Raw genomic sequence first — 57671 nt, 5'->3', positions numbered from 1 at the left:
TCATCTTCAGGACGCGCGATCTTTTAGTCGGACAGCGCACGCAGATCTTCAACGCGCTCCGCGGCCATCTGGGCGAGTATGGGTTGATCGCGCCGCAAGGTCCTTCGCATATCAATAGGCTGATCGCCGAGGTCGAGGGTGCTTCTTACGCCATTCCCGAAGCAGCGCGAACCTGTCCGTTTCGGCTCGTCGATATGCTGCGCGCTCTTCAGACGGAAATCGCGGCGCTCGACGCCGAGATATCGGCGCGCGCGAAGCGCGACGATGTCGCCAAACGCCTCATGACCGTGCTCAGGGTCGGCCCCGTCATCGCCACGGCCGCAAATGGCCTGGTTTTATTCCTCCCCGCTGGCCGGCTTTACTCCGTTGAAACCTAGGCTTACATGTTTCTTATATTGGCGCGCTGGTGGGTGACTGGTACGTTCAGTCCGCGCGTGCGCATCGGAACAGCCGTGACGTCAGCCCTTTATCCGGGCGCGTCGATCACGGGCGATGCGGGCGAAAGTGCCAAGCCGGTGCTTCTGCGCGTCGTCAAGGCTATTGAACAGTGGTTCTTCCGCGTCCGCCAGCTGCTTTAACGCTGCGCTGGCGCTGCCCAGATCCTCGGCGCGTTGGCGCAGGAGCTCGACGGGATTCGCCGATTTTTGTTCCCTGTACCGCTCGACGCGTAACTTCGCAAGAGTGCGCAAAGCTGCTTCGTAGGGCGGCCAGTTCTTTTCTTGGTCGGGCGTCAGCTTCAAACCAGCCTTGAGCGCCACAATGCGTGCATCCACAACTGCGGCCCGATCTTCCAACGGCAACCGTCTCGTATTTGTTAGAGCTGAAACTTTGTCACCGGTGGGGCTCTGTTGCGCGTAAGCGAGGCACGAACTGGCAAGCACCAAGGCAATCGTTCCAGCAAACAACGTTTTCCGCCTCATGAGTGAACTCCAAAACTTGTTCATTATTCTTCCTCTCATACCGAGCCACGCCCCTGGGCGGGCGAGATGGGCTATGGCGAGTACAGCTCCCACTTTTTCTAAAATCGGCGTTCGCCACAGGCGGTCGTCGTCAATCTTGATCAGTCGACTTGGGCCGCAGCGAATGCGAGCCCAATCTTGAAGATTCATCGACCGCTGCGGCGCTGATCTACCAGCAACCAACTATGGGCACCGGCACCGGCACGCAGGCACCAAACCCGTATCCGGGACCGTAGTAGCTGCCATATCCGCCACCGCGGAACCCGCGGCCTCCATGACCCCGACCTCCAAATCCGCGACCGCCGCCGCCGTGGCCGCCGTGGCCGCCACCACCCGCATGACCGCCGCCTCCGTGGCCACCGCCTCCGCCTCTGCCGGCAGCGAATGCGTCGCCCGCGACGAAAGCGCCGCCCAACACTAGCGCAACGGCGAGAGCGACAGCTGTTTTGCGAAGCATATCTTTATCTCCTTAAATAGGATCACTTGGTCGCTAAGACCGCCTTCGAACCACCCACCTTGATGTAGGCTAATTCTTTTGGAACCGAAGCGGGCCCAGTCCTGCGCGACGCGAACGCGCCCTCCCGCGCTTTCGCTTCAGCGCCATCAATCCAGTCGGTTTGGCTTTTTGCATCGAGCCTTCCGCAGCGAACGGCATTCGATTTGCACGTCGGGCACAAGCAGCTGTCTTTTGCCTCGCCGCACGTGAAGCGCGTCATTTGTCGTCGCCGTGATTGAGGTCTTCCTGATTGTTCGGACGGGATCATTGCAGCGGATGATTCAACAATGGAAGGCTCGGAAACTACTCACTTCGAAACATCACTGGGCTCGCGTCGACAGCGATGCCGGGATGATCGGCGAGCCAGACTGCCGCTGTCGCCTGCTCCCGATCAGGCAGCAGAGTCACGGTGCACCGCCGTTCCGGATCGCAGACAATCGTCCCACAGCGATGATTGCGCCGCCACGACCAGTCATCGATTCCAATGACGGTGAGCCGCTCCACCGGATGGCGAGCACGCCGGCGCACGACGCGCGGCAGCATGTCGTTGCTTACCGGCATTATGACGCGTTGGGCAAAAGAGGCAGCTGGCCAGCCACCGAGCGCAAGGCCAAGATGATGAACAAGGCAATCTAGCCGCGCGGTACGCCACGCCGACGCGCCAGCACGTCGCTCCAGAAACGCTCCGTGAAGATCTGCTGGCCGCACGGGACGGCTTCGCAGCAGGATCGCCGGGCTATGACCGATAGCCGAACGCTGCGTCCGCAGAGAGGAAAGCCCGTTACGCATCTGCGATTCCGGCTATGCACGCTTCGAGAAGCGGTTGCGCACGAAGGGCAGACGCTGTCGCCGCTCCCGCTTCCCACGACGATAGTCATCTGACCTGACTCGCAAAGAATGTCCTGTCCGACGAACGCAGCGGGCACGATTGCGGATGGGCGAAATGCATGAGCCATTGCAGCGTCCCTCTCAGAAAACATCGCAGGCGGCAACTACACTGCATCAAATGTGAATCAGACCCAATGTTCCGCGCGTATCCACACTGGTGATCCCGGGAAGCTTGGCCTATTGCTCGATGACGCATGGCGCTCAGGGATCCCTTCCATGCAACTGTTCGCGCGAACGCTGAGCCGAGATCTCGACGCGGTCAAGAATGCAATAAGCAGCCGAAGGCCAGATCAACCGACTGAAGGCTCTCAAACGAGTTAGTATGGCCGCGACGGGAGTAGGTCTGAGTAGTTTCCGAGCCTACTCTTCGCGATCTCCCATCGGCTATGATTGAAACCAGGGAACCTGTGATCGGACCGTATCACTCCGCGCGCCTTATCCGGCGTAACGCCGCGTGGGGATTGACGCGCTTTGGCCGCAATTTGGAGATCCGACCATGCAGCCGACGCGCAACACATTGTCCGGGAACATCCGGGTGCACTTCGTCGAACTTCCGAAAAGGCACCTCGCGGCGTCGATCGATCTGCGTACTCAATTGAAACAGGCGTGTCGGAACGTGCATGGACCATGTTTCACCGCTCTTCAAGAACTAATCGACAAAATCTCGGCGGCGGTCGAGAATTATTCCGGCCTCGCCGAGCGGGCCGGCGGTACTCTGCACAGCACCATCCAAATTATGGCGGACCGCTCCTTGCTCGTAACCTACGTCTCGGCACAGCTGCTGAGGATCGGCACGCATTCGCTGTTTCCGGCGGCCTCTCAGCGTTCCGCCGACCGATACCAGAGGCCATCGATCAAGCGACAACCTTTGGCGATGCAAATGCCGCCGCCTCGTTGCCCGTACTCTATGCACGGCATCTACTCTACCTCACCATGAGGTCCCCCTTCAAAACTGGGACAACGCATTTGGGCTGGGCGAGTTGGCGCGAGACTTGACAGAATCATCTGGGGGCCGGGCAAGCTCTCGCACGCAGGACGGCGACCCTGCGGCTTCGACCCATATGCGGCGGCGCGCTGCGAGGTCCGAATGGGTCTAACCAAGTTCGCGCTCAAGTTTCGCGTAACGTTTTACGCCATGATCGTGCTCATCCTGTTCCTGGGCGGCGCTGCGATCGTCGCGATGCCCAAGGACGTGCTGCCGAACGTCAACATTCCCGTCGTTTCGATCATCTGGACCTATACTGGTCTCGACACGCTAGAGATGGAACAGCGCGTCACAACCTACAGCGAATTCTCGCTGAGCAACAACATCAACGGCATCAAAAACATCGAGAGCCAGACGCTGCAGGGCGTCACCGTCGAGAAGGTCTATTTCCAGCCCGATGTTAGCATCGACCTCGCGATCGCGCAGATCGTGGCCTCCACAAATTCTATTCGCGCCATCTTGCCGCCTGGCATCCAGCCGCCGATTGTGGTGCAGTACAATGCCTCCTCGGTTCCGGTGATCCAGTTGGCGCTGGCGTCGGATAAGGAGAGCGAGCAACAGCTCTATGATTACGGCCAGTATCGCGTGCGCCAGGCGATCACTGCGGTGCCGGGCTCGACCATTCCGGCGCCGGAGGGCGGCAAGCTGCGGCAGATCATGGTGGACCTCGACCTGCACGCCCTGCAGGGGCTCGGCCTGGCGCCGACGGACGTGGTGACGGCCATCAGCGTGCAGAACCTAACGACGCCGAGTGGGCTGGCCAAGATTGGCGCCACCCAATACGCAATTCAGACGAACGCGACGCCGACGACCATCGAAGAGTTGAACCGCATCCCGATCAAGGTGGTCAACGGCGCCCCGGTGCTGGTGCAGGATGTCGCCTATGTGCGCGACGGTAACCAGGTGCAGCAGAACATCGTACGGCAGAACGGCAAGCGGGCCGCCCTGCTGACCATCCTGACGAACGGCAGCGCGTCGACGCTATCGGTAGTGAACACGGTGAAGGGCTTGCTGCCGTCGATCCGCGCCGCGGCACCGCCGGATCTGAAAATCACGCCGCTGTTCGACCAGTCAGTGTTCGTGTCGAGCGCCATCAGCGACGTGCTAAGCGAAGGATCAATCGCGGCTGGGCTGACCGGGCTGATGATCCTGCTCTTCCTCGGCTCCTGGCGGTCCACGCTGGTGGTGCTGGTATCAATTCCCCTCTCCATCCTGGTGTCGCTCGCCGCCTTGGCCGCCCTGGGCGACACGCTGAACATCATGACGCTGGGCGGTCTCGCCTTAGCGGTCGGCATCCTGGTGGACGATGCGACCGTGGCAATCGAAAACACTTACCGACTGATGGAGGAAGGCGAGGATTTCCCGACCTCGGTGGTGCAAGGGGCTGCCGGGATCGCCAAGCCGGCGCTGATCTCCACTCTGTCGATCTGCTGCGCCTTTATCTCGGTGCTGTTCCTGACCGACGCGGCGCAATATTTGTTCACTCCGCAGGCGCTAGCCGTGGTGTTCGCGATGCTCGCCTCCTACATTCTATCACGTACGCTGGTGCCGATCATGATCGACGTGCTGGTCAAGTCCGAGTTCGCCCGGCGGAGCGAGACATCCGACGGCAAGCCTGGCCTGTTCGGGCGCATCCATGCCGGGTTTGAAAATGGCTTCGACCGATTCCGTCTTGGCTACAGCGCTTTGCTGCATGCCTCCGTCGCCCGACGCTGGGTGACGTTGTCGATCGCCGGCGCCACACTCGTGATGGGCGGGGTGTTGCTGATGTTCATAGGCGAGGACTACTTCCCGCAGATCGACGCCGGGCAGATCACCCTACACGTGCGCGCACGGTCGGGGTTGCGGATCGAGGAGACGGAGCGGGTGTTCCAAGGCGTAGAGGACGTGATCCGGCAGCTCGTCCCCTCGGCCGATCTCATCCTGGACAATATCGGGCTACCCGCAAACAACTATAACCTGGCGTTCTCCGACGGCTCTGCTGTGGGGTTGAACGATGGTCAGGTGATGGTGTCGCTGAAGGCCGGCCATCCATCGACCTTCGCCATTACGAAGAAACTGCGGGTGGCGCTGCGCGAGCGTTTCCCCAACGTCGTCTTCTACTTCCAGCCAGCCGATATCATCACCCAGGTGCTGAATTTCGGCTTGCCGGCGCCGATCGACATCCAGGTGTCCGGCCAGGACCGGGTGAAGGACCTGGAGGTCGCGCAGCAGGCGGTGATGCGTCTCAGCGGCGTGCGCGGCGCGGTGGACGTGCATCTGCAGCAGATCGTTGACGCGCCGAAATTCTTCGTCGACGTCGACCGCGTGCGCGCCTCCCTAGTCGGGCTGAACGAACAGCAGATCGTCAACAATCTTAACACATCGCTGAGTTCGAGCTACCAGGTTAGCCCGAACTTCTGGACCGATCCGAAATCAGGCATTCCCTATCAGCTCGCGGTGCAGACGCCGGAGTACCGCACCGACTCGCTGTCCGACATCGAGAACACGCCGTTGCTGGTCAGCAACAACGGCGCCAGTGCGCCCAACCTGCTGGCCAACGTCGCCACTATGACTCGGGTGAGCGAGCAGACCGTCGTCAACCACGTGAACACGCGCCCCACCTTCGACGTCTACGCCAACGTCCAGGACAGGGACCTTGGCGGCGTCGAGAGTGACATCACCCCAATCATTACCGACCTCGCCAAGCAATTGCCCCCGGGCGACACCATTAGCGTGCTCGGACAGATTCAGTCCAAGAACCAGTCCTTCTCCCGCATTGCCATTGGTCTGTGCGCAGCCCTGGTCCTGGTCTACCTGCTGATGGCGGTGAACTTCCAAAGCTGGGGTGATCCGCTGGTCGTGCTGCTGGCCCTGCCGCTGGCGTTCTGCGGCATCTGCGCCAGCCTGTTTATCACCCAGACGATGCTATCGATCCCCTCATTGATGGGGGCCATCATGAGCGTGGGCGTGGCATCGGCCAACTCGATCCTGCTGGTGACTTTCGCGCGGGAGCATCGCGAGGAAACGGGCTGCGGCGCAGCCGAAGCCGCGATTCTGGCGGGCGAGACCCGACTGCGCCCGGTGCTGATGACCGCCGGCGCGATGTTCGTGGGCCTGATCCCGATGGCGCTCGGCCTCGGCGATGGGAGCGAACAAAATGCCGCCCTGGCGCGCGCTGTGCTAGGCGGCGTGGCGGTCGGGACCTGCTCCACGCTGCTATTCGTGCCGTTCCTCTATGCCACGCTCCGCACCGCTGCCGTCCAGCCGCCGAAGGACTACGCATGACCGACAAACAAGCTCGTATTCCGCTCCGCCCGCTCGCAATCGCTGGGCTGGCCGTGGTTGGGCTGCTGGGATGGGGCGCCTGGCTGCACTATGGACGCACCGCCGAGGCCGCGCAGACGCAGCGGCAGACACATGATTTCGTGCCCACGGTGCAAACCGCAGAGGCCAAGCGCCTTGATGGGCCCATGCCATTCACGCTGCCCGGCACCATCGCCGCGTTCGACCAGGCGACGATCTTCGCGCGGGCGACGGGATATATCGCCGACCGACGGGTCGATATCGGCAGCCGGGTCCATAAGGGAGATCTGCTCGTGCGAATCTCCGCCCCGGAGCTCGACCAGCAACTGGCGCAGGCGATCGCCCAACTGGCGCAGACCGAGGCCTCGCTCACGCAAGCGAATGATCAGGCGCAGTCGGCTACCTCGAACACCGCCCTGGCTAACGTTACCAACGGCCGCACCGCCAAGTTGGCTGTTCAGGGCTGGGCGACACTGCAGAACGCCGACAACACCCGGCTGGGTCTGGTAGGATCGGTAGCCAGCCTTGCCGCCGCGCGTGCGGCGGTGAAGGTCGCGGAAGCCAACCTCGCCGCTCAGCACGCCACCGTGCACCGGCTGCAGGAATTGACGGGTTTCGAGAACGTCATTGCACCCTTCGATGGCATCATTACCAGCCGCGGCGTCGACGCCGGCGATCTGGTAAGCGCCGATAGCAGCGGGCAAATGATGTTCACTCTGGCCCGCGACAACATCGTGCGGGTGACGGTCGATGTGCCGCAGAGCGGGACGATCGGCATCCGCGACGGCCTGTTGGCGCAAGTCCACGTGCCGGAGCTGCCCGGCCGCGTGTTCGAAGGTCAGGTCGCTCGCAGCGCCAGCGCCCTGGCCCTGGGTTCGCGCACGATGCAGGCTGAAGTGGATGTGCCCAACACTGACGGCACGCTGCGTCCCGGCCTTTATGTGACCGTTGACATCGGCATCCCCCGCACCGCCCCAGGCGTTGTCGTGCCCGCTGAAGCGATCATCTTCAAAGGCGACGGGCTTAGCGTGGCGGTCGTCCGCAGCGATGGCGCGATCCAGATGCGGACCGTCTCAATCTACCGGGATTTCGGTACCAGCGTGGAATTGCGGGGCGGACTGCAAGGCGGCGAGAACGTCGTGCTGAGCCTACCGGTGAACCTGGTAGACGGCAGTAAGGTGAAGTTGCAGGACGCAGCAGCCCCCACCGAAGCGCCGATGGCCGAGAACTGAGGGAACCGCGACAGACAGGACGCCATCTCCAGGGCCGGAGCGGCGATGCTGTAAGGTGTTCTCGTCATAGCCCGTGCGGGCTATTGATATCGTGGGGAACGTTTCTGTCAGACGTTAGTAGGCGGATTGTTAAACTATCCTAATTTAGCTCGCGAGACAGGAGCGCAACGGACATGAATGATGCAAAGCTGACGACGGATAAATGGCCGAGCCTCGATCTTCAAACCCATCTCGCCGAACTGGAGGCGAAGGGTTTGCTGCTTCGCATCGATCGCCCGATCAACAAAGATACAGAGCTGCATCCCCTCGTTCGTTGTCAGTTTCTTGGCGGCATTCCCGAGGATGAGCGGCGCGCCTTTCTCTTCACCAATGTCATCGATTCTCGTGGCCGTCATTACAACATTCCCGTCGTGGTCGGAGCCTTCGCTGCGTCTCCGAGGATCTATGCGGTGGGCATGGGCCGTCCTGTCGAGGATATCAGCGCCGACTGGCTAAATGCCATCGCCAATCCAATGACGCCCGTCATGGTGAACTCGCCGCCCTGCCAGGAGGTCGTCATCACCGGCGATGATCTCCGGCGGCCCGCTGGCGGGCTGGCGAGCCTGCCGGTGCCGATCTCCACCCCTGGCTTTGACGCTGCGCCTTATCTCACCGCCACCTTGTGTATCACGGTCGATCCCGAGTCCCGCATCCGCAACATCGGCACCTATCGTGCGGCCTTGAAGCAGACCGACCGTCTAGGGGTGCGCATGTCGTCGCGCATCGGCGGCGCTGGCGGCTATATCCATTGGTGCAAATACCGTGAGCGCCGGGAGAAGATGCCCTGCGCCATCGTCATCGGCGCGGCGCCGGTGATCGTCTACACCGGCGCGCAGAAGCTTGCCATCGACCAGGACGAGATAACGGTGGCGGGCGCCCTCGCCGGCGTGCCCATTCGGACAGCCAAGGCCATCACCGTCGATCTAGAAGTACCGGCCGACGCCGAGATCATCATCGAAGGTCTCATAGACACGGACATGCTCGAACCCGAAGGACCGTTTGGCGAAAGCAATGGCTATGTCGCGCTTGAGGACTTCAACATGTCCATGGAGGTGACGGCGATTACACACAGGCATGCGCCCGTTTTCGCTTCCATCCTCAGCCAGGTCACGCCGAGCGAGTCCAGCGTCATTAAGAAAGTGGCCTTGGAGCCACTGTTTCTGAACCATCTGCGCAATCACTTGTCGCTCAAGAGCGTCCGCCGCGTGGTCATGCATGAGCCATTGAGCAATCTCCGGCCGATTATCTTCGTGCAATTCTCCACCGGCGCGCCGCGCACCGAGGTCTGGCGTGGCTTGCAAGGCGCCGCCGCCCGGCAAGCCGACTGCGGCAAAATCGTCATCGCGGTCAGCGAAGATATCGACCCCGACAATGCCGATGCGGTGATGTGGTCGCTCGCCTATCGCTCGAACCCGATTGAAGACGTGCACGTCGAACCTTATCGCTCTCCGGGCCACGCGCCAAAGTCGGGACCTGGAAACTCGGACTCGACCCTATTGATCGATGCGACGCTCAAATATCCCATGCCGCCTCTTGCCCTACCTGGACGCGAATTCATGGAGCGCGCGCAGACGCTGTGGAAGGAGCTCGGCTTGCCGCCTCTTGCCATTCGGTCGCCGTGGCACGGCTATTCGCTCGGTGACTGGACCGACGCCTGGGAGCAATTCGCAGGCAAGGCCGTCGCTGGAGCTTGGGCGGAGAACGGCGACAACAGCTGGGCGCGGCGGCGCGGCGGCCTGACGCCGGAGACCCCGGTGCGAACGGTCGAGACCTCAACAACGTCTGAGAAATAGCGGGGGGAGGCAGCCGCCGCGTACGCGCCTTTTTCCGACCGAGGCCGATCGAGCTTCTTGCCGCACGGAGCCTGTCGGGCGAGTACCCCATTCATAGGGCGTCGAGTGCAGACCGGCATGGCCGTGGTGTGAAACGGCGCGGCCTCAATGCGTACCAAAAGGATAATAGCGGAAGCTCCCCAAAACGATATTTTCCTGCGCTTTTGCCGTTCCGCCGACGCCTGCGAAAGAATATTTCTGGGTGAACGAATATTGCATGCCGACGCGCAACTGACCCATCGGACCGGAATAAATCCTATCCCAGAACCCGACCGTTAGTTGCCGCACCAAGGCGACATCTCCGACGCATGCCGAGGACCCGGGGATCGCGCATCCGGCGTTCGTGTAAAGAGGATTGCCGTAGCCAAAGGCCTGCTTTGCCCCTATTGGGGTCGTGACCGTATTGAAGCTGGCGCTCTCCCTCTCTTCGCCAGCGTAGGCATAAAGGTCAAGCTGCGGCGTGGCGCGCCAATTCAAGCCGGCAAGAAGCATGGTTTCTTGCAGAGGCGTGATGGCTCCGCTCGAATTGAACGTGACGTCGGGGAGTCCCGAGGTGCCATAACGACCGATGCCGCGGCCCGTCAAACTGGAGAATTGAAGCTCGAGCGTGTTCGAAATGAGCGGAATCAGGATCGACGCGCCGACGCCGCCTGCAGCCACATCCTGATTGTGATTGTCGACCTGGCTGTAGAAATCACGAAAAATGCCAGTGGTCTCTATGTGAATATGGCGATCGGCGATCCTTGGATCCCAGGCGACCTTGCCGATGATATCCGGCATATGGTTTAGCGATACCGCATTGGACGAATTGAACAAGGATCCATCCGGAGGAAGCTGGTTGAAGACCAGCGAGCTTGGTAAAGCCGCCGCTGCGCCTGCCGTGGGTTGGCCGTTCAGAAACGGGCCGGCCGGCGCTCCTGGGCCGCTGGCGAAAGTCGTCTGAGGATTTTCGATGGAAAGGCCGACCGATACATTGTCGCCGAAGTCTTTGACGACGCGGATTTGCGGCTGACGCGCCCAGACAAATCCGGGGATGAACTGATGCTCGATTGTCAGGGGAATATTTTCCTGGCGCGGATTAAGACCGTTGAGGAATGCGGTCGCGAAAGACCAAGCCTGACCGACCAGGAGATGCGCCCCAAAATCATCCTGGTCCACCGATGCATAGAACTGACGGAGGCGCGGATTGAATGAATTGCTTTCGTCGGAATTGGCTGTTTGAGCCGCCCCGAGGAAATCTATTTCGGCGAAGGCGGTCCAATGCGTCGTCGGGTTGACATCGCCCTTAGCCAATAAAGAGGGCCGGCTCTGGCGCGAGGTTAAGCGAAATTCGTTGGCGTTGCCTGCGCGGACGTTTCCGAAAGGGATCGCCGCAAATGGAGTGGCGATGTCCGCGCCTACGAAGCGGTCACGAAACACGCCTTCGAGCGCGATGAAACCGCCGGGCGTGAAGGTGATGCCATTAAAATAGACGCTGTGCAGATTCGCGATGGGAACGCCTCGTATCGCCGCCATCCGCGCTGCGAGATCTTGAGGCAAGTTATCCTCGAGCGGCGCGATCCCGACGCCGCTGGATGCCGTAGTTCCCGAGGGCGCCTCCACGGGCGCAATTTTCGCCGGGAGGTTGAAGATTTGAGCGTGGGTTTCCTTTTGTTTGCGCGCCTGCTCGTTGACCTTTTCCTCGAGCCGCTTCAACTGGGCCTTGAGAAGGCGAATTTCTTGGATGGCGCTGCTGCTTGCGGATGAGTTGGTTGCTGACTGCGCGTCTTCCGCCTTCGCTTGAAACGCAAGGAAAGAGACTAACGTCGCGAAGAGAAGTCTAAGGACACCTCCATCTCCTAGCGATGGCTGTTGAGATGAAAAACTCGAGCAACTGCGCTTGATACGGTCGATCAAAGCCGCGGAGCGTTTCAACGCGTTCCCCCGTGGACTGTCGCCGATTTAACGAAACGAAACCTCGGGAGCATGAGGCGGAAGCGGTTCCAACGCTTTTCGAATTCAGGGACGTTGCGCGTTATCCAGCGCATGATTGTGTTATGGGCCAGAGAAATTCCCCGCTCGGCCAACAGATCTCGAAAGCCGGGTTTGAACCTCAGATAGCAGCGGATGATCTTCCGGTCGAACGCGCGGTCCTTGAAAAGATCATAGATATTCAGCGTTGAGGTCTGTACGCCCAAAAACGTGTTCACACCAATACGCCTCGCATCCGCGGTTCGTACCAGATCCGCCGTCGCGGATCATGAAGGCGGCCGCGGCTAGCGAACTGCTCCCACTGCAGACTAGATAGACCTTGGTCGTGCTCCAATCGACGCCCTTGCGCCGCGCGACGGATGAAGCGGGTAAATGCATAGAGAAGCTTCTCTGGCATCACGCGCTTTCGTGAGGTGAGGTAATCAACAAATCGCATGCGGTCAGTATGAGGAGAATTACGGGAATGAGCAGCGGGGTGCGCAGTGACATTGCAGCGGCCGAACCGCCGCCGGCGCCAACTGTATAGGCAAACCAAGCAGTAGCGGGAACTGCGATCTCTACAATGCCGGTTGGACGCGCCCCATCCGCACCACTCCGGCGCCTGTTCATCCTCTCGCCGATATAGGCCACCATAGCGTCCGCGCATTTTAGCATTGTGTTCGTCACAACGATGGTCTGAATCGAAAGGCCGCCGAAGCGAGAAACCGTCTCACCCTGCATCGCCATGGCTATGGCCAGAAGCGGCAACTCGACTGAGACCAGATGCGGCGTTCGCCAACGTATGCCTTCAGTTACAATGAGCAAACCCGCCATGATGAACAGCTCGGCTGGCGGCCTCCGGATGCGCTTCCTGATCAGGCTGGAAATCAAGCCGCCACAGAAAAACGATCCCAAAGTAAGAGCAATGAGAGCGAAATGGGACCACTGCTGTCTTACAAAGGTAATTCCGAGCTGCACGGTGTTGCCGGTCATGGCCGCCGTGTAGACGCCATTCAGGTCGACAAACCCTAATGCGTCGACGTATCCGGCAACCAATCCCAATAAAAGAACACGCCTGACTTGAACGGCCGCGTTTGAAGTAGATGGTACGCCTTTTTCGTCCAAACTTGGCGCTTTTTTTGTCACGGCGCTCAGCCTATTTATACATGGTCTGATGCATCGTCCCGGGGGAAAAGACCTCCGCGTCGACCCATACGTTGATCAGTGCGCATTTTCCCGACTCACGAGCCCGGCGTAGCGCTGGTTGGATATCGTTGGGGTCACGAACATCCTCGCCATATCCGCCCAGCATCCGGGCGAATTCACCATAAGGTACGTCGCTCAGCTTGTTGGCCACCTCGCCATACTTCTTTCCCAAATGCACCATTGTACCATATCGAGGCTGGTTCATGTGCGAGTTGTTTCCAACCACGCCGATGAACGGCAGCCCGAATCGGACGCAGGTTTCGAAGTCGAAGCCAGTCATGCTGAAGGACCCGTCGCCAAAGAGGCACACGACCTCCTTTTCCGGGTGCGCAAGTTTTGCCGCCATGGCAAAGGGAGTCCCGATGCCCAGCGTGCCAAGAGGGCCCGTATCGAACCAATGACCGGGCGCGCGAGGGGCAATAATGCCACCCGCGAAGGTCAGGACATCGCCAGCGTCGCCGATAAAGATGGTATTTTCGGTGATGAATTCGTTGATCTCGTAAGCGAGTCGGAGCGGATGGATAGGGTGCGCGTCGGACCGGAGTTTCGGCAGCATGGCCTCGACCGACTTGCTTTCCAAACAACTTAGCTCCTCGAGCCACGGCTCCCGCTCGCTAGAGCCGTCGTCTTTCGCCTGGCCGATCGTGTCGAGAACGAATCTCATGACCACGCCTGAGTCTCCGACGATGCCCAAGGTGACATCGTGGTTCTTGCCGACTGTCCGGTAGTCGAGATCGACCTGAACGACCGGCACCCCCGAGGGGAGTCCACGACCATATCCCATGCGAAAATCGAACGGGAGGCCGAACACGATGATGAGGTCGGCCTTGTCGAAAGCATGATGCCGTGTGTGATGGAAGCCGTGCGGATCACCGGGTGGAAAAGTACCGCGGGCAGAGCCGCTTGGATAGGCCGGAAGGTTAAGCTCTCGGCAGAACTCCCTTGCGATTTCGGTTGCCCGGCAGGTCCAGAGCTGCGAACCGAACAAGACGCAGGGACGCTTCGAGTTGATGATGAGGGCGGCGAGCGCCTCGGCGTCGCGACGATCGCCCAGGCTCTTCGTGGATGCACGGTATCTGCCGGGCAGCGGCACCCTGACTTCCGTTAGGTCAACAGTCCCCCGCAGGATGTCCACTGGAATTTCGAGGTATGACGGCCCGGGCGCGCCGTTATAGCATTCCCGAAACGCCATGCTGGTCATCTCGGCGATCCGGGACGTGCTGCTGACGGTTTCAGCGAACTTGGTGATCGGGCGCAGCATCTCCGTATGTGGGAGATCACCCAGGGATCCCATGCGGCGCTGGCTCGACGGACCGAAGCCGCCGATCAACAGCATCGCGCTTTCTTCGTAGAATGCGTTGGCCACGCCGGTGATCGCATTGGTCGTGCCAGGCCCCGGCGTAATCACGGCACAGCCCGTCTTGCCAGTGATCCGCGAGTATGCGTCTGCGGCATGGGCCGCGACCTGCTCGTGCCGTACGTCGATGATCCGAATGCCCTCCGTCAGACAACCATCGTACACGTCTACGATCTCGCCGCCGGTCAGCGTAAAAATGACGTCCACACCTTCATTCTTCAGCGCCTTTGCGAGCAGGCGTCCGCCGCTTATGCGGGCGGCTTGGTTGCCCCCTCCGTCGTCGGGTTTGGGCGCCGCAGGCAGCTGTTCGATCGACCGGTCCATGCTTATGCTCCGAGTTCGGACTATGAGAGTCGTGCTAGCTGGACGGCAAGGACTCTGAATCGTGTCGCTCCCGCCGTCTCCGATTCCTATTCCGCCGCGGTCTGACGCGTAGACTGCGCGAACTCATGGCGAAGCGCCGCGCCATGCTGATCCAGGGACGGAGCGCCGACACGGACAGGCGGATCATCGTAGGTGCTGATTTTCACCGGATTGCCTGGCATGCGCACGCCGCCGGCTTCGATCAGCATATTACGGGCTTTGGTCTGAGGATGTTCGGCCGCTTCTGCGACATTCAGCAACGGGCCGACGGGCACGCCCGCCTCGTGGATGACCGTCAGCCAATGCGCGGACGGTTGCTTCTTAAGGGCAACCTCCATCTCCTGCTTAAGAGCAACGTTGTTCGCCATTCGGTCCTTGTTTTCCAAAAACCGCTTGTCGGAAATGAGCTCCGGACGTCCAATCGCCTGGCAAAGTTCGCCGAACAGGTGGTCGTTTCCACAGCAGATAACGAAGTGCCCATCGGAAGACTCGAAGACGTCAAAAGGCGTCATAAACGGATGGCGATTCCCGATGCGCTTTGGCACCAAGCCCGTCGCGACATATTCCATGAACCCGTGTTCGAGAAACGCCAGCGTGGAGTCAAACATGGCGACGTCCACGTGGGCGCCGCTGCCCGTCTTCTCTCGATCATAGAGGGCGCTGGCAATTCCGCAGAACATGAAAACACCGCCGCAGAGATCGGAGAGCGATGTACCGACGCGAGTCGGGGGCCCGTCAGGAAATCCCGTCACGCTCATGATGCCACTCATCCCCTGGACGATTGTATCATAGGCGGGATAGGTGGCGAGCGGTCCCGTCTGGCCGAACCCCGAAGAAGATGCGTAGATGAGACGCGGATTGATCTTGGACAACTCGTCATAGGAGAAACCTAAACGCGCCATAGCGCCCGGCCGGAAATTTTCTGTCAGGACGTCGGCCTCGCGAACCATGTTCAGGAAGATTTCGCGGTCTGTTGGCTCCTTCAGATTGAGGATGATGCTTTCTTTGCCGCGGTTGACGAAGCTGAAATAAAGTGACTGTCCCTTGTAGAAAGGGCCGTAGGTCCGTGTATCGTCGCCATGGCCCGGTGGCTCGATCTTGATGACCCGGGCGCCCAAATCGTTGAGAATGGTGGTCCCGAACGGACCATTCAGAACATGGGTCATATCGATGACAAGTAAACCGGAGAATGGGCCCGGGGCGACCTGTGACGAAGACGATGGCATGGTGACTTTCCTTAAGGCTCTGTGGCGAAGGACGTCTTTGCGCTTGTCGCTTTTTGACGCGACCGTGCGCCTGTAGTGGATTACGAACGCTATAGCCAGACCCTAGGGATGGGAGATCGCCGAGAACAGGCTCGGAAACTACTTAGAGGCTGTTTGGAAACTTTGACACGCGTGGTTTGGCGTGATTCAGAGTTTGGATGTGGACCTCAGCGAGCCGTGGCCGGATGGCCAAGATCGAGAAGAAGACGAAGCGCTACCCGAGCGACCTGGAGTTGACCCGTTTCGATGGACGGTTTCTGGCTTAGGTGGGTTGGTTCGGTTCTTTGGATTTCCTTTCGTATTCGACCGGCGAGAGGTATTCCAGCGCCGAATGTCGGCGTGACGGGCTGTAGAAACCCTCGATGAACTGGAAGATCGCCATCCGCGCTTGTGTGTGGGACTGGAAGCGATGGCGATCCAGCAGCTCACATTCGAGCGTGGCGAAGAAGCTCTCGCACATCGCATTGTCATAGGCGTCGCCGACTGATCCGGTCGAGGGCCTGACGCCGGCTTCCTTGCAGCGACTGCCGAAAGCGATGGACGTATAGTGCGAACCTCGGTCCGAATGATGGATGACGCTCTCTGGTTTGCAGACGGCGAGCGCCACGTCGAGGGCATCGAGAACGACCCATGTCTTGAGGTCAGCCGAGAAGGCCTACCCGACGCTTCGTCTCGACCAGGCGTCCAGAACGACCGCGAGATAAAGGAAGCCGATCACCGTCGGGATGAAGGTGATGTCGGCAACCCACAGCTCGTCCGGCCCCTCGGCGACAAAATTGCGCCGCACGAGATCATGCGCGGGATGATGCTTTGGATCGCGCTTCGTCGTGATCGGCGCGCTTCGGCGGCGGCTGACGCCTAGGTAGAGGACTCATTCAGGCCCATGAGATGATTATGGCTGCGAGGGCAAGGCCGGACAGATAGTTTTGCGCGTGGCGATCATATCGGGTTGCTACGCGTCGCCAGTTCTTCAGTTTGCAGAACATGCGTTCGATAAGGTTTCTGCGTTTGTAGGCCTTGCTGTCGAGAGGATAGGGCGTCCGTCGCGAAGCGGTGGATGGAATGACGGCTTTGACCTTCCCTTGTTTGAGCCATTTGCGCAGGCTGTCGGCGTCGTAGGCTTTGTCCGCCAGCAGCCGCTTTGGTCTGGCGACGGCTGCAAGCAGCGGAATGGCCATAGAGATGTCGGCGACGTTTCCTGGCGTCAGCGCAAAGGTGACCGGTCTGCCTCAATCACTCTGGTCAACGATGCTCTGACGCGGCTGAAGCCGGTCCGAGTCGTCGACCACCTGATGGCATTTACCTGCCGGCCCCCGGGGTTTCCGCCAAGGTGGTTACAATGTGGTTGCAACGCTTCCTGTCAACGTCGATCCACAAACCTGTTGACCTCTAACCTATTCAATTCACTACCAAAATCGACCCACGAAACGCAGTTCAGCCTTGACACGAGCCTTCGGAGGGCAAAGCGGCCTTTTCTCTTCGGCAAACGTTTGTGCGTTCTGCTCGAATAGGGCTGCTATGTGCGGGTAGAAAAAGGTGTTTGATGAGACCGAAGGTGGTGCATGGCGAGGCGGCAAGTCGATTTAGCTCCAAAACCTCGTGTGCTGGCGGCCGCATATGGGCAAGTCAATTTCGAGCAGATCGCCGCCGCCGTCGGCGTGCAGGTCGAGGAGATCAATAAGCATGCGACGCTGTTCGAAGCGGCGGCCCGTTGGTATCGGCTCGACAGCGCCCGGCTAGCCCGCACCCCTCCATCCAGCTTGCGCCGGAAGCTCGATCAAATTGCGAAGAGCGGCCGCCGGCTCTTGAAGAGCCTCGGCGTCGTCGATCTCGATGAGGCAGTCGACGGTCCTGGCGATCCTGAGATTTTCGACGCCCTGATTTTGCTGGGCGAGCGCGATACGACGCCGGTCATGCAAGCGACAGGGCGAGTCGCCCGTTTGGTGGAGATCGTGGAAGCCGCCGCAGCCGCAGCCGAATTGAGCCGGCGCGCTGAACAGGCGGCTACCGAGGCCGCAGAAGTCGGAAAGATGATGGTGGAGGAAGGCAATTCCGGCGATGTTGCGATCAACGACTGGGTGGCTGCGATGATGAGCGTCCATCGCATTATCACCGGGAAGGAGCCCGCAACCTCCGTCGGGGGACCCGACCGACCTGACGAGGGGATATCCGGAGGCCCCTTTATTCGCTTCCTCGCCGCAGCGAGCGAGCCCTTGCAACTGGAACTGGAACTTTTCGAGGACGCCTGGCGCAGCCGGACGCGCACCGTGCTGAGGGGCGCGTCTCCGCAAGATTGACAACGATTTGGCCATGCGAGCGTCGCCCGACCGCCCCAGTAGCGTGTCGAGATGCAGACCCGTGGCGCAACAACATCCCTAACGAATCAGACGTCGGCGACGGATGCGCTGATCGCCCTCGTGCGCCTGCTGGCGCGGCAGACGGCGCGCGAATGTCTGGGCCAGACGCCCTCGCCCCCTGAAACCACGAACGGCGTCGACCGCATGGCCGCAAGCGACGCCAGCCCGCGAACATTTGCATGCCAGCGAGAGCGCTCGCCTGCCCGCAGTCTTGGTGAGGACGGCGTGGCGTCGGAGCGCCGCCCGGTCGCTCGCGCCAACCCTAACGCAGCAAAATGAGCTCAACGTTGAAATCAAAAGAAAAAATAGAAGTCTAAGGTAGTATCGGGAAACCGTCATCCAAGTAATCGTTCCATCTACGCTATGATACGTTTCCCGAATGGACCAGTTTCAACGGGGTCTTTTCGCCGCTTCGTCAATTATGAGACTTGGACGTAAAAATGACTACCCTGAATACCAAGACGAATACATTGGCGGACGTGCTCGCAATTGTGGCTTCGGCCGACCTCGATCCGGCTCGACGTCGTGACATGATCTCGGCGATCAATCGCCTCTGCGAAATGGCCGGCCGCTCGCCGTCGGGCATCCCGGCCGACGCTTGCGCATTGCGGGCGGAATTGCGCAAGATCCGACCGGCGAAGTTTGGAGTCAGCGCCAAGACGTTCTCAAACCAGAGAAGCCTCGTTGCGGCCGCCCTGCAGCAAGTCGGTGCGCTCGACGACATGGGGCGGGGATTGGTGGCGCGGCGTCACCCGGACTGGGCGCCGCTGCTGCAAGGCATAGGCGCGAACAGGCGGCTCGCCGAGGGCCTCGCCACATTCATGAACTGGTGCGCCATGAACGAAATCCCGCCCAATGCCGTGACCGACGATTCCGTGCAGCGGTTCTCGATCTGGTTGGAGACGCGCACACATTGCCCCAAGCCCCGCGATATCGTGCGCAGAGCGCCACTTCTTTGGAACGAGGCCGCCGCGACGGTCGAAGGCTGGCCGAAGACCAAGCTGTCGCGGATCTCCTTCCGAGCGCCGCGCAAACGGCTCGGCTGGGACGATCTCAGCGAGAGCTTCCGAGCCGACGCCGAGGCCTATCTCGCCAGCCGCGCCGATGTGGATCTGTTTGACGAGGCCGCCGCGGCCCCGCGGCGGCCTCTAGCGCCGAGCACGCTGCGACAGCAACGCGAGCATCTGCGCCTGGCGGCGTCGGTGCTCGTCGAATCGGGGATCGATGCAGCGGACATCGCTTCACTCGCGGATCTTGTCGAGCGAGAGCGCTTCAAAACCATTCTGCGCCACTATCATGGGGCGCGGGACGGAAAACCGAGCGCCTTTGCCGTCGGCATCGCCAAAACGCTCATCCAGGCCGCCAAGCATCACGCGGGCGCGTCCGTGGAGCGGGTGGCCGAACTCAAGGCTCTCGCCGCCAAGTTGCCCGCTATCCCGTTCGATCTGACGGCGAAGAACAAGGCGCTCTTGCGCCAGCTCGAGTCGGAAGGGCTCCGCGCCAAGCTTCTGTTCCTCCCCGAAACAGTGCTCGCCAAAGCCGCTTCAGAAAAGGGAGCGCCTGGCCTGCCGTTCGTCGAGGCGCAAATCGCGATTGCGATCGACATCCAATTAGCCTGCGCTCTCCGACCCCAGAATCTGTACGCCTTGCATTGGCGCCGCCATTTCGTGGAGCCGGATGGGTCCAGGGGCCCATTGCTATTGCACATTCCCGCCGAGGAAACCAAGGCCAGGCGCCAGGATCTGACGGTCGAGATACCGGCGGATGTCGCACGGCGACTCCGGTGGTATCGCCGCTGCCTAGGCCGTGGTGACGAATTCGGCGTTTGGGGGATTCTCGCGAGGATCTTTCCATGATTCAAGGCTGATTTTTGGAGATCAGCCTTGATGATTCGGGATGTCGATGCGCTGCGAGACGATCAATGGGAGCGGCTTTGTGATCTTGTGCCAGGTGGAAGAGCCGGCCAGCGCGGGCCGCGCCGCGACAATCGACGCTTCGTCGACGCGCTGTTATGGATGGCCCGCTCGGGCGGCCGCTGGCGCGATCTGCCCGAACGCTTCGGCGACCATCAGGCGGTGAAACGCCGCTACTATCGCTGGATCGAGCGCGGCGCCTTGGACGGATTTCTTGAGGCATTCACCGCCGAGGCCGATCTCGAATGGCTGATGATCGACTCAACAATCGTGCGCGCCCATCAGCACGCGGCCGGCGCAAGGATCGCCAAAGGGGGGCGGATGCCCAAGGCCTGGGCCGCTCTCGCGGTGGTTTGAGCACCAAAATCCACGCCGCGACAGACGCGCTCGGCAACCCCGTTCGGCTCCTTCTCGGACCTGGGCAGCGCAACGACATCACAAAAGCGCACGCCCTGATCGAAGGCTTTGCGGCCGATGCGATCATCGCCGATAAAGGTTATGACGCCAATCACTTGCGCAAGGCTGTTCTTATGCGTGAGGCTGAGCCGGTGATCCCATCAAAATCCAATCGCCGCGCGCCGCTCCCCTACGACAAGGCGCTCTACAAGGAGCGCAATCTCGTCGAGCGTTTCTTCAATAAACTGAAGCAGTTCCGGCGCGTCGCAACCCGATACGACAAGCTCCTCGCAAACTACCGAGGCTTCGTATTGCTCGCCGCTATTGCTATCATGCTCAGGTAATTCGTCACTACTGCCTAGTGCCGCGCGTCGGCGCCGATCCAAACGGATTTCTGTTCGTCACGGAAAAGGGCGCCCCCAAGCGCCAAGGCACGCTCTCTCTCCAGATCACCGAAATGATCGAGAAGCACGTCGGAGTCCATATGACTGCGCACCAGTTCCGCCACTTCGCCGCGAGCGTCTATCTCGAGGCGAACCCCGAGGACCATCAAACGGCGCAGGCGATTCTTCACCATTCATCGGCCAAAACCACGCTGATCTATGCCGGTTCCGGCAGCCGCCGCGCCAGCCGGGCCTACGCGAAACATCTCTTCGGACAGCGCGAGAAGCTCCAGCTGGCGCGCCCCGGCAAGAAAGCCGGAGCGAAACAGGCGATCAAGCGGGTCGGGCGTCGCGAGGTGGGGGGCGCGTCATGAAACATCTCCCCGAATTGCAGTGGCCGGCCGCGGATCGTCAGGCGTTCGAGGCGGCCTTCAAGGGCGGTGATCTGTTCGACGAAACAAGCGGGGGTGGGGATCACCTCGCGGAGGGCACCCGAACCAGCATCCGCATGGGATACAGTCGCTGGCTGGGATTCCTGCACGCCGCTCACCCGGGCGACCTTCTAAGGCTGCCGGCCGATCGCATTTCCCTCGAACGCGTACGCGACTATGTCGCCCGCCTCAGCCTGGACATGGTTCCTTCCTCGGTCGCGCAGATGATCCATAGCCTTTGCTATTCGGCCCGCCTGATCGCCGGCGAACGCGACTGGGGATGGCTCGCCGCGATCAAAGGCCGCCTCCTCACCCGCGCGCGGCCGGCCGACCGCTTTGACCGGCTGGCGCCGCCCTGTCAGACGCTCGACTTCGGCATCGAACTGATGGACAAGGCTCTCACCATGGCGGCGACCAGCCGCAGAACGCGCGAACTGCAATACCGGGATGGGCTGATCCTCCCCCTGCTCAGCCTCTGGCCGATCCGGCGACGAAGTCTCGCGGCCCTGACGGTCGATCGGCACATCGAGATCGACGGCGGCGACATCAACCTGCTTCTGCATCCCGCTGACACGAAGTCCGGGCGCTCTGAGAGCTTTCCCGTACCAGCGGCGCTTGCCCCTTATATGAAACGCTATCTTAAAGAGATACGGCCGCGTCTCCTCGGGTCTCGCCCGAATGACGGATTGTGGGTCTCGCACAGGCGTGGCGCTTTGTCGGCCGGCCGCCTTTATGACATCGCCCGGGCGCATCTCATGAAGCGGTTCGGCAGGGACATGTGTCTGCACGATTTCCGCCGATCGGCCGCCACCTATCTGGCGATGGACGCTCCCGAGCGGATCGGCCTCATCCCCGGCCTACTGCAGCACGCTTCGCCCGAGGTCGGCGAGCGACATTACAATCTGGCGAATGGAATCAAAGCGAGCCAGCGGCTTGCCCAGAATCGGGCCTTGATGAAAAACAGGCTGCGGTCCCTGGCGGCGAACGCAGTTTAGCTTGGCAGTTTAGTTTGAATGACGCGTCGGCCAGTTAACAGCGCCGCAATTTCGGAGAGCCAGAATGCGCGTGAGCATATACGCCGGCTATTCGTGCGATCTGCAGAGCGCAGCATCGATCGAGGATCAGATCCGCGTGCACGGAGCGCGCCGTCCGCGAAAAGTGGTTGCTGACCGCGACCTACATGGATCGCGGCCAGTCCGGCGCAAGCAATCTCCGCCCTGGTTATCAGAAGATCCTCGATGATGCGCGGAAGGGCGAATTCGACATCGTGCTGGTTGAGGCGCTCGATCGCATCAGTCGCGGCAGTAGCACATCGCCTCCTTTTTCAAGCTCATGAGCTTTGCAGGCGTTCGCATCGTGACGCTCGCGGAGGGCGAAATCACCGAGCTGCACGTGGGGCTGAAAGGCACGATGAACGCGCTCTTCCTTAAGGACCTTGCCGACAAGACGCGCCGCGGGCTGCGCGGACGCATCGAAAAGGGGCGTTCGGGCGGCGGGCTTTGCTATGGCTACACAGTCGTCCGCAGCATGGACGGCGAGCGCGGCGGCCGCGAAATCATCGAAGCCGAGGCCGTGGTGATTCGTCGCATTTTTGCAGACTTCGCCGCGGGGAAAAGACCGCGCCGGATCGCAGCCGAACTCAATCGGGAGTCAACGCCGGGGCCCGGCGGTCGTCCCTGGGGCGATACGACGATCCGCGGCCATGCCCTCCGCGGCACAGGCATCCTCCACAACGAACTCTACGTCGGTCGGCTCGTATGGAATCGATTGCGCTACAGTAAGGATCCAGCGACGGGACGGCGGGTTTCGCGGCTCAATCCGTCTGAGGAGTGGATTTGTCACGATGCCCCTGACCTGCGCATCGTGGACGATGATCTCTGGAACCGCGTCCAGACGCGGCTCGGCGCCATTAGGACCAGCGGCCCGGTCGTCAAGGCGCGCGCGACCGAGTTCTGGACCCGCCGGCGGCCTCGCCATCTCCTGACTGGAAAAGCGGTTTGCGGCGTTTGCGGCGGGGCAGCCGCGCCAATCGGCAAAGACTATATCGCCTGCTCCGCCGCCCGGAGGCAAGGAACATGCGTCAATCGCGCGAGCGTTCGTCGAAGCGAAATCGACAGCTGGATTATCGACGCTCTGCAGCGCCAGCTGCTGGCGCTCGATCTCGTCGAGGAGTTTGTCCGGGCCTTCAACGAAGAGATCAATCGAGGCCGGCGCGATCGCGATACCCGGCGCGAAGCGCTCGCGCGGGAACAGAAGGATCTCGAGCGCCGGATCGATAACCTGCTCGACGCCGTCGCTTCCGGGGATTTAAGAGGTCCGACTGTTCAGACGAAGCTGGAAGCCTTTGAAGAGCGCAAGGTCCATGTCGCGGAAGAATTGGCCGGAGTCGTGCACGAGCCGGTGCGGTTCCATCCCAATCTCGCCGCCGCCTACCGGCGCAGGGTCGCGGCGTTGCAGACCCTCTTGCAGGCGGAGGCCACGCGCACAGAGGCAATCGAAATCATCCGCTCGTTGATCGATCAGGTGATCTTGCGGCCGACTGAAAACGGCCACCTCGAAGTGGAACTCGTCGGCGATCTCCCCCGAATGGTCCATCTGGCGCAGCACGCTGGTGGAGGAGCCCCGACTCTCGGGGCTGTTCACGAAGAGTTCGTTCGTTCGGTAAAAGTGGTTGCGGGGACAGGATTTGAACCTGTGACCTTCAGGTTATGAGAATGAAAGTCTTGCTATCCTGAGCATTCCCTAACGTTCTTTGTCGTGCACACCTCTTGCATTTCAAACGTTTACCTAATACGTGGGTTGACGACGCCGCCTCCAGTTTCTTTTCTGGTGGCGACTGGGTGGCGACACGAGGCCCATGCGATGCCTGTTACAAAATTAACCAAGCGCATGATCGATGCGATTAGCGCAGACGTCTGCCCCGTCACCCTATACGACGCCGACCTCAAGGGTTTCGGGCTCCGGGCGGCAAAAAGCGGTGCGAAAAGCTGGTTCGTCGAGTACCGGCCGGGCGCTGGAGGGCGCGGCGTTGCAAAACGGCGCATGGTGCTCGGCGCCGTCGGAACGCTGACGCCCGACCAGGCCCGCGCCGCGGCAAAGGAGATATTGGCCGAGGCTGCGCTTGGCGCAGACCCGGCGGCGTCACGCTCGCGCGCCCGAAAAACGCCAATATTCCGCGACTTCGCCGAACGCTATCTTGCCGAACAGGCTGTTGCTAAGTTGAAGCCGAGGACGGTGGTCAACTACCGCATTTGCCTGCGCAAACACGCCGCTCCTGTTATCGGCGCCATTAAGCTCGACGTTGTCAGCGAAAGCGACATCGTAAAATTGCACCATCGCATCGGGGAGACAAAGCCGATGACGGCAAACCGCGTCATCGAATGCATTGGCTCTGTCTACCGCTACGCGGCTGCTTGCGGGTTGGTGAAACGCGGGCACAATCCGGCCGCCCATATCGAGGCCTTCCGCGAGCAGCGCCGCGAGCGCTTCCTCACATCGGAAGAGCTTGCGCGTCTCGGCGACGCCATCCGCGAGGCGGAAACCACAGGGATCCCATGGCAGATCGACGCTACGAAGCCGACGGCCAAGCACGTTCCGAAAAAGAATCGCGTGACCAACATTGGTCCGCACGCCGCGGCTGCTCTCCGGCTCCTCATCCTCACCGGCGCCCGTCTCCGCGAAATCCTCGAGCTTAAGTGGGATTATGTCGATATCGAGCGGGGTTTGTTACTGCTGCCGGACAGCAAGACCGGCCGCAAGACCATTGTGCTCAACGCGCCAGCTATGAAGGTGCTGGCGGACTTGCCGCGGATGGGCGTCTACGTCATCGCCGGCCAAAGCAGCGGCGCCGATCGCGAAACTCCGCGCGCTGACCTCAATCGTCCTTGGATTCTCGTCGCAAAACGCGCTGGCCTGATCGGCGTGCGCCTCCATGATCTGCGTCACACATACGCCAGCTTTGGCGCCGGCGCTGGGCTTGGACTGCCGATCATCGGTAAATTGCTTGGCCACGCGCAAGCGACGACAGTCGCCCGCTACGCTCATCTTGACGCAGACCCACTGCGCCGGGCCTCGGAGCAAATCGGCGGCATGTTGACCACCGCAATGGGAGAGTCGGACAAGTGCGCCGCAGATGTGGTTGTGCCGCTGAGACGCGTGGACCGAATTTGAAAGGGTTAACCGAGCGTTGAACCGTGAGTGAATTCCCTCGGACTCAATCAGGTTACCGCTTAAGCTATACAGGGAATTCGTAATGGGCCGCCAGCGGCATCGGCAACAGCTCGGCGTAGGGCCGGTCTTAGCCGAAACCGGACAGCCGCGGCTTGAACACCTATGAATGCCGCCGTCCGAACGGTTCGCTCCCGTTCCGTTGCGAGGCCTGCCGCGAGGACTTCACGCTGACAAGCGGGACGCTCTTTGCCTCTCACAAGCTTCCGTTACTTCAATACCTCGCAGGCCATCGTGATCTTTTGCAACGAGGTCAAGGGCCTTGGCACTGAGCGCGATCTTGCGATCAGCTACAAGAGCGCGTTCGTTCTTGGGCAGAAGCTGGGCGAGCCTATGGCCGAAGAAATGAGACGCCGCACACTTCGCAGCGAAGGCAAGGTCGCCGAGATTGATCGCGGATATTTTTCTGGATATATCAAGCCCGCGAACAACAACGCCAACCGCGTCGATCGCCGCCTAGTCCATAACCAAAACGGCAAGGGTAAAGCGGTCGTTATTATGCGTGAGCGCAACGGCCATTCGCTCCTCGGCGTCTTCCGAACCGAAGGGCAGGCGCTTTCGTTCACCCGCTCCCGTATAGCCAAGGGGACGATTAGCAACGCCGGCGAAGGAAGCTCTTGGGATGCGCGTCACGCCACCTACGAAATGAAGCGGATCAATCACCAAAGGCGTACCATCACAACTGCCAGTATTGCTGACGTTGCAGAAAGCGTAATCGGGGCAGCCGGGAATCCTATGTCGTGGCCTGATCTGTTGAGCGCTACCGAAGATCAGAGCTCCGCCCATCGATGCTTTCACGTCGGCCACCCCCGCCGACGTGTATGTCTACAAAGGATTCTCGTGAATGTTCCCCTCGACATCAAACGTTCGCTCGGCGGCGACGGCCATGCGCTTATCCTTGGTGAAGACGTATTCCGTCACGAGGTACAGATAGTCCTCGAAGACGACGCGCTTTTCGGACAGGACCGTTGCGTCGCCCGAATAGAAGCCGCAGACCTGCTTGCCGGCGACGCGGCCAACATCGTTCGCCGCAATGTCTTCGACGAGAGCTTCGGCCAAGCGTTCGGCGAACCTGATGGCGTTGGGCTCCGAGTCGCATAAGAATCCCGCCAAGTGGACGATAAGCGCGGCTTCCGCAATCATTTATGTCCTCCTTTTCCAGGCTGTTGACCTGCACTGCGGCGAGTTCTCGACATCGCCGCCTGGGTCGACTGCTTTGAACGCTGCTTCGATCCGCGCCACATGTTGGGTTGTCGCCCGTCCATCCTTATCGGATCGACCGCATCAAGCCGGCAAGAGCCCACTTCCCCTAAGCATGGAGCGTGCCACCGCGATCAGGATGGGGCGCTTCGAACTATTACCGCAAGCCGCGCAAGCCTTGGCGAGGCTAACCTTTCATCGCTATCAATCCAGAGCTTCATTCGCTGTTATGGCCAAGCAGGAAGCGCGAACACATAAAGCCGCCTGCCGCAACGGAGGCGTAAGCAGCGTTCTCCAATGCTAAGGCGCGCTCCACGCCCTCCCTTCAGCAAGGCAGGTGTAACACGCAAATGAACGGGAGTTAATCCAAAGCTACGTCTATTCAGGCGGCGGCTTTTCACCGCGATGCGGGCCGCGGCCTTTCACGGCAAGATTCAGCGAAAGCAACGGCCTCCGGACAAAAGGCGGCCTCCCATCAGCTTAATGAGCGCTGTGTAACCGCCCGCCGCAGCCGGGCCGACAAACTCCATATGCCCAGCATGACCGTGACAATTGGGCGAGTCAGTTTCGCGTGTTTTCCGCTGTCGCTAAGGCCTGCGCCGGCGTGAACGAAATCCTGATCCGGATTGCCAATTCCTCCCGATAATAATTGCCAGATTTTCTAGTGCCGCAACATTCGGATGCAACGTAGAGTCCCCTCAGTTTTTGGCTTCGAGGGTTTCATTGGGGGGAAACCGATGGCCCTCTTCGGAGGCGATGCGATGCTTGACCAATCCACACGATCCGAACGCGTCGTTACAGCCGTGACACGCTGCCGGAAACTCTCCCCAATCGACACACGCCTCATTGAGACCGACCGCTGTTTGCGTTGTCGGTCGCTGGCGCGGTGGTCAACTTCGGACGGCGCCACTGCACGGCCAAGGCGAACGGCTTCCGGCGACGGATCGAAGCAAGATAGGCCTGCTAAGAAACGCATCAGGAGATTGAATGATCTTGGTAAAGCAATTGTTTCCGAAGACGTCAAAAAGCGATCGACAAGTTCCACCTGTGAGGTCGGAGCGTCAAGATCTGAGCCGGACTGAACCGAACTCGGCGTTATAAAATTGGGAGAAGCGCATAATGAGTAGGCTTTTGAATTCCGCATCGCTACTGGCGATGCTCGTCATCGCCCCATTGGGACTTGCAACAAGCGGGCTTGCAAACGACAAGCTCGATAAATTGTCGCAGAGCGATGAAAACTACGTCATGAGCGGCAAGGATTATACGTCCGATAATTATAGTAAGATGACCCAGATCAACGCCGAAAACGTCAAGCAATTGAAGCCGGCTTGGTCGTTCTCGGACGGCCTGCTCAACGGGCACGAAGGCACACCGCTCGTCATAAACGGAAAGATGTACGTCAACACGCCTTTCCCGAATAACGTCTTCGCTCTTGATCTCGACCATCCTGGCAAGATTCTCTGGCAGTACAAGCCGAAGCAAAATCCGTCTGCGCGCGCGGTCGCCTGTTGCGACATCGTAAACCGCGGCCTTGCATATTGGCCCGGCGATGAGAAAACGCCCGCGTTGATCTTCAGCAACCAGCTCGACGGCAATGTGGTGGCGCTCAACGCCGAAACCGGGGACATCTATTGGCAGTTGGAGAACTCCGACAACAAGGTCGGTTCGACTCTTACGGTCGTGCCCTATGTGGTGAAGGATGAGGTGATTATCGGGTCGTCGGGCGCCGAACTCGGCGTGCGCGGCTACGTCACCGCATATGACGTGCATACTGGGGCGCAGAAATGGCGCGCCTACGCCACGGGATCAGACGACGAGGTCAAGCTCGGCAAAGACTTTAACAACCAGGTCAAGCAATATGGCGCCTTGGGCGACCTTGGCCTAAAAACTTGGCAGGGCGATGCCTGGAAAATTGGCGGCGGCACCAACTGGGGCTGGTACGCTTATGATCCCGGAACGAACCTCCTCTATTTCGGCACCGGCAATCCATCGCCGTGGAACGCAACTATGCGGCCCGGCGATAACAAATGGACCATGACGATCTTCGGCCGCGACGTCGATACCGGCGAAGCAAAGTTCGGATATCAGAAGACTCCTCATGATGAATGGGATTACGCCGGCGTTGACGTGATCATGCTGTCCGACCAGAAGGACAAGGACGGCAAGATGCACAAACTCTTGACGCATCCTGACCGCAACGGCTTCATCTACAACGTCGACCGCGCCAGCGGCGAGCTTTTCACGGTCGGCAAGATCGACGATACGATGAACGAGTTCACGCACGTCAATTTCAAAAATGGTCAGCCCGTTCGCAACCCGGAATATGGGACGCGTATGGATCACCTTGCAAAAGACGTTTGTCCCTCAGCCATGGGCTACCATGATCAGGCTCATGACTCCTACGACCCCAAGAAGCAGCTTTTCTTCATGGCGGACAACCATCTCTGCATGGATTGGGAACCCTTCATGCTGCCCTATCGCGCCGGGCAGTTCTTTGTTGGCGCGACGCTGACCATATATCCTGGCCCCAAGGGGAACCGCCAGACCATGGAGGGAAGCGGCCAGGTCAAGGCCTATAACGCAGTCACCAACGGGTACAAATGGCAGGTGCAGGAGCGCTTCGCAGCGTGGGGCGGCACCTTGGCCACTGCGGGCAATCTGGTCTTTTACGGAACGCTCGACGGCTTTATCAAGGCCCGCAACAGCGACACTGGCGAGCTGCTATGGAAGTTCAAGCTTCCTTCCGGCGTGATCGGCTATCCGATGACCTATGAGCATAATGGCGTCCAATACGTCGCCATCTACTACGGCGTCGGCGGCTGGCCGGGCGTTGGCCTCGTCTTCGATCTGCAAGACCCGACTGCCGGCCTCGGCGCTGTCGGAGCCTTCAGACAGCTGCAGCATTATACGCAGCAGGGAGGCGGGCTGATGGTGTTCTCGCTCAACGGCAAAGGACCTTATGACGACGTAAATCTCGACGAGTATGACACGAAGGTCGAGAGATAATAAGCGCCCTGCTAACTGCCGCCACGCTCGCCGCAAAGCGCTTCACAGCGGCGGCGGGCGTGGAGAAGCCGGCTTGTCGACAGAGAATTCTGACGACGCCTTGCATTCAGCCGGCCTGATTGAGCGATCGAGAATTACAGGAGAATTCATGTCACGCATAGCGTATGCCAAGACGCCCGCGCCGACGTCGGGAAATTGGCGCTTTGCCTTATTGGCCGGCGTCGCGGCGATCTTTGGACTCACGGCGGAATCGCGGGACGTCGCCGCCGCAGAATCGACGGCGGCAGCGGCGGCGGTTGCTTCCGCTGCGAGCGAATCGGATGTTCTTCGCATCTGCGCCACGGCGGACGGACTGCCGTTCTCGGCGAGAGACGGCTCTGGATTCGAAAACAAAATAGGTTCGGTTGTGGCCGAAGCCATGGGGCGTAGGCCCGTTTTCATCTGGTCCGACAAACCGGGAATCTATCTGGTTCGCGACTATCTCGACAAGAATGCGTGCGACGTGATCGTGGGGGCCGATACAGGCGATGAGCGCGTGCTCACGACCAAGCCCTATTATCGAGCGGGCTATGTCTTCGTCTCGCGGGCCGACAGCCATCTCGACGTCACATCCTGGGATGATCCGAAGATCCACAAGCTCGGACATATTGTCATTCCCTTTGGATCGCCCGCGGAAACGATGCTGAAGACGATTGGCCGTTACGAGGTCGAAATATCGTATCTCTACTCGCTGGTGGGTTTCAAATCTCCGCGTAACCAGTACGTTCAGATTCCATCGAGCAGGATGGCGCAAGAGGTCGCCGGCGGCAATGCTGATCTCGCGGTCGCTTTCGCGCCTGAGATTGCCCGCTACGTCAAAAGTTCATCGATTCCCTTGCAGATGACGGTCGTCGCGGACGACAGCGCGCGAGCCGATGGCATGAAGGTCCCGGAGCACTTCAATCAGTCGATGGCCGTACGAAAAGGCGACGACGCATTGCTGGCCGATCTCAATTCGGCTCTGGACAAAGCCCAACCTCAGATTGAGGCGATCTTGAAGGAGGAAGGCGTTCCGCTTCTACGTGCCGATGAATGACGCGCGCAGCTAAATCGTCTCGCGCATTCATCGCGCTCAAAGAAATGGAATACTAGGACATGAGAATATCACTTGCGATTGTCGCCATGGTCACGCTTGGCGTGGGGGCGGCTGCTTTGGCTTCCGACCTGACGACACAACTTGATTTGCGAAACACGGTGACTGGCGAGCCCTTGAATTTAGACGATTCATTACCCGACGGACGCGATACCCCAGCAGTGAAAAAGTTCTTGCAGACGGGAGTTGACCCCTACATCGAGGATCCGAGTTGTCTGGTAAAGGGCCACTCTTTCTTTCTCACGGCGTGCTCTGGATGCCACGGCGAGGTCGGAGAAGGAAAGATCGGGCCGGGACTGAACGACGATTACTGGACCTATCCCAAAAATACTACGGACCAGGGCATCTTCGAAACCATCTTCGGCGGCGCTCGGGCCCAAATGGGTCCTCACAACGGCGATCTAACCCTTGATGAGATACTACAGGTCATAGCCTGGGTGCGGCATCTTTATAAGGATCCGGTGGAGCAAGCGTCTTGGCTCACCGACGCACAGAAGAAGGCCTACAAACCGTATAAGCTGAGCGATCCGGCCATACCGGACGATGCGCCGGGGCAATGTAAAGCGCCCGCAAAATAGCGAGAGTTTCTGAGGCGCTCACGCGCGCCTTGAGGGGTCGCCGATCCTGAACTGTACAGGGTTGGCAAGACGGAAGACGTAAAGCAAGAAGGAGGAAGAGCATGTCCAAGATCGGTCGTTTAATGCTGTTCGGCGGTTGCGCAACGGTGTTTGCCCTCTCGCTCTCACACCCCGCCGCCGCCTATGACGGTCAGAATTGTTCGGCCCCGGGAATCTGCTGGGAGCCGCATCCGGGCTATCCGGACATCATCGCGGGTTCGAAATACGACCCGAAGCTCGATCCAAATGAAGTTGTGAAGCAGAGCGTTTCGGAAAGAGACATGGAAGCGCGAAACAAATTGCGGGTCAATAATTTCGTGAAGACCGGCAAGTTTATATATGACGTAAAGAATATCCCCGCCGAGTGAGCAAAGATCGACTCCGGCATGACAAGGCGTTCTCCTGCCATTGGAGGCGAGCCGTTGGCGGGAGGCAAGTCATCTGCGGTTCGGTGCGGTCGCGATCCATGCGCCGAAACAGCGCGTATGATCGGCGCTCCGATCGAGAGCGACCGCGCTGTCGGCAGCGCCACCAATGCACAAGCAAGGCATTTCCTTGACGATGGAACTAGAGAAAAGCGCCGACGCAACCCTTGCCGACTGGCGCGTCGGAGCGCTGCAGTTTGAGAGTGAGGTGAACAAAGCGGTCCTCGGCCAAAAGCGCGCAATCCGTCTCGTGACCATATCCACTTTTGCGCGCGGCCATGTTCTGCTCGAAGGAGATGTGGGCGTCGGCAAGACAACTCTTCTGCGGAGCGTCGCTCGCGCGATCGGAGGCGCCTATGAGCGCGTCGAAGGCGCGATCGACCTGATGCCCAGCGATCTCATCTATCAAACGTTTCTGAGTGAGGATGGTCGGCCGCGCGTCGAACCAGGTCCGGTTCTTCGCCAAGGCGATGACTTGTCGATCTTTTTTTTCAACGAGATCAATCGAGCTCGCCCACAGGTTCATTCCTTGCTGCTGAGGTTAATGGCGGAGCGCAGCGTCTCCGCCTTCAATAAGGAATACGCCTTTCCGCATCTCGTCATTTTTGCCGATCGAAATCGCGTTGAGAAAGAGGAGACGTTCGAACTGCCCGCTGCGGCGCGCGACCGTTTCTTCATGGAAATTGGGATCGAGACTCCCGCCGACCTTGAGGTTCGACGCCAGCTTATCTTTGAACCGCGCTACCACGACATTGATGCGCTCGTCGCTTCCGTCAAAGAAGGAGTGCTGGATTATCGAAAGCTTGGCGAGATCGGGCGCTTGATCCAGAGGAGCGTTCGCACAAGCGACAGCCTCCAACGATATGTGCTCGATCTATGGTCAGCCCTGCGCCGACCCGCTGAGGCCGGCATCGAGGTCGGCGACATCGACATGCGCCGCCTCGTTCAAGGCGGAGCGAGCCCTCGCGGCTTGAGTTTTCTGGTGCAAGCCGCTCGCGTACGCGCTTGGCTCGAAGATCGGGACATGGTCGTGCCAGAAGACATTCGCGAAGTCTTTGTGGAAACCATGGCGCATCGGATCTTTCTCGATCCGATCTACGAGCTCCGCCGCGATGCGATCGTTCGCGATCTGTGTCGGGCGGCCTTCGCCAGCGTCCCAGCGCCATGATGCCGGCGCAAGAAATCACCTATCGTCCGCGCGGGCGCGCCGAAGGCCCGATCATCGGCGCTCATCGCGGGCGCGACGTTGGAGGCGCAGGCATTTTTCGCGATGACGTCACATTTCTGCAGCAGCCCGATGCGCGCCGCATTAACCTTCGCGCCACGCTTCGCGATCCTTTCGAGACAGTCTACGTACGCCGTTTCGAACAGCGGACGGCCATCGCGGTTTACGCTGTCGTCGATCTCTCCGGATCGATGGCGTTTGAAGGCAACGCCCGCAAGATCGACATCGCGGCCGATCTTTGCGTCGCTCTGGCCGGCTCGGCGAGGCGCTTTGGCGATGCCTTTGGCCTCATCGGTTGCGACGACAAGATCCGCGACGATTTCTTCATTCCAGCGACCCGCCGCCGCGGCCTTGATGTGGAAACATCCCGCCGCTTCGCCGAGTTCGTCCCCACCGGCCGCAGCGCTGCAGGGCTCGCCAAGGCCGGCGAGCTGATCTCCGGACTACGAAAGCTTGTGTTCCTCATTTCGGATTTTCATCTGCCGCTAACAGCGATAGAGGCGGCTCTCGCCGGTCTTGCGCGCCATGATCTAGCGCCAATCATAATCGCCGATTCCGCGGAGGAGGAGAATCTACCATCATGGGGTCTTCTGTCGCTGCGCGATCTTGAGAGCGGGCGCAATCGGCTTGTTGCGATGCGCCCGGCGTTGCGGGACAAATGGCGGACGGAGGCGGCTGAACGTCGGGAGGCTCTCCGTCGCATGTTCTCGTTTTATGGGCGGACGCCGTTCTCGATCGTGGATCGGCTCGATGTGGATCGCCTTTCCCGCCATTTACTCGGCGCCTGAGGCGGTTATGCGAGGCGGAGTCGCTGGAGCGCTATTCTACTTCGTTCTGATGGCGATTGCAGCTGCGCAGGTGCGATCGATTGAAGCCTACTCGCCTCGGCCGTTCGGGTATTTCGTCGGCGATATAATTCAGCGGACGGTCGACGTCACCGTCGATCCCGCCTTCCATTTGGAAGATGGGTCGCTGCCGAAGATCGGCCCGGTGACCTATTGGCTCGAGCTGCGCGAGGTTAAGCTTGGTCAATCGTCGTTTGCGAGGGGAAGGCGTTACCGCCTGGACCTCACTTATCAGCTGTTTTACGTAGCGCTAGACCCGCGCCGGCTCGAGATTCCGCAATTCAGCCTCACCTTCATGAATGGCCAGCAGATGGCTACGGCCACGATCGACGCTTGGTCCTTCGGCGTCTCGCCGCTGCGCGAAGTCGAGCCTCCTCCGGTCGCAGATCCGGCAGAGTATTTGCGGCCCGACGCCCCCGCGCATCAGATTGATCTCCGGCCGCTCGGCGCATGGACCGCCGCCTTCGCGCTCGCGACATTCCTCACTGCCCTTGCTCTGACGTATGATCGCGCATGGCCGCCTTTCCGGAAGCGTCCCGGCCGCCCCTTCAGCGCAGCCGCGCAGTTGGTTCGCCGCATCTTGCGCAAGGACGGGGAGGGAGCCTATCTCCCCGCACTGCTGATCCTTCACCGCGCCGTCGACGCCGCCGCCGGCCAACGCGTTCTTGCGGACGATGTGCCGGTCTTTCTCGATCGGCATCCGCAGTTCAAAAGCCTCGCCGCCGACTTCAATCTGTTTTTTCAGAGTTCGCGCCAGGCCTTCTTTAGGGCAAATCCGACAGAGGCGGCCAAAAACTTCCCGCCAGAAATGCTTGTCGCCTTTGGAGACGGACTGGCGGCGGCGGAAAGGCGAGCGGCATGAACTACGCATTCGCCACGCCGGCCGTTCTCTGGCTTCTCCCCCTCGCCCTGCTTCCATTCTTTGCGTCGCCGTTCCAGCGCGTTCTATTTCCATCGCTTGCTGAAGCGCCTGATGACCTCATTTCTCGAATTGTCGATATTGGCCTCCGGCTCGCAGCGGTCACGGCGATTGGAGCCATCGTTCTCGGCCTCGCTGGACCTTATCGGCTTGAGCGAACCATCGAGCGCATCGGCAGGGGCGCCCATGTGGTGTTGTTGATCGACCGTAGCGAGAGCATGGACGAAACCTTCGCCGGCAGGGCTCCGACCGGAGGCGAAACATCTAAATCGATAGCGGCGCGACGCATCCTCAAGGATTTCGTACTCGAGCGCCCGCATGACGAGTACGGCATGGTCGCCTTTTCCACTTTGCCGATGTTCGTCATTCCGATCACGGAGCATCGCGACGCGATACTCGCGGCGATCGACGCGATTGGTCGTCCGGCGTTAGCTCTCACGGATGTCGGCCGCGGCCTCGCCATGGCTCTGGGGATGTTCGAGGAAGGCACGCCAATTGCGTCGCGCGTCGTCCTCTTCGTGTCGGATGGAGCCGCGGTCATCGACCGGCGTACGCAAGATGCATTGCGGTCCGCCATCGCCAAGGACAATGCCCACATCTACTGGCTTTTCTTGCGTACGGCCAACAGCTCCGGCATTTCCGATCTGCCCGGCCCAGGAGTGGCGGACACGCCACAGGAGATGCCCGAACGCCACCTCGATCTTTTCTTCAAGAGCCTCAAGATCCCATATCGGGCGTTTGAAGCCGAGAGCCCGCAGGCGATCGCAGACGCCCTCGCTGAGATCGGACGGCTGGAGACCAATCCAATCCGATATGTCGAGCGCATCCCGCGCCAAGACATTTCGGAAGCGCCCTATATGATCGCCGCGACGGCCATGCTTCTTCTGGTTCTGGCCAAGCTCGCCGAGGTGGGGTTGACTCGAGCCGATAGAACCCGACATGGAGCGGCCTCATGATCCCCGCGTCACCGCAGAAGCGCCGCGCCATGAACGAGATGCTCAATCGCGCGCGCCGCTATTGGGGACGCGCCAAAGGGCCGTTGTTGATCGCGATCGCGGCAGCGTGCGCGATTGCGTTATTTATCTCTGGCGCGATGCTGACCACGGACTGGCTGCGCAACCGCACCATTGCCGCACTGGCGGCGGGAAAAGACATCTTCGTCGCTGTCGACGCCGCAGCGCCCGTTGCTTTCGCGCGCGCAACCTTCCTGCTCGAACATGATCGCCTCGACGAAGCCGAACCGTTTGCGGAAGCCGTCGACCAAAGGGGTTCGCCGAAGCTTCGCGCCGCCCTGCATTACAATCTGGCGAACGCGCGTTTGCGCATCGCCATGGAGGATATAGTCAGAAGCAAAATCGAACCGGCGATTCCGCTCGTCAGCCTTGCGCGACAAGACTATCGCCGTGCATTGCGGCTCGATCCCACCGATTGGGACGCCAAATATAATACTGACGTCGCCGACCGTCTGATCCGAGACTTTCCCTCGGGCGGTGCGGGCGAGGAGAATCACGAGCCGCTCAATCCGAAGAAGCTGTGGACCGAAGTGCCCGGCAAACCGGAAGGTCTGCCATGAGTCGCAGGACATTGCGTGATCCTCGCCTCTGGCTTTTGATGCTCGCTCTTTGCCTGTTGCTCGCCACGCTTGCGGCTCCGCATGTGGCGCGGATAGGTACTTCCTACCGGGTTCTTGTGATCGCCGACGTCACCGGCAGCATGAACACGCGCGACTACGCGTTGGACGGCAAACCCGAAAGTCGGCTCGACGCTGTGAGGCGAGTCATGCGGCAGGCCATAGCGGCGCTGCCATGCCCATCGACTGTCGGTCTTGGGATCTTCACCGAGCGCCGCGCTTTCCTGCTCTTTGATCCGGTCGATGTCTGCGAGAATTTTGCGCCGGTCAATGCGGCGTTGGCCGCGCTCGATTGGCGGATGGCCTGGGAAGGGGACAGCCATATCGCCGAGGGCCTATATAGCGCCATAAACTTGGCCCGCGATCTCGACAGCGACCTTGCGTTCCTGACCGATGGACAGGAAGCGCCCCCCCTCTCCTGGAGCGGTGGTCCCGCCTTTGAAGGCAAACCCGGCGCTGTGAAGGGATTGATCGTCGGCGTCGGCGGATATTCCCTTTCGCCAATTCCAAAGCTCGACGACGCAGGCCGCGAGATCGGTTTCTATGGCCCGGACGATGTCGCCCAAGACAATCGCTTTGGCCTGCCGCCTCCCGACGCATCGACGCGCGAGGGCTACAATCCACGCAACGCGCCCTTCGGCGGGGTAAAGGCAGTCGGCAACGAGCACCTGTCATCGGTTCGCGAAGCCTATCTTAAGGAGCTCGGCGCCAAGACGGGGCTTGCTTATACGCATCTTGTCGACGCGGCCGGCCTCGTCGATGCGCTGTCAGCGACGGCGACCCCGCATCCAACGCCGAGCACGCTCGACTTGCGTCCTGTTTTGGCGGCTTTCGCCCTGGCTGCGCTCGTCGCCGTTTATGGTTTCGCGCCGCTTTTCGAACGGGGCGTCAGACGCCGGAAAACCCGCCGTCAAATCGATTCTAAAGAACCACATTGGAGAGTTGCTGCATGAGACGCTTTTTCATCGCCACGATCGCGGCGGCGGCCGCACTGCCTGCTAGCGCGCACGGACCGACGCCGCAAAAAGTCGACGAGACCGTCACAATCGCGGCCGATCCTCAAACCGTCTGGGCGGTTGTGGGCGACTTCGCGGGCATTTCGAACTGGGACCCCTTTGTGACGAAGAGCGAGGGGTCGAACGCCAAGCGAGTATTGACCTTCCAGAGCGGAAAGACGCTTACAGAAGAGGTCGACGAATATGATCCGACCAAGATGACCTATACTTACAGAATGTTGACTCCAGATCTCGACGCGCTGCCCGTCAGTTCATACTCGGCCACTTTGGTAGTCCGTCCAGCGAACGGAAACCAAAGCGAGGTCGAATGGTATGGGCGCTTCTACCGCGGCGACACTGGCAATGAACCACCGGATAATCTCAGCGACGCGGCGGGACGGGAAGCCATGACCAATTTCTTCAGGACGGGGCTTGATGGACTGAAAAAGAAGCTAGAGGCGAAGTAACCGATGCGCGGCGTCCGGTGGATATGGCTTTGCCTTGTCATCTGCATCGACGCCGTCGCCCATTGCGCTATGGCCGGCGCAGGCTCCTACCTCTATGTCGTCAGCCAAGATGACGGCACCGTAGCGCAAATCGATATTGCAGCCGGCGAGGTATCATCCAGAATATCGGCGCCGGACGCTCCCGCCATGATAGCGCCCTCCGCCGACGGCAAATTCATCTACGTTACGCATCCAGACCATAGCGCGATCAGCGTCATCGACGCCGATGCGCGCCGCGTCGTCAAGACATTCTCTTATCCTGGGACGCCGTTCGGGATCGCTGCGGATCCGCATGGGCGCTTTCTGTACGTGGATGACTGGAACCGTGGCGTCGTCACGCAACTTGACGCCAAGACTGGCGCCCTAATGGCGGGGGCGGCCGTCGGGCGTTACCCCGCCGGCCTGGCAGTCGCGGCGGACGGGGCTCGCCTTTATGTGGCGGATAGAGACAGCGGCGCCGTCAGCATCGTCGATGCCGCCGCCATGCGAGTTATCGCTTCGGTCGCAACCGGGACCGCGCCCTTCGCGCTAGCGCTTTCTCCCGACGATAAGCGGCTCTATGTGGCGAATGCGCAAAGCTCGGATCTCGCTGTCATCGATACGCAGACGATGCAATCGATTGCGCGGATTCGCGTCGGCGCGATGCCTTATGGCATCGCAGTGACGCCCGACGGAAAGACAGTTGTGGTCGCCAATCAACATTCCGACACAGCGTCGATTATTGACGCGCGGAGCCTTGCCGTCGTCGCCACCGTGGATGTCGGTCGTTATCCCGAGGGCGTGCTTTGCGCTGCAAACGGACTGGCCTATGTCGCAAATTGGTTTTCCGGCGACGTATCCGTCATTGATCTTCGGCAGCGCCGCGAGTTGAACCGTCTCCGGGTCGGAGATGGACCGCGAGCCTTTGCGATCACAGGGTCTTCGCAGCCTTGAGCCATATAACATAGGTCACTCCATCATGTGGGGGATTGCATTGATTTCACCGCGATTCGGATAAGCTGCGGCAGCGTCGTCACCCCTAGTTTAGCTTTGATCTGCGTGACGCCGTTAGCGACGGTCTTGTAGCTGACGCCCAGCATCGTCGCGATCGACCCGTATTGATGGCCCTCGGCGAGAAGAGAAAGAACTTGGAGCTCGCGCGATGTAAGTTTTTGCAACTGATCCGACTGTTTGCCGGTTCCGGGCAATGCCAGCTCCAGCGCCAAAGCATGCGCCAGATGGGTTCGTCCGCTCAGCACTTTTTTGATCGCTTCCCTCAACTCGGCTGGGGTTGTGTCCTTTAGAAGGTATCCATTCGCGCCCGCGTTGAACGCGCTTCGTACGATGCTCGGATCGCTATGCATGCTGAACACGAGAACCGCGCATTTTTGCTGCTCTCGTCGGATCTGCTCGATCAGCGCAATGCCGCCAAGGCTTCGCCCCTGCATGCCTAAATCAAGAATGACGAGATCGGGCGTCGCCTTGCTAAGGGATCGATGGCCCGCAGCCAGAGTGCTGGCGTCGCGCACGTCCGAAATGCCGAGGTCCTCGAGCACGCGTCGGCACCCCTGCAGAACAATCGGATGATCGTCAATAACAAGAACTTGCGTCATTCCTTTTTTTGTCCCACTTCAGGCGATTCTGGAGCGCAATCATTTTCGAGACGCAATGGCAGGCAAATGGACACTGCCGTGCCGCCGCGGAGGGCGCGATCGAACTTGATGCTGCCGCCGATCGCCTTCACGCGATCCCGCATGCCAGTTAGGCCATATCCCTGCCGCGCATCAGGCGCGAGGCCGACTCCATCATCGCAAATTTCGACCACCAAAGAGTCAACGGAGTGCTCCAGAACCGATACTTCCACGACGCGCGGATCTGCATGTTTCAGCGCATTGGCGATGCCCTCCTGCACGCATCGATAAACCGTCAGATCAGTTCTTTCCCCAAAACTCGGGCGCGACGTCGCGAAAGACAATACGACCGAAACATTTGGCGCCTTGGATCGAAAATCGTCGGCGAGATCGGACAGCAAATCAGAGAGCGGCATTTTTCCTAGCGCCATCGGACGAAGGCGCCTCATGATCGATCGATTGATGGCGTTGAGTCTATCGACGACCGCCATGATTTCCAGCGTCCTATCTTTGACGCGCGACGCGAGCGCAGGTGCCTGTGAAGCAACAAGGAACTCCAGGGAGTCTGTATAGACCTTGATTCCAAATAGGCATGGACCAAATTCGTCGTGGAGCTCCATAGCCAAATGCCGCCGCTCTTCATCTTGCAGCGATACGAGGTCACAACCAAGCCGCGTGTTTTCTTTTCGGGCCGTCGCCAATGCGCTCGCGAGCGCATTGAAGCGCGATGAAATGACATCGAGCTCCTTCACTGACGAGCGCGGAAGGCGAACAGCGTATTCTGCCGCTTCCAGCGTCTCCAGGCCTTGGGAAACTTTAGTGAGAGGGGCCAGCAATTCACCAAGGGCAGCGCCAAGAATCAGCAAAATCGACGCAATGCCAATCGCTCCAATTCCTGCGAAGGATCGAAAGTTTGCCCAGGCCTCGGCAATTTCATCGTCCGGACGGCTAGCAAGAACGATAGTTCCGACAACAGCTCCATCTTGATGCACCACCACCGAACGAACATTCGACTTCGCTGCGATCAAACGATAGAACCATCCGGGCGCTGGGTCCCAGTCGCTTGGGAGCCTATCGGCAGTCGGAGCCGGATTGGCGAAGAGCACCGGCTTTCCGTCGTGATCTAGCACTGAAATCGCTACGTGACGCGGTGCAACGAGGCCGCGCGCAAGCTCTTTGATGAACGCGCCTTCACGGCCGCCGCCTTGATCGGCGGCGTCGACGACCAGTTGCTCAGTCGCGTCAAGTGCACGCGTAATTTCTATGCGCGTTGCAGTGCGCGCATGAACGATGAGGATGCCGGAAATCGCCGCATAGACCACGACGGTGATACATGTTGCGACCCCAAGAATCCGATATCGAATCGATTGGAAGATAAAAAGTCGCGCTCGCGCTATGCTGCACATCAAACCGCGCACGACCGTGTTTTTTCGGCGCGGTGTGGAGGGCGGTCGCCCGAAGGCGAACCGGGCATCCATTCTAGCTGCGGGGTTGACGGAAATCGCTTGGTCTTCGAGGGCCGTTTCTGGCTCGGGGATCTTAGATACGTCGGCGCGCGGCATCACAGTTTCGTCGGAACTCCTTCTCAACGTCCTGCTAGACAGGATTCAACCCTATCCATTGCATCGGAAAAATGCGCCCGGCGCGGAATCTGCCCAATTCCGCGCCGGGCCGCCGCCACGTTGGGGATGCTCAGCCGGAGGAGCGCGTGGGGCTCTACGAACTGAGGGCGATAGATTGGCGCAAGACAATCCTCGCCTTCAGAACCTGCTTGCAAATTCGAGTTGCGAGGGCGCTATTCACTCGCCGCTCCGCATCGTCGAAATATACTTCATCTTGACATGCGGCGATGACGCTCGCGCCCACGAGGCGCTCTATTACTGCTTAACTCTCAGCTTGACATAACCAACGTAACATTACGTTTAAGATTAAAAAGCGCAAGTACAATAATTCTATTCGTGTTAGGGTTTAATCACAGCTGACTTCTCTATGTCCAGGCGAACTTAGATAAATACCTATACTGCGGGGAGCTAATCTGGACCCCCGACATATGAAAAAGTGAGGCTGGCAAACCGCCTGGGAACGGCGCTTGGATCGCGACGGGCTGGATAACTAGCCGCTGGCGTCATTGTTTCCTGGGCAACGGCTGCGCAAAAATTGGTAGACGAAGAGGCTGCCGTTGCGAAACGTGTAAAAATTCATGTATTTATAGAAAAATTCCTGAGTAATTCGCTTATGTAGGGATTAACTCCTTATAAATTAGGTGTTATGCTATAATCTCCAAGAAAAAAGATTGGAGATTATCGTGTTGCGAAAGAATGCCGCTTACATTTCCATCTTGGCGCTGAGCGCCTCCTTGCTCGCGCTTCCCGCCTTTTCCGCCACAGCGAATATGAAGCTACTTGATCCTGACAGTGATGGCACTGTCAGCCTCGCCGAAGCGCAGGCCGCCGGCGCCAAGAAGTTTGCAGAGCTTGATCCCGATCGCGACGGCACCCTTGACGCCAAAGAGGCGGGACCCGTCCTGACAGACTTCACTAGCGCCGATCCTGATAAAGACGGCACAGTCGACAAGGCCGAATATGCGGCGCAGATCGAAGCGGCATTCAAGAAAGCCGACCCAGACAACGATGGCACTCTGGATGCGGCAGAGCTTTCGAGCCCGGCCGGACAGAAGCTGCTAGGACTGATTCAATAATCCTGGCAGATTTAAAGAGCCGGCGGGCCTCCGCCACCGGCTCCTATTTAACGCTCGACCGATCTGTTACGATGCTGCAGCGGGCGTCGAAGCGTCATGACCCCTATTTCAGCTCCGCCTTCGTGCTGGCGATTGACACCAACGCAGAGCAAGTCGGCGTCGACCTCGTGCCCGACAACCTGTCGACGACGTTGTCGCTCCTTGCGTCGACTGGCGGTGTGGTCCAGCTGCGGCAACTGAATAGCTCGCCTCAAGTCGATTGCGTCAGCATCGCTATTCCGCTTAAGCTTTTGTAGCGGCACAAAGAATTGTGGCAGAGAGTCGGGAAACGGCGAGTTCTTCCTGCGCCGCGGCGATAGTGAAGTCTTACAAACCAGAAGCGCTGCATGACCGCGATTATTCCAATCGGATTCGTCACGCTTGACGAAGCGGCGGAGATGATCGCCAAATCGCTCTATATGGGCGTCGAGGACGGGGAATTGGTCGCGACGCTTCGACAATCCGGACTGAACGTGCGTGATGGACAAGCGTCGGACGCGGCCATCTCAGAAATCTGGCGGGCGGCAGACGCCGGACGACTGAGAGTGGTGGGCATTGGCGGTAATTCTCGCAAAATCGTTAGGCTTGACCCCGAGGACCTCAAGGAAATTCCCTTGCTCAGGAGCCCACGAGGAGGCAATTTCCATTTCCTTCGCCCTTCAAACCGACTCTACGGACAGGTGACAAAATGGTTTGGCCCGCAATGGGCCGATGCCGTCATCGCATTCCGCGAGAAAGAAGTGGCGGCTCTTACACGCTTTGTTTTGCGAACACGCAGAAAGCACCTGACGTCCGGCGACGCTAAGAAATCAGGACGTCCGACGCTGCGCCCGGAGATGATCGGCGTCATCAAAAAAACAATCGAAGCCGGAAAATGGAATCCCACGATGTCGCTCAAGGCGCTGACGCGGCTTGTGAACGTTCACGGTGGATTGGCGCAAAACGTCAGCGAAGATACAGTGACCCGCGGGCTCGATGATCTCTTCGACCAGACTGGCGATCGGCGCTTTCAACGACGAAAAAAAGCTCAACGCGGCGCCCGCTAAGCAGGGATCTATCCTCTCCTGACGCGGATTTTTTCGGGCGCGGCGCCAAGTGCGATCCCCTCCTCTATTTTCGAACAGATCGGCAGCCTTCGCATGACGTTTGGCGATTGACCGCTTGGCGCCCCGATATTCGGCGCGAACCCGTCAGTCTTTCAGTCAGGGCCAGCACGTCATAAGCGGTCAACCTTTTGCAGGGCCGCGTCCCCGCCGATTTTTGTTTTGCGGCAACAAACCGAAATTTTGCGGCGAGCCCTATGAGATCCTTCGTTCATGGCAGACAGACGAAAGAAAGGTCTCATGGAACCGTTAACAAAGGCGAGCAGCGCCGATTCCCTTTTGCATCCGAAAGACGCGGCGAAAGCCCTCAACCTTTCATCATCATGGCTGGCGAAGGCGAGATTGTCTGGAAAGGGTCCGAGGTTCGTGAAAATCGGACGCTCGGTTCGATATCCGGATTCGAGCCTGCGCGAGTTCATCAAGGCGCGGATGTGCGGATCGACCAGCGAATATTGATTGGAGATCATGCGCCATCCAAGGGCGCGAGGGACCAGTTCGGGCTCTCGCGCCCTTTGCAATTGAGCAGGGATGAATTTCCATCCTTATACATCAAAATACTACAGGATGACACAAGAAGAACTAAGATTAGGATCGTATATACTCTTACATAAAGCCAGTAAACGCTTGACGTAATCCTAATTTACTTCCATATGATACCCAATCCACCCAAATGAACTCCGGCGCTCGACGAGGCTCCCCTAATGAACGATCTCAGTCCCCTGGCTTCCGTTGCCGCAAGTTCGCTCGGCTCCGCAGTCGCTTTGATAGAGCCCTCTTTCGAGGACGCCGTCATCGCGATCGCCGGCGATCCAGATTTGTCGGACGACCTGAGGCGACACTGGCCCTGCTCGCTGCGCCGAATAGCCGCCGTCCTCGACCGGCCAATGGTTTTGATTCCGGCGCGGTGGTCGGCTGTTCGCATTCAAATCAGCCAATTGAAAGCCGTTCGACTTGGAGTAACCCAGAAAACGCTGAGTAATCACGCATCGAATGTGCGCGCCGCGCTGGCCTGGATGCACAAAGAAAAGCAGACGCCAGCGCGCGGAGCCCCGCTGACGCCGGAATGGCGGGCGTTGTACGATGAGTGCCCGAGTTCGCCTCAACGGACGCGCCTAGCGTCGCTGATGCGATACTGCTCAGGGCGAGATATCTCGCCGGACTGCGTCGACGAAGCGGTCATCGACGCTTTCTTTGCTTATCGCCTGCGCACGACATCGCTCTCTGCGGACGCGGCGGCGCGGCGAGTATTGGCGCATCATTGGAACGATCGCGCTCGAACCGTTGCCGGATGGCCAAGCCGATTTCTGGTCGAGCCCCCGTCTCGACAATGCGAAGCGTTCCCGCCTTGGGCGGAATATCCGATCGGATTGCGCGACGACATCGAAGCCTATTTGACCTCTCTCACGCGCGTCCGCAAGACTTCCAAAGGCAGGCGGCTGCGCCCGGCCAAAGCAACGACGATCCGCGGTCGCCGCGCCATGCTCGAGGCGGCGATGCGCACGGCGACGCGAATCGGCGTCGGCATGGAGCAACTGACGTCGCTCGCCTCTCTTTTGCATCCAGACGTTAGCCGCCGCATTCTCGACGCCTATTGGGAAAAGAGCGGCGAGCAGCCGTCAATTTTCACCATTGACCTGGCTCGGCTTTTCGTCAGCCTCGCGCGGAACGCCCAGTGTTTGTCTGAGGATGAGTTTGAAGCGCTCGACGACATGCGTTCCGAACTCGAACACCATAGTCCCGCGGCGATGACGGACAAAAATTTGGCCGCCATCCGAACCTTTATGCAAAGCGACGCCTGGCGCGCGCTGCACCATCTGCCGCGCCTTCTCATGGATCAGGCCAAAGAGGCGTCATATTCCTCTCCGGTCAAGGCGGCGGTGCGGGCTCAGATGGCGGCAGCGATCGGTATTCTGAACGTCGCTCCGATTCGCCGCGCCAACCTCGGGCAAATTCGCATCGGCGAAAATCTCATTCGCAGCGGCGGCCCGAAAGCGCCTTACCGGCTCGTTTTCCCGGGCTATGACGTTAAGAACCGCGTGAACCTCGACTTTCCTCTGGACGCCGAACTGACGGCGCTGATCGACGACTATCTGTTCAACTATCGCCCCGCTCTCGTCGACCAAGCGGATGGTTTGTGGCTGTTTCCGGGTGAACGGGACGATCACAAATGTCTTGCGACGCTGAGCGGTCAGATCACCGCCTGCATCGAGAAATCGATCGGCCTTCGCCTCACCGTTCACCAGTTCCGCCATTTGTCGGCGGCGATCATCCTAAAACACCAACCGGGTAACTACGAGCTCGTCCGCCTGCTTCTCGGCCACCGCACCGTACAAGTCACGATCCGCAATTATATCGGTCTGGAAACCACGCACGCCAGCGAGGTCTATGGCGATCTCGTCCGCAATCTGCGCGCTCGGCGCGCCGAGGAGGAAGACGATGCATAAACTAGCGTCAGATCAACCCTCTGGCGGAGAAGGACGTCTAGCCGCCTCTCCGCCGCGCCGTCCTCAAGCGCCGCAAATCCGCTCAGCGCCGATCGCCGAATGGTCGATTGCTGACCGCGCAGCCTGGGCGCGCGCGATCGCGCCGGGCGTTCGCCTCCGCAAGGGCGGCGCCGGCGCGCATCTGGCTCGCATTACGCAGGGCGATCTCGCCCGCCGTTATGGTTATTTTGTCGATCATCTGATGCGGACCGGTCGCTTTGAACCGGACGCTGCGGCCGCTGGGCAGGTGACCCCCGACCACATTGAGCGTTTTCTAGAGGAGCTCCGATCGCGGATCGGCTCGGTCACTCTCGCCGGTACGATATATAAGGTGCGTCGGGCCTCCGAATTGCTTAACCCCGCACGAGACTTTGCGTGGCTCGGGGAGATTGAGAAGGACCTTGCCTTGGTGATGCAGCCCCTCTCAAAAAGCCATCGCGTCGTTGATCCTGATCGCCTCGTTGAAGCCGGGCTCGCTCTCGTGCAAGAGGCGAACGACGACCCGGCCCTCACGCCGCTGCGCCGAGCCCGGCAGGTCCGCAACGGCGTGATGATCGCCCTTCTTGCGCTCTGTCCGATCCGTCTTAAGAACTTCGTCGCCCTCGATCTGCAGACCAGTTTTCGCAGAATTTGGTCGCGGTGGTGGATTGTGCTCGATCGCAAGCACACCAAAAGCGGTCGGCCGGACGAACGCCGCGTGCCGCGCGACCTCGACGCCGCGATCGCTTCGTATCTTTTGATCCACCGTCCTGTGCTGAGGGCGGTTGCGAGAAGGGAGAATGGCGCAATGTCTGATATCGGGCATTTGCTCGCCAACGGCGAAGACGCCGCATTGTCCTCCGCCGAGACGCTGGACGCAGCCGCGGGCCCGCTTTGGTTGTCGTCGAACTCAGGCGAGCGCATGAGCTATTCCAGCGTCGAGCTAGCGATAACCGCGACCACTCTATTGACGCTCGGCGTCGAAGTCAGCCCCCATCTCTTTCGGGCCTGCGCAGCTTCCGCGATTTATGCCTACGCCGGAGACAACCCGAACCTCGCCAGCGCCGTCCTGCAACATACCGACCGAAGGGTAACGGAAGAGCACTACAACCGCGCAAGCAGCGTCCAGGCGGCGCTACAATACGCCGAGATCGTGAAAGGCGCCGCTCGTCAATAAAAGGGGTTCTCTGACGCCCGGCAATGTGAGGCGGCGTCTCAAGAGCCATTGAAGTTTCTACCGCAGCCTTATGAAATGGCGCATTCTGGCCAGAGCACAACCTCGCCAAAGTTGGGGTCGAGGGTTCGAATCCATTCGCCCGCTCCAAATTTACTTTAAGGAAATCAGAGCGTTATGATTTGGTCGCCGCGTGGCGGCCTCTCGCTTTTGGTGCTTACACTTTTGCGGTCAAAAAATGTAAGCACTATGTAACCAGTTCAGCGAAAGCTGGGTGCGGCTTGGGCGTGCCTGTCAGGCCGTTCCAAGGCCGTTTGGATGGCAGCGACCACCGCCTTGCCGCCGCCAAGGCGGTTTTGCGATCCGGTGCTGGACGCTAGCCGGGCCAGTTCAATCCTGCCCGCGCAACTGAGACGTCCTTTAATGCGCCACCGGACAGCCACTTGACGGCAAGGATGACGCAGAGCTGCCGCCACCAGCGACCGAAACTCATGCCGGTTTCCCGGCTGATCGACCGCGCCAGAGTCCACTCGCTCAAACCTGCCCGCTTCGCCCAGACACCCAACCTTCCCCGATCTGCCGGCGCGGTCTTCATCAGATCGACCATCTTGCGGAGACGTGAGTCGGCCGGCATCGGCAGATGAAGGTCTTCGACCTGCGCCGCCGCCAGCTGATCGAGAAGCACCGCGACCGGACGCGAGTTCGCGCCGCCTTCTTCATAAAGCGCGGGGAGGTGCGCGGAGCGGACCAGGAGCTCGCGCAGCAGGGGGTTACCGATACCGCGCAGCAGACCTCGGGCAGGCCCCGGCTGTCAGCCGAAGCGATGAAGGCAGCGAAGCCTTCGAGCGTACCCGTCGCTTTGATGGCGTGAAGCGCCCCATCAGGTATCCACATGGCGCTGCGGGGCGGCACAATCCACAGACCACCTTCGACCTCGCAACTCAGCGCGCCCCGCTGCACGAACAGGACCTGCCCCGTCACGTGCCGGTGGAAGTCCAGCTCGATCTTGCCGATCTCGGCCATCGCGGCGCCGAAGGTGACGACCGGACGAGGCACAGTATCGGGATCTATCCAGTCGGAAGTGGCGCTCAGAATGGGCAGGTCCGCTCCAGATGCCTGAGCCGACTGGCAAATTCGAATAACATTTTGGCAGGGTTTCCTAATGGCGCCAAATTCCGCGATGCCATATCCTCGGGTGGGATCAATCGAGGCCCGTTCGCCTCGAGAATGCGAAGGGAAATGGGGTGAATTCGTTGAGGATTGGCCGTGTCGCCCAAATCCTGGACAAGCTCCGCCAGGACGCCCAAGCCGCGGATCGCGCTTTCCTCACGGCAACGATGGCGGACATTGAGGCCTCCGGCACGACACTGGAGCAAGCGGCCGCGAAAATGATCGCCGAGGAACGGGAAAACTACCGGACGATCTATCGTAGCAGTGCCGATAATTTTCTTGCCATCTCGCCGGCCCTTGGCCGCTTCCTTTACATGATCGCGCCCGCCCGCCAGGCGACCCGGATCATCACGTTCGGCACGTCGATGGGGATCTCGACGATCTATCTTACCCTTGATCTTGGCGATTTGGTGAAGGCCGCCACCAAGGCGCTGAAGCTCGTTCCGGACGCCGTGCCCAACGAGGCCAAAGGCGCCGATGCGATCAAGAAGACGCTTCGGAGCCTTGGCGCGACCGTCGCCGGACTCGGCGAGATGCAAAACTTCTACGGATCGGGCCATGGCCAAGACGGGCGCGCGAAAGGTCTCAAACCTCGTCATGCGCGTCTGGCGGTGGGCGCCGCTGGCACGCTGGCGATGTTCCTGTTCGAGACCCACGACGATCGGCGGCATTAGATCATGCCGCAGCACGTCTTCTTTTCTTGGCAGAGCGACACGCCGAACCGACTGGGAAGGAACTTCGTGGAGTCCTGTCTTGAGCGAGCGATCGGCGAGCTGCGGGCGGACGCCGATGTAGATCTTGCCGATCGCGAGATCAAGGTCGATCGCGACACCCGCGACGTCCCCGGCTCGCCGCCGATCATGGAGACGATCTTCGCCAAGATCGATGAGGCCGCCGTCTTCCTGGCAGACCTAACCTACGTTGCCGAGCGGATTGGAGGGAAGAAGGCGCCCAACCCCAATGTCTGCATCGAGCATGGTTATGCGCTTAGAGTCTGTTTGACAACTTTGACATGGTTCTTTGGTTATGATTCACGCTTTCGATGTGGACAGCCAAGAGCCGTGGCCGAATGGCCAAGATTGAGAAGAAGACGAAGCGCTATCCGAGCGACCTGACTGATGAGGAATGGTCTTCGGTCGAGCCGTTTCTGCCGAAGGCGGGAGCGACCGGAAGCCCCCGACGGACAGACCTGCGCGAAGTTTTGAACGCCATCCGGTATCTGGTGCGGTCGGGATGTGAGTGGCGGATGCTGCCGGTTCACTTCCCGCCCTGGCAGACGGTGTACTGGTGGTTTCGCCGCCTGACCCGGCGTCTGATGTTTCGCACCCTTCACGATGTCGCCTTGATGATCGACCGCGCGCGGACGGGCCGCAACGCCGAACCGAGCGCGGCGGTGCTCGACAGCCAGTCCGTCAAAGCCCCGGCGCCGCAGGGAACACGCGGGTTCGACGGCGCCAAGAAGATCGTCGGGCGCAAACGCCATATCGCGGTCGACGCCGACGGACGTCTGCTGATGGTCAATCTCACCACGGCCGATATCGCCGACAGCACAGGCGCGCAAGCCGTTCTTGAGGCCATCCAAAAACGCTGGCCGCGGGTCAAACACCTGTTCGCCGACAGCGCCTACGATCGCCAGCGACTGCTCGACAAAGCGGCTTTTCTCGACTTCACCGTCGAGATCGTGCGGCGTACCGAGGCCGCATTCGTGATTCTGCCGAGACGATGGGTCGTCGAACGGACCTTCGGATGGATGACCCGCCACAGGCGTCTCGTCCGAGACTACGAGGCCCGGATAGACGTCTCTCACGCCATGATCGAGGTCGCTATGGCCGGCTTGTTGATCCGCCGGATAACCCACCCATAGTTGTCAAACGGACTCTTAGGGCACTGGGATGGCGGCGAGTCATAGCGGTGATGAACACCGCGTTTGGCGACCCCAAAGCGCACGAGCTGCCTTTCGACCTTCGCTACGCGCGGTGGCCAATTCAGTTCGAGCTTGCTGACGACGCCAGCGGTGACGCACGACGGGCCGCGCGGGACGGGTTGATCCGCGACTTAAAGGGTGCCCTGACCGCCGTCTTTGGCGACCCAAAGCTGAAGGCCTCCTTGCGGGCGGACGCGCCGGCCGAATCCCACCCCCATGACGTCGAGCTGCTTCAGCGGTTTCATCGCCAGATCCCGCTCGCGTTGAAGAAGTTCCTGCGCCAGCACAACTTCGGCAACTCGTTCCTCCTCGGCAAGCTCGACCCACTGCACGAGATGAACGAGGACTGGGTCGGTGCTGACTACGAATTTCATGACGCCGTGGTTCAGGCGGCCTTTGTGGATGTGCGCCAAGCCGCTCATGCTTTCGGTGAGCTGGTCGTGCAGCGAATCTACGCGATGCGTGGAAATCCTAAGATGGGATGGCCGAAGACCGATCAGGACGCTGAGATCGGTATCCAACCCAATACCGAGCAGGCCATCCGTGACCTAAACGCGAAGGCGACAGCACTTAGCAAGATGATCGACACTCTCGAGCGCGTGGCCCGCGAACGCATCCGCGTCGCCGGCGGCGCCCACGCGGCCGCCGCTCAAGCCGAGGCAGATCAGGTCGCTGCCGAGGAGGTTCGGCGAAACGCTGCCGAGACCGCGTTGAACGAGTTGGCGATGGACGCCAATCGCGGCGCCCTGCCGGAGATCGTCACCCGGCCGCGCCTTACCTTGCGCTTGGCGCCAGTCGCCGCCACGCAGGGAAACCGGCTTGATCCTCGCCACGTCGCTGACGTCCAGTTGCGGTTTCCGCCAAACGGTCACGCGCGGGTCAAGAACGACAGCGATGCGCGGCAGTGGTGGAGCTGTGTGATGCCCAGAAAGCCCGAGCCGCACCTGAATCCCGAGACAACATGGCGAATGCGCCTGGTCCGCCCCGGTTACCTCGAGTACCAGGCCACCATCGGGGCCAGGATCGACGATGATCCTCAAATCCTGATCGACGGCCGCCGCCTAGAGGCGTTGATCGTGCGAACCCTTGAACGAATGGGGCAAATTGCGAGTGCGCTCGATCTCGACGGTCCGGCGCTGGCAATCGTCGCCCTCGATGGCATGGAAGACGTCGAGCTGACGCGAGCCCAGCCGGGTGGCCGCCGTGTTCGCCAGCCAGATGTGTTCCTTCCGATAGTTAAGCTAGCTGGGATGGAGGCGCCGATGGCTCCGGCCGTCCATGAAGCGCTGGACATGCTCTGGCAGTCCGCCGGGTGGCCGGACGGTTCTCCCTCGTTCAGCGCAGGCGCGTGGGCCGGATATGTGGACGAGCGAAACTACGAGCCCTCCGTGTTCGGAGCCTGACGATGCTCAGCGCGCGGCCGGGAGCGCGAACCACAGTTCTGCTATGGTGAAGGCAAATACAGCCGGGGGGCCACAAGTATGTTCCTAAAGAAGATCACCGGCATCAAGACGGTGGGCCGCTTCAACGCGGGCGGTGTCTCCGGGGGAGAATACGCCAAGTACACTCTGTTCTACGCCGGAAACGGCCGAGGAAAGACCACCCTGTGCGCGATGCTGCGTTCGCTGCAAGAGAATGATCCCGTTCATCTCCTGAAGCGCAGAACCTTCGGGAGCGCTGCCGACCAGCAGGTCCAGCTGCTACTCGACACCGGCCCGATCAAGTTCGGCGGGGGTGCGTGGAGCGCGGCTAACCCGGACATCCACATCTTCGACCAGCACTTCATCAACGCCAACGTCCACGGCGGACATCAGATCGCCGTCGATCATCGGCGCAACTTCTATCGAGTCGTCGTGGGACCGAACGGTGTCAAGCTAGCCGGAGAGATTGACGCCCTGGACGCCCAGGCGACAGCAAAGCAATCGTCGATCACTGCTGAAAAAAAGGTGCTGCAGCAGCATGTCCCTAGGGGAATGACGCTCGAAGCCTTCCTTAAACTGGCCGAAGACTCCGGGATCGACACGAAGATCGCGGCAGCGGAGAAGACGCTGAAAGCCGTCGAAAGCGCCGATGCCATCGCAAAGCACGCCGCCCTCATCCCGGTCTCTCTGCCCTCCCTGCCGGCCAGTTTTGAAGTGCTGATGGCGAAGGGCCTGCCGGAGGTATCGGCCGACGCTGCTGCGCGCGTCCGAGATCAGATTTCGGCTCACGGCTTCCACGCGGGTGGCGAGGCGTGGCTCAGCGTGGGACTGGAGCACGTTAAGGACGACAAGTGCCCATTTTGCAGCGCGTCCGTGGCCGGCAATGATCTCGTCAACGCTTATCAAGGGTACTTCAGCCAAGCCTACAGCGAGCACAAGGCCGCGCTCGACGACTTGGCGAAGCAGGTCGACGATCAGCTCGGCGAGGCGGCGGCGCTGAAAGCGCACCAAGGCTTCACCAACGCCGAACGCGACGCTGAATTCTGGCGGCCGTTCGCCGACCTGAAATTCGCCTCGCCTGCCAGGGTCAACGAGATCGAGGCAACGGTTCAAGCGGTTCACGCGGCCGCTGCGGATTGGCTTACCGCCAAGATATCGGCCCCGTTGGAAATTGCGCCGGCGTCGGCAGCGTTCACTTTCGCCGCAGCGGCCTGGGATCTGGTCTGTGGCGAATTGAATCCGGCCAACGGCGCTATCGTTCAATCGAACTTGGTGATCGCGGCTGTAAAGGAAGCGAATGCCAAAGCTGATAAGGCTGCCGCGGAGGCGGTTCTGGCCAAATTGAAGGCCGTCAAGACCCGGCATTCCGAACCGTTCCTCGGCCTGGCGAAGGCCTATGAGACCCTGGCGGCGGAGAAGGATCAATGCGTCAAAGATAAGGACGCCAAGAAGGACGAGTTGGACACTTACGACGCCGCGATCCTTGGGGCGTATGAGAAGGAGATCAACGCCATCCTGACCCGGTTTAACGCCGGGTTTCGCCTCGCCAAATGCGGCAAGAACTACGTCGGCAAGACACCGCAGTCTGAATACTGCCTGCAGTTCGACGGGAACGATGTCGACGTCAGCAAGGCTGATGGCGATCAGCCCACGTTCGATTCGACCATGAGCGCGGGTGACAAGAGCACCTTCGCCTTGGCCTTTTTCCTAGCCCAGCTGAATCGCGACACTGAGCTTCAGAATAAGCTTGTCGTCTTTGACGACCCTTTCACCAGCCTGGACGACTTTCGGCGAGAAATGACGGCGAAGGCGATCGTGCGAGTAGGTGAGACAGCCAGCCAAGTCTTGGTCTTCTCCCACGACAAATATTTCCTCGATGCGGTCCGACAGAAGATCCATGGCGCCGCCATTGTCGCCATGCAGATATCGGGGACGGTGGGCAACTCCGCCCTTGAGCCCTGGGACATCGAACGGGAGGTCAAGGAGGGCTACCTGCAGGATCACATGACCGTGGTCGAGTACGCCGCAGGTGTCACGACGGATGCCAAGCCCATCCGGACAATGCTGCGGCCACTCCTGGAGAAGTACATCCGCTACCGATTCCCCAACCAAATCCAGGATGGGCACTGGTTGGGCGATATTCTGCAAATCATCCGGGACGATGCCGCACACCCGCTACTTCCGCAATATCAAGAGCTGGACGACATCAACGAGTTCACGGCGCCGTTCCACCATGACCCGAACACCACGTTCAATTCCGACGAAGTCTTGGCCCACGCGAAGCGGACGCTCGCGATCGTAGGCGGATGTTGATGACTTGGGTGCTTCACACCGGCGCGTGCTTGGCGGGCTTCGTCCGGGATTTTCAGGCTCTATCCGCCGGCTGCTGAAGGAGCGAGAGCGGCATGTACCCTAAGAGGTTCACTTTCGATCCTGGGCTAATTGAACGTGCGCGTGTCGTCACATTACGCTCACCCGATTTGAACGTCCTTCGCGATGAGAATCGGGCGGAGTTGCCCGGCCTCGCGCACTTCCTGGAACAAGGGTTCAAGGCGCGCGACGCAGAAGGGAAACTCCTGCTGCCCAATCTCAGTGCGTTGGCAAATCGAACGGTGGGCATTTTTAGCGACTATGGCGGCGAGGATTCGTCGAGCCGTTTCTTCACTTATTCCTTCCTGGTTTGCGCCTTCGGTTCTTTGGACCCTTTCAAGCAGCAGATGGCTAAGCTTCGGGCCAAGTCTGGTATCCCTGGTAAGGAGATTGCGTTCAAAGACTTTCGTTGGGGTCCGTTGCGACGGATGCTGCCGGCCTATTTGCGGCTAAGCGATAGTTATATCTCTGGCCTACTATTCACCCTGGTTGTTGACAAAACGATTCCCTCACTATTCGGGCCTGGCGATGCAGAGACCACGCGCCATATGACCGACGCTTTGGAGGAAGCTGGTTACGGCTCCGTCGCGCCGCGAGTCGGTGAGAAGCTCTTTCGGGTATTACACTGCATCGCCTTTCTTGTTGCCCTGCTGGGGCAGGCTAGACAGAAGATTTTTTGGATGACGGATCACGACGCGATCGGAGAGACTCCAGAGAAGCATACCAAACTTCTTGGCGTCCTTAACCGGGTTCTGCCGCTCTACACCGAGAAGCCGTTCAGCTTTCTGGGCGGCGCCCGTCCATTTACGCCGAGAGCGTTTGAATATCTCGACCTTCTCAGTCTCGCCGACATAGCAGCCGGAACGATCGCTCAGACCCTCACCAGTATTGAGACTTTGGGCAAGGAGAATGCTCAGATAAAGGATGGCGGTGATCATGTGCTGCGCTGGCTTTGCCATAACAGTGTCACGCTGAAAAAGTTCGTTATGACCGTAAAGCGCCTGCCGAATGGCGAAGTAGGCTGCGGGCCGATTGATTTCGCGGCACGGAAGCCTATTGCCGACGAACTGTTTATCCCTACGCAACTTGTGCGATAGATATTGGTGCTTAGCGCCGCTGTCAGTCGTCTAGCGCCATGAATCGCCTAGCTAAGCGGAGCGCATTCCTCGCGGATCAAACAGAACGCGGCCACTAGCTTGGCGGTCATGATGGCTCAGCCGGCGAGGGCTCTAGCTCGATGTCTTGCCAATCCGGCGCGGCCTTGATCGTTAGAAGCCGCGCCATCAGCTTCTGATAAATCGCGCTGCTGGCTTCGATCACCTCGTTGAGGGTCTCGACCGCCTTCGACTTCAACTGACCGCCGTGGGTCGCCTGATTTCTGAGCTTGTAAAGTTCAGCGATCGAAGCGCGATTTTGCTGTCGGTCCAGCAACGCGCCCCCAATAACTTGCGCTGTACGGACACTATCACCTTGTAGCTGGGCGGAGATTGTTCGCCGCCAGGACCGCTGACGGCGATTTCGAAGGCGAGCGTGAGGTCGAGCACGCGATCGATGGGTTGCCGCCGACACTGGCTCAATCTGAAACGATCCATGGATCGCAGGAGGTCCGCGCGACGGTCCGAAGGCAGTGCATCAAAGTTGGCGATGTTGGACTGAATCCGGGAGCCTTCGACGGGAGAGCCGCGCTCGACGCGAGGATGTACCTCCGGCAGGAGCCAGGACAAGGTGTTCTCCCATTCGGCATATTCGAGGTCGTGGTCGAGAAATTCGAACCAGCAGGCGGCGGCAATCGGACGACCTGCGGTGGCCGCCTGAAGGATCAGGACGATGTCGTTTCAGCCTCTCTTCCAAATCGTTCATGCGCTGGAATGCGGCCCCGTCGCCTCCGATGTAAGGAAACTCGTCCACTGCCTCCGCATAAGCGGCATCCGGCAAATCATAGTAAGTCGGCGTCATCCAAGCCGAGCCGTCGTAGCAGGCGCGCGCACGCTCCTGGATACGCCCCTTCATGTAAGAATTGGACAAGGCGGTGAATGACGTGAGCTGAGCGGTTTTGCCGAGCGCCACTGGCTGATCGACTTGCAACCCCCAGATCGCGGCCTTAACCAATATCGTGGCTTTCCGCGTTCCCAGAAGCTTTAACAGCCAGTCAACGGCGCCCGCTACGTTTTCTGTCGGCCAACCGCCTCTAGAGAACAGAACGGACGCGAGCGAACCAGCGTGGAGTACCGGACCCGATCCGCCACTGAACACCACCTGGCCAGCAACTGCCTTGTAAGCTTTGCACTGTTCGATTGCCGCGGCCAATGGCTCCAGGACGGTCTGATCCGGCGATGGTCCAAGAAGCGTCGGATTGGGGTAAGCTGCTCGAAAGGCCCTGACCGCACTTTCCAGAGCGGCCACCAAAACAGCTTTGTCATCGCCCATCCCAGACCCCCAGTCTGCATTTTGCTGTCGCTTCGATCATCAAAGCGACGCCGCAATGTCGGCGATGGAACGAACCAGAATGAGCGGATCATCCCGGGATGGGAGAAATCCTCGTCGTTGCCAGAAGGCCGCTGCTTCCATATCGACAGCGTTGACGAGCAGCGCCCGACCGCCAACGAGCTTTGCCGCCGTGATGCAGCGCTGCAGAGCATGTTTCACCAGGCCGGTCCCGATACCGCGGCCGGCCCAGGCGAGGTCCGTTGCGAGTTGGGCGAGCAATAGGCACGGCACTGGATCAGGGGGTTGGCCCGTTCGGATGGACCGCGGCAGGGCGTTCGGGACGACGGCCGTCGGCGCGAGACCATAGAAGCCGACCACGCGGCCTTCCTCGTGAGCGACCAGAAGCGCGGTGAAGCCCTTCTCCTGGTTTGAAAGCGCCCGGGTCTTGAGCCAGTGGTCGAGCGAGGGCCTACCGCAGGAGAATGCCGAGACGTCGTGCGCTGCGGTGAGCGGCTCGGGGACCGAGAGACTCAAGGCTCAGCTTTTTGCGATGTAGCCCGGCTCCCATGGGGCGGGACGCTTCGCTAATTCGACCACTTCGGGAATAGCGGCTGCGGGCGCTGACAGGACCGCCATGAACTCCGCAAAGCCCTCTGCGCTCATGCGGATCAGCCGATTCTCCATCAAGACGTCCTCGGCTGCTCGAACGGCGGCTTCGCGCACGAAGTCCGTGCGGGAGCGGCCGCGCAGTCCGGCAGCACGGTCGATCATGGCGATGTCGGCCTCGGGGAGGCGCATCGAGATCGGGTGTTCCTTACGTTCAGCGTTGACGGCCATTGTTTATCTCCGGCGACGAACATACGCCTTCGTAGTGCAAATTGCAAAACATCACGACCGTATCCGAGCGCGAGGCTTCCCCAGGGGTCAGCTGGCTAGATGTGAGCTTTCACTAGGTTGTCCATCCGGTCCGGACCTAGGAAGCTGAGGTTGCGACGCTTCAGTGATTCCCCGGAGGACCGGATGAACATCCACAAGAATGCCCGTTTGACGCCGCTTGGTCGAGAGCATCTGGTTCAATCGGTGTTGAGCGGGCAGACGTCGGAGGCCGCCGCACGAGCCGCCGGCGTCTGCTCGCGGACTGTCAGAAAGTGGCTCGCGCGTTTTCAGGCCGAGGGGCTCGCCGGGCTTCAGGATCGCTCGTCCAGGCCG

At 60.1% G+C, this 57671-nt stretch carries 53 protein-coding genes and 4 pseudogenes (2 of these 57 cut by a window edge); 39 read left to right on the top strand and 18 right to left on the bottom strand.

Annotation, left to right across the window (positions count from 1 at the left end; genetic code table 11):
- Positions 1-320, top strand: a pseudogene (locus WDN46_04750) (IS110 family transposase) (it extends 344 nt beyond the left edge of the window).
- A gap of 138 nt (positions 321-458) precedes the next feature.
- Here the strand turns inward: WDN46_04750 and WDN46_04745 are convergent.
- From WDN46_04745 to WDN46_04735, 3 genes are all read right to left on the bottom strand, one after another.
- Positions 459-944 carry a Spy/CpxP family protein refolding chaperone gene (locus WDN46_04745; GenBank protein MEJ0092747.1) on the bottom strand — a complete coding sequence of 162 codons (486 nt, stop codon included), beginning with the start codon at positions 942-944 and terminating at the stop codon, positions 459-461.
- Positions 945-1128: 184 nt separating this feature from the next.
- Positions 1129-1416 carry a hypothetical protein gene (locus tag WDN46_04740; protein ID MEJ0092746.1) on the bottom strand — a complete coding sequence of 96 codons (288 nt, stop codon included), beginning with the start codon at positions 1414-1416 and terminating at the stop codon, positions 1129-1131.
- Between the two features lie 342 nt (positions 1417-1758).
- A complete protein-coding gene (locus WDN46_04735; GenBank protein ID MEJ0092745.1) occupies positions 1759-2016 on the bottom strand; it encodes a hypothetical protein in 258 nt (85 codons plus the stop codon).
- A gap of 823 nt (positions 2017-2839) precedes the next feature.
- Between WDN46_04735 and WDN46_04730 the strand changes: the two genes are divergently transcribed.
- From WDN46_04730 to WDN46_04715, 4 genes are all read left to right on the top strand, one after another.
- Positions 2840-3280, top strand: a complete 441-nt coding sequence (locus WDN46_04730) for a hypothetical protein (GenBank protein ID MEJ0092744.1) — start codon at positions 2840-2842, stop codon at positions 3278-3280.
- A gap of 150 nt (positions 3281-3430) precedes the next feature.
- Positions 3431-6595, top strand: coding sequence for an efflux RND transporter permease subunit (locus tag WDN46_04725; protein ID MEJ0092743.1), 3165 nt, complete (start codon positions 3431-3433; stop codon positions 6593-6595).
- Entirely contained in the window at positions 6592-7845 is a 1254-nt protein-coding gene (locus tag WDN46_04720; GenBank protein MEJ0092742.1) for an efflux RND transporter periplasmic adaptor subunit, read from the top strand. The genes WDN46_04725 and WDN46_04720 overlap by 4 nt, the downstream gene beginning before the upstream one ends.
- A 173-nt stretch (positions 7846-8018) precedes the next feature.
- Entirely contained in the window at positions 8019-9677 is a 1659-nt protein-coding gene (locus tag WDN46_04715; protein MEJ0092741.1) for a UbiD family decarboxylase, read from the top strand.
- Positions 9678-9821: 144 nt separating this feature from the next.
- Here WDN46_04715 and WDN46_04710 read toward each other — a convergent pair whose 3' ends face one another.
- The 6 genes and pseudogenes from WDN46_04710 to WDN46_04685 form a co-directional block, all read right to left on the bottom strand.
- Positions 9822-11411 carry a hypothetical protein gene (locus WDN46_04710; protein ID MEJ0092740.1) on the bottom strand — a complete coding sequence of 530 codons (1590 nt, stop codon included), beginning with the start codon at positions 11409-11411 and terminating at the stop codon, positions 9822-9824.
- Between the two features lie 672 nt (positions 11412-12083).
- Positions 12084-12812 carry a YoaK family protein gene (locus WDN46_04705; GenBank protein ID MEJ0092739.1) on the bottom strand — a complete coding sequence of 243 codons (729 nt, stop codon included), beginning with the start codon at positions 12810-12812 and terminating at the stop codon, positions 12084-12086.
- Between the two features lie 10 nt (positions 12813-12822).
- Entirely contained in the window at positions 12823-14553 is a 1731-nt protein-coding gene (locus tag WDN46_04700) for a thiamine pyrophosphate-binding protein (protein MEJ0092738.1), read from the bottom strand.
- Positions 14554-14639: 86 nt separating this feature from the next.
- Positions 14640-15818: a CoA:oxalate CoA-transferase gene (gene yfdE, locus WDN46_04695; protein ID MEJ0092737.1), complete on the bottom strand. Its 1179-nt coding sequence runs from the start codon at positions 15816-15818 to the stop codon at positions 14640-14642.
- A gap of 301 nt (positions 15819-16119) precedes the next feature.
- Positions 16120-16716: pseudogene (locus tag WDN46_04690) on the bottom strand (IS3 family transposase).
- Between the two features lie 16 nt (positions 16717-16732).
- Positions 16733-17086 (bottom strand): annotated as a pseudogene (locus WDN46_04685) (IS5 family transposase).
- A 333-nt stretch (positions 17087-17419) separates the two neighbouring features.
- On the opposite strand from WDN46_04685, the gene WDN46_04680 reads away from it, so the two are divergent.
- The 8 genes and pseudogenes from WDN46_04680 to WDN46_04645 all read left to right on the top strand — a co-directional run bounded on the left by WDN46_04680 (position 17420) and on the right by WDN46_04645 (position 25507).
- Positions 17420-18154, top strand: a complete 735-nt coding sequence (locus WDN46_04680) for a hypothetical protein (GenBank protein ID MEJ0092736.1) — start codon at positions 17420-17422, stop codon at positions 18152-18154.
- A 500-nt stretch (positions 18155-18654) separates the two neighbouring features.
- A complete protein-coding gene (locus WDN46_04675; protein MEJ0092735.1) occupies positions 18655-20070 on the top strand; it encodes a hypothetical protein in 1416 nt (471 codons plus the stop codon).
- Positions 20071-20100: 30 nt separating this feature from the next.
- A pseudogene (locus WDN46_04670) lies at positions 20101-20867 on the top strand (IS5 family transposase).
- Complete coding sequence (locus WDN46_04665) at positions 20798-21280, top strand: tyrosine-type recombinase/integrase (protein ID MEJ0092734.1); 483 nt, start codon at positions 20798-20800, stop codon at positions 21278-21280. Before WDN46_04670 ends, WDN46_04665 begins: the two are co-directional and overlap by 70 nt.
- The gene (locus tag WDN46_04660) at positions 21277-22332 is read left to right on the top strand and encodes a hypothetical protein (protein ID MEJ0092733.1); all 1056 of its coding nucleotides are present in this window, start codon (positions 21277-21279) and stop codon (positions 22330-22332) included. Before WDN46_04665 ends, WDN46_04660 begins: the two co-directional genes overlap by 4 nt.
- Before the next feature lie 167 nt (positions 22333-22499).
- Positions 22500-22673: a recombinase family protein gene (locus tag WDN46_04655; GenBank protein ID MEJ0092732.1), complete on the top strand. Its 174-nt coding sequence runs from the start codon at positions 22500-22502 to the stop codon at positions 22671-22673.
- A complete protein-coding gene (locus WDN46_04650) occupies positions 22670-24049 on the top strand; it encodes a recombinase family protein (protein MEJ0092731.1) in 1380 nt (459 codons plus the stop codon). The genes WDN46_04655 and WDN46_04650 overlap by 4 nt, the downstream gene beginning before the upstream one ends.
- Positions 24050-24226: 177 nt before the next feature.
- Positions 24227-25507, top strand: coding sequence for a tyrosine-type recombinase/integrase (locus tag WDN46_04645; GenBank protein MEJ0092730.1), 1281 nt, complete (start codon positions 24227-24229; stop codon positions 25505-25507).
- Positions 25508-26020: 513 nt separating this feature from the next.
- Here WDN46_04645 and WDN46_04640 read toward each other — a convergent pair.
- A complete protein-coding gene (locus WDN46_04640; GenBank protein ID MEJ0092729.1) occupies positions 26021-26371 on the bottom strand; it encodes a hypothetical protein in 351 nt (116 codons plus the stop codon).
- 18 nt (positions 26372-26389) lie between these two features.
- Entirely contained in the window at positions 26390-26707 is a 318-nt protein-coding gene (locus tag WDN46_04635) for a hypothetical protein (GenBank protein ID MEJ0092728.1), read from the bottom strand.
- Positions 26708-27883: 1176 nt separating this feature from the next.
- Here WDN46_04635 and WDN46_04630 point away from each other — a divergent pair.
- The 12 genes from WDN46_04630 (at position 27884) to WDN46_04575 (ending at position 38997) form a co-directional block, all read left to right on the top strand.
- Positions 27884-29770: a methanol/ethanol family PQQ-dependent dehydrogenase gene (locus WDN46_04630; GenBank protein MEJ0092727.1), complete on the top strand. Its 1887-nt coding sequence runs from the start codon at positions 27884-27886 to the stop codon at positions 29768-29770.
- A 148-nt stretch (positions 29771-29918) separates the two neighbouring features.
- Positions 29919-30845 (top strand): methanol oxidation system protein MoxJ, encoded by a 927-nt coding sequence (gene moxJ, locus WDN46_04625; protein ID MEJ0092726.1) that lies wholly within the window; start codon positions 29919-29921, stop codon positions 30843-30845.
- Between the two features lie 86 nt (positions 30846-30931).
- The gene (moxG, locus tag WDN46_04620; GenBank protein ID MEJ0092725.1) at positions 30932-31480 is read left to right on the top strand and encodes a cytochrome c(L), periplasmic; all 549 of its coding nucleotides are present in this window, start codon (positions 30932-30934) and stop codon (positions 31478-31480) included.
- A gap of 122 nt (positions 31481-31602) precedes the next feature.
- On the top strand, positions 31603-31887 hold the full coding sequence (locus WDN46_04615) for a methanol dehydrogenase (GenBank protein ID MEJ0092724.1): 285 nt from the start codon (positions 31603-31605) through the stop codon (positions 31885-31887).
- A gap of 193 nt (positions 31888-32080) precedes the next feature.
- Entirely contained in the window at positions 32081-33112 is a 1032-nt protein-coding gene (locus WDN46_04610) for a MoxR family ATPase (protein ID MEJ0092723.1), read from the top strand.
- Complete coding sequence (locus WDN46_04605; GenBank protein MEJ0092722.1) at positions 33076-33957, top strand: DUF58 domain-containing protein; 882 nt, start codon at positions 33076-33078, stop codon at positions 33955-33957. The genes WDN46_04610 and WDN46_04605 overlap by 37 nt, the downstream gene beginning before the upstream one ends.
- Positions 33920-34876, top strand: a complete 957-nt coding sequence (locus WDN46_04600; GenBank protein MEJ0092721.1) for a nonribosomal peptide synthetase MxaA — start codon at positions 33920-33922, stop codon at positions 34874-34876. The genes WDN46_04605 and WDN46_04600 overlap by 38 nt, the downstream gene beginning before the upstream one ends.
- The gene (locus WDN46_04595; GenBank protein ID MEJ0092720.1) at positions 34873-35889 is read left to right on the top strand and encodes a vWA domain-containing protein; all 1017 of its coding nucleotides are present in this window, start codon (positions 34873-34875) and stop codon (positions 35887-35889) included. The genes WDN46_04600 and WDN46_04595 overlap by 4 nt, the downstream gene beginning before the upstream one ends.
- A complete protein-coding gene (locus WDN46_04590; protein ID MEJ0092719.1) occupies positions 35886-36506 on the top strand; it encodes an MxaK protein in 621 nt (206 codons plus the stop codon). Before WDN46_04595 ends, WDN46_04590 begins: the two co-directional genes overlap by 4 nt.
- Positions 36503-37516 carry a vWA domain-containing protein gene (locus WDN46_04585; GenBank protein MEJ0092718.1) on the top strand — a complete coding sequence of 338 codons (1014 nt, stop codon included), beginning with the start codon at positions 36503-36505 and terminating at the stop codon, positions 37514-37516. Before WDN46_04590 ends, WDN46_04585 begins: the two co-directional genes overlap by 4 nt.
- Positions 37513-38025: an SRPBCC family protein gene (locus tag WDN46_04580; GenBank protein ID MEJ0092717.1), complete on the top strand. Its 513-nt coding sequence runs from the start codon at positions 37513-37515 to the stop codon at positions 38023-38025. The genes WDN46_04585 and WDN46_04580 overlap by 4 nt, the downstream gene beginning before the upstream one ends.
- 3 nt (positions 38026-38028) lie before the next feature.
- A complete protein-coding gene (locus WDN46_04575; protein MEJ0092716.1) occupies positions 38029-38997 on the top strand; it encodes a YncE family protein in 969 nt (322 codons plus the stop codon).
- A 23-nt stretch (positions 38998-39020) separates the two neighbouring features.
- Here the strand turns inward: WDN46_04575 and WDN46_04570 are convergent, their stop codons facing one another.
- Both WDN46_04570 and WDN46_04565 read right to left on the bottom strand, forming a co-directional pair.
- Positions 39021-39656 (bottom strand): response regulator transcription factor, encoded by a 636-nt coding sequence (locus WDN46_04570; GenBank protein ID MEJ0092715.1) that lies wholly within the window; start codon positions 39654-39656, stop codon positions 39021-39023.
- Positions 39653-40996 (bottom strand): ATP-binding protein, encoded by a 1344-nt coding sequence (locus tag WDN46_04565; GenBank protein ID MEJ0092714.1) that lies wholly within the window; start codon positions 40994-40996, stop codon positions 39653-39655. Before WDN46_04565 ends, WDN46_04570 begins: the two co-directional genes overlap by 4 nt.
- A gap of 983 nt (positions 40997-41979) precedes the next feature.
- Between WDN46_04565 and WDN46_04560 the strand changes: the two genes are divergently transcribed.
- The 6 genes from WDN46_04560 (at position 41980) to WDN46_04535 (ending at position 47153) form a co-directional block, all read left to right on the top strand.
- Positions 41980-42372, top strand: coding sequence for an EF-hand domain-containing protein (locus WDN46_04560; GenBank protein ID MEJ0092713.1), 393 nt, complete (start codon positions 41980-41982; stop codon positions 42370-42372).
- Between the two features lie 71 nt (positions 42373-42443).
- Positions 42444-42668, top strand: coding sequence for a hypothetical protein (locus tag WDN46_04555; protein MEJ0092712.1), 225 nt, complete (start codon positions 42444-42446; stop codon positions 42666-42668).
- A gap of 90 nt (positions 42669-42758) precedes the next feature.
- Positions 42759-43457, top strand: coding sequence for a hypothetical protein (locus tag WDN46_04550; protein ID MEJ0092711.1), 699 nt, complete (start codon positions 42759-42761; stop codon positions 43455-43457).
- A 270-nt stretch (positions 43458-43727) separates the two neighbouring features.
- Complete coding sequence (locus WDN46_04545; protein ID MEJ0092710.1) at positions 43728-43970, top strand: helix-turn-helix domain-containing protein; 243 nt, start codon at positions 43728-43730, stop codon at positions 43968-43970.
- 245 nt (positions 43971-44215) lie between these two features.
- Entirely contained in the window at positions 44216-45958 is a 1743-nt protein-coding gene (locus WDN46_04540) for a tyrosine-type recombinase/integrase (protein ID MEJ0092709.1), read from the top strand.
- Positions 45951-47153: a site-specific integrase gene (locus WDN46_04535; protein ID MEJ0092708.1), complete on the top strand. Its 1203-nt coding sequence runs from the start codon at positions 45951-45953 to the stop codon at positions 47151-47153. Before WDN46_04540 ends, WDN46_04535 begins: the two co-directional genes overlap by 8 nt.
- A gap of 373 nt (positions 47154-47526) precedes the next feature.
- Here WDN46_04535 and WDN46_04530 read toward each other — a convergent pair whose 3' ends face one another.
- A complete protein-coding gene (locus WDN46_04530) occupies positions 47527-47757 on the bottom strand; it encodes an AraC family transcriptional regulator (protein ID MEJ0092707.1) in 231 nt (76 codons plus the stop codon).
- Between the two features lie 33 nt (positions 47758-47790).
- On the opposite strand from WDN46_04530, the gene WDN46_04525 reads away from it, so the two are divergent.
- From WDN46_04525 to WDN46_04495, 7 genes are all read left to right on the top strand, one after another.
- Positions 47791-48021: a hypothetical protein gene (locus tag WDN46_04525; GenBank protein MEJ0092706.1), complete on the top strand. Its 231-nt coding sequence runs from the start codon at positions 47791-47793 to the stop codon at positions 48019-48021.
- 373 nt (positions 48022-48394) lie between these two features.
- Positions 48395-48994, top strand: a complete 600-nt coding sequence (locus WDN46_04520) for an abortive infection family protein (protein ID MEJ0092705.1) — start codon at positions 48395-48397, stop codon at positions 48992-48994.
- A 66-nt stretch (positions 48995-49060) separates the two neighbouring features.
- Complete coding sequence (locus tag WDN46_04515) at positions 49061-49435, top strand: hypothetical protein (GenBank protein ID MEJ0092704.1); 375 nt, start codon at positions 49061-49063, stop codon at positions 49433-49435.
- Positions 49363-50184: an IS5 family transposase gene (locus WDN46_04510; GenBank protein ID MEJ0092703.1), complete on the top strand. Its 822-nt coding sequence runs from the start codon at positions 49363-49365 to the stop codon at positions 50182-50184. The genes WDN46_04515 and WDN46_04510 overlap by 73 nt, the downstream gene beginning before the upstream one ends.
- 50 nt (positions 50185-50234) lie before the next feature.
- Positions 50235-51647: a hypothetical protein gene (locus tag WDN46_04505; protein ID MEJ0092702.1), complete on the top strand. Its 1413-nt coding sequence runs from the start codon at positions 50235-50237 to the stop codon at positions 51645-51647.
- Between the two features lie 78 nt (positions 51648-51725).
- Positions 51726-53978 (top strand): AAA family ATPase, encoded by a 2253-nt coding sequence (locus WDN46_04500; GenBank protein ID MEJ0092701.1) that lies wholly within the window; start codon positions 51726-51728, stop codon positions 53976-53978.
- A gap of 200 nt (positions 53979-54178) precedes the next feature.
- Positions 54179-55132: a hypothetical protein gene (locus WDN46_04495; GenBank protein MEJ0092700.1), complete on the top strand. Its 954-nt coding sequence runs from the start codon at positions 54179-54181 to the stop codon at positions 55130-55132.
- 106 nt (positions 55133-55238) lie between these two features.
- Here the strand turns inward: WDN46_04495 and WDN46_04490 are convergent, their stop codons facing one another.
- The 4 genes from WDN46_04490 to WDN46_04475 all read right to left on the bottom strand — a co-directional run bounded on the left by WDN46_04490 (position 55239) and on the right by WDN46_04475 (position 57299).
- Positions 55239-55466, bottom strand: a complete 228-nt coding sequence (locus tag WDN46_04490; GenBank protein MEJ0092699.1) for a hypothetical protein — start codon at positions 55464-55466, stop codon at positions 55239-55241.
- Positions 55467-55667: 201 nt separating this feature from the next.
- Positions 55668-56462 carry a hypothetical protein gene (locus WDN46_04485; GenBank protein ID MEJ0092698.1) on the bottom strand — a complete coding sequence of 265 codons (795 nt, stop codon included), beginning with the start codon at positions 56460-56462 and terminating at the stop codon, positions 55668-55670.
- A gap of 39 nt (positions 56463-56501) precedes the next feature.
- On the bottom strand, positions 56502-56996 hold the full coding sequence (locus WDN46_04480; protein ID MEJ0092697.1) for a GNAT family N-acetyltransferase: 495 nt from the start codon (positions 56994-56996) through the stop codon (positions 56502-56504).
- Positions 56997-56999: 3 nt separating this feature from the next.
- A complete protein-coding gene (locus tag WDN46_04475) occupies positions 57000-57299 on the bottom strand; it encodes a DUF1778 domain-containing protein (GenBank protein ID MEJ0092696.1) in 300 nt (99 codons plus the stop codon).
- Positions 57300-57482: 183 nt separating this feature from the next.
- Here WDN46_04475 and WDN46_04470 point away from each other — a divergent pair, with 183 nt between their 5' ends.
- A protein-coding gene (locus tag WDN46_04470) for an IS481 family transposase (GenBank protein ID MEJ0092695.1) crosses the window boundary here: on the top strand, positions 57483-57671 show its 5' portion. It continues 765 nt past the right edge of the window; 189 of the gene's 954 nt are visible here — the first part of the coding sequence; its start codon is at positions 57483-57485; its stop codon lies off the right edge, out of view.

The organism is Methylocella sp. (genome assembly GCA_037200525.1).
In the GTDB taxonomy this organism is placed as follows: Bacteria; Pseudomonadota; Alphaproteobacteria; order Rhizobiales; family Beijerinckiaceae; genus Methylocapsa.
Note: the sequence above shows the minus strand (reverse complement) of the source record. Positions and strands in the feature narration are given on the sequence as shown.

Coding starts and splice junctions, on each gene's coding strand:
- WDN46_04550 (MEJ0092711.1), top strand. CDS start 42,759: ATGACCGCGATTATTCCAATCGGATTCGTCACGCTTGACGAAGCGGCG.
- WDN46_04615 (MEJ0092724.1), top strand. CDS start 31,603: ATGCTGTTCGGCGGTTGCGCAACGGTGTTTGCCCTCTCGCTCTCACAC.
- WDN46_04645 (MEJ0092730.1), top strand. CDS start 24,227: ATGATCGATGCGATTAGCGCAGACGTCTGCCCCGTCACCCTATACGAC.
- WDN46_04510 (MEJ0092703.1), top strand. CDS start 49,363: ATGTGGACAGCCAAGAGCCGTGGCCGAATGGCCAAGATTGAGAAGAAG.
- WDN46_04525 (MEJ0092706.1), top strand. CDS start 47,791: ATGAAGGTCTTCGACCTGCGCCGCCGCCAGCTGATCGAGAAGCACCGC.
- WDN46_04530 (MEJ0092707.1), bottom strand. CDS start 47,757: ATGGTCGATCTGATGAAGACCGCGCCGGCAGATCGGGGAAGGTTGGGT.
- WDN46_04715 (MEJ0092741.1), top strand. CDS start 8,019: ATGAATGATGCAAAGCTGACGACGGATAAATGGCCGAGCCTCGATCTT.
- WDN46_04535 (MEJ0092708.1), top strand. CDS start 45,951: ATGCATAAACTAGCGTCAGATCAACCCTCTGGCGGAGAAGGACGTCTA.
- WDN46_04740 (MEJ0092746.1), bottom strand. CDS start 1,416: ATGCTTCGCAAAACAGCTGTCGCTCTCGCCGTTGCGCTAGTGTTGGGC.
- WDN46_04745 (MEJ0092747.1), bottom strand. CDS start 944: ATGAACAAGTTTTGGAGTTCACTCATGAGGCGGAAAACGTTGTTTGCT.
- WDN46_04590 (MEJ0092719.1), top strand. CDS start 35,886: ATGATCCCCGCGTCACCGCAGAAGCGCCGCGCCATGAACGAGATGCTC.
- WDN46_04730 (MEJ0092744.1), top strand. CDS start 2,840: ATGCAGCCGACGCGCAACACATTGTCCGGGAACATCCGGGTGCACTTC.
- WDN46_04585 (MEJ0092718.1), top strand. CDS start 36,503: ATGAGTCGCAGGACATTGCGTGATCCTCGCCTCTGGCTTTTGATGCTC.
- WDN46_04610 (MEJ0092723.1), top strand. CDS start 32,081: ATGGAACTAGAGAAAAGCGCCGACGCAACCCTTGCCGACTGGCGCGTC.
- WDN46_04540 (MEJ0092709.1), top strand. CDS start 44,216: ATGAACGATCTCAGTCCCCTGGCTTCCGTTGCCGCAAGTTCGCTCGGC.
- WDN46_04650 (MEJ0092731.1), top strand. CDS start 22,670: ATGAGCTTTGCAGGCGTTCGCATCGTGACGCTCGCGGAGGGCGAAATC.
- WDN46_04505 (MEJ0092702.1), top strand. CDS start 50,235: ATGAACACCGCGTTTGGCGACCCCAAAGCGCACGAGCTGCCTTTCGAC.
- WDN46_04660 (MEJ0092733.1), top strand. CDS start 21,277: ATGAAACATCTCCCCGAATTGCAGTGGCCGGCCGCGGATCGTCAGGCG.
- WDN46_04545 (MEJ0092710.1), top strand. CDS start 43,728: ATGGCAGACAGACGAAAGAAAGGTCTCATGGAACCGTTAACAAAGGCG.
- WDN46_04575 (MEJ0092716.1), top strand. CDS start 38,029: ATGCGCGGCGTCCGGTGGATATGGCTTTGCCTTGTCATCTGCATCGAC.
- WDN46_04700 (MEJ0092738.1), bottom strand. CDS start 14,553: ATGGACCGGTCGATCGAACAGCTGCCTGCGGCGCCCAAACCCGACGAC.
- moxG (MEJ0092725.1), top strand. CDS start 30,932: ATGGTCACGCTTGGCGTGGGGGCGGCTGCTTTGGCTTCCGACCTGACG.
- WDN46_04680 (MEJ0092736.1), top strand. CDS start 17,420: ATGGCGAGGCGGCAAGTCGATTTAGCTCCAAAACCTCGTGTGCTGGCG.
- yfdE (MEJ0092737.1), bottom strand. CDS start 15,818: ATGCCATCGTCTTCGTCACAGGTCGCCCCGGGCCCATTCTCCGGTTTA.
- moxJ (MEJ0092726.1), top strand. CDS start 29,919: ATGTCACGCATAGCGTATGCCAAGACGCCCGCGCCGACGTCGGGAAAT.
- WDN46_04570 (MEJ0092715.1), bottom strand. CDS start 39,656: ATGACGCAAGTTCTTGTTATTGACGATCATCCGATTGTTCTGCAGGGG.
- WDN46_04500 (MEJ0092701.1), top strand. CDS start 51,726: ATGTTCCTAAAGAAGATCACCGGCATCAAGACGGTGGGCCGCTTCAAC.
- WDN46_04555 (MEJ0092712.1), top strand. CDS start 42,444: ATGCTGCAGCGGGCGTCGAAGCGTCATGACCCCTATTTCAGCTCCGCC.
- WDN46_04595 (MEJ0092720.1), top strand. CDS start 34,873: ATGAACTACGCATTCGCCACGCCGGCCGTTCTCTGGCTTCTCCCCCTC.
- WDN46_04580 (MEJ0092717.1), top strand. CDS start 37,513: ATGAGACGCTTTTTCATCGCCACGATCGCGGCGGCGGCCGCACTGCCT.
- WDN46_04635 (MEJ0092728.1), bottom strand. CDS start 26,707: ATGATTGCGGAAGCCGCGCTTATCGTCCACTTGGCGGGATTCTTATGC.
- WDN46_04630 (MEJ0092727.1), top strand. CDS start 27,884: ATGAGTAGGCTTTTGAATTCCGCATCGCTACTGGCGATGCTCGTCATC.
- WDN46_04725 (MEJ0092743.1), top strand. CDS start 3,431: ATGGGTCTAACCAAGTTCGCGCTCAAGTTTCGCGTAACGTTTTACGCC.
- WDN46_04485 (MEJ0092698.1), bottom strand. CDS start 56,462: ATGGGCGATGACAAAGCTGTTTTGGTGGCCGCTCTGGAAAGTGCGGTC.
- WDN46_04475 (MEJ0092696.1), bottom strand. CDS start 57,299: ATGGCCGTCAACGCTGAACGTAAGGAACACCCGATCTCGATGCGCCTC.
- WDN46_04735 (MEJ0092745.1), bottom strand. CDS start 2,016: ATGCCGGTAAGCAACGACATGCTGCCGCGCGTCGTGCGCCGGCGTGCT.
- WDN46_04600 (MEJ0092721.1), top strand. CDS start 33,920: ATGTGGATCGCCTTTCCCGCCATTTACTCGGCGCCTGAGGCGGTTATG.
- WDN46_04720 (MEJ0092742.1), top strand. CDS start 6,592: ATGACCGACAAACAAGCTCGTATTCCGCTCCGCCCGCTCGCAATCGCT.
- WDN46_04675 (MEJ0092735.1), top strand. CDS start 18,655: ATGACTACCCTGAATACCAAGACGAATACATTGGCGGACGTGCTCGCA.